General features: G+C 66.5%; 44 protein-coding genes, 1 pseudogene and 1 riboswitch (1 of these 46 running past the window's edge). Of the genes and pseudogenes, 26 read left to right on the top strand and 19 right to left on the bottom strand.

Annotated features, from left to right (window positions below; translation table 11 throughout):
* The 8 genes from prpC to pbpC form a co-directional block, all read left to right on the top strand.
* Positions 1-1,082: the 3' portion of a bifunctional 2-methylcitrate synthase/citrate synthase gene (prpC, locus tag HLA98_RS19030; protein ID WP_010482770.1), read on the top strand. It extends 76 nt beyond the left edge of the window; the window shows 1,082 of its 1,158 coding nt (coding positions 77-1,158); its start codon lies beyond the left edge, outside the window; the stop codon is at positions 1,080-1,082.
* A gap of 97 nt (positions 1,083-1,179) precedes the next feature.
* Positions 1,180-3,798, top strand: coding sequence for a Fe/S-dependent 2-methylisocitrate dehydratase AcnD (gene acnD, locus HLA98_RS19025; protein WP_057499880.1), 2,619 nt, complete (start codon positions 1,180-1,182; stop codon positions 3,796-3,798).
* A 100-nt stretch (positions 3,799-3,898) separates the two neighbouring features.
* Positions 3,899-4,141, top strand: a complete 243-nt coding sequence (locus tag HLA98_RS19020) for a type II toxin-antitoxin system ParD family antitoxin (RefSeq protein ID WP_005410653.1) — start codon at positions 3,899-3,901, stop codon at positions 4,139-4,141.
* Positions 4,138-4,500, top strand: coding sequence for a type II toxin-antitoxin system RelE/ParE family toxin (locus HLA98_RS19015; RefSeq protein ID WP_057499879.1), 363 nt, complete (start codon positions 4,138-4,140; stop codon positions 4,498-4,500). Before HLA98_RS19020 ends, HLA98_RS19015 begins: the two co-directional genes overlap by 4 nt.
* A gap of 3 nt (positions 4,501-4,503) precedes the next feature.
* Complete coding sequence (gene prpF / locus HLA98_RS19010) at positions 4,504-5,682, top strand: 2-methylaconitate cis-trans isomerase PrpF (protein ID WP_057499878.1); 1,179 nt, start codon at positions 4,504-4,506, stop codon at positions 5,680-5,682.
* 124 nt (positions 5,683-5,806) lie between these two features.
* Positions 5,807-7,267: a bifunctional 2-methylcitrate dehydratase/aconitate hydratase gene (locus HLA98_RS19005; RefSeq protein ID WP_057499877.1), complete on the top strand. Its 1,461-nt coding sequence runs from the start codon at positions 5,807-5,809 to the stop codon at positions 7,265-7,267.
* 163 nt (positions 7,268-7,430) lie between these two features.
* Complete coding sequence (locus HLA98_RS19000; RefSeq protein WP_057499876.1) at positions 7,431-12,335, top strand: alpha-2-macroglobulin family protein; 4,905 nt, start codon at positions 7,431-7,433, stop codon at positions 12,333-12,335.
* A gap of 49 nt (positions 12,336-12,384) precedes the next feature.
* Complete coding sequence (pbpC, locus tag HLA98_RS18995; protein ID WP_057499875.1) at positions 12,385-14,766, top strand: penicillin-binding protein 1C; 2,382 nt, start codon at positions 12,385-12,387, stop codon at positions 14,764-14,766.
* A gap of 57 nt (positions 14,767-14,823) precedes the next feature.
* On the opposite strand, the gene HLA98_RS18990 is transcribed toward pbpC, so the two are convergent.
* Both HLA98_RS18990 and HLA98_RS18985 read right to left on the bottom strand, forming a co-directional pair.
* Entirely contained in the window at positions 14,824-15,399 is a 576-nt protein-coding gene (locus tag HLA98_RS18990; RefSeq protein WP_057499874.1) for a ferritin-like domain-containing protein, read from the bottom strand.
* A gap of 29 nt (positions 15,400-15,428) precedes the next feature.
* Positions 15,429-15,911 (bottom strand): peroxiredoxin, encoded by a 483-nt coding sequence (locus tag HLA98_RS18985; protein WP_057499873.1) that lies wholly within the window; start codon positions 15,909-15,911, stop codon positions 15,429-15,431.
* Positions 15,912-16,172: 261 nt separating this feature from the next.
* Between HLA98_RS18985 and HLA98_RS18980 the strand changes: the two genes are divergently transcribed.
* Positions 16,173-17,066, top strand: coding sequence for a DnaJ C-terminal domain-containing protein (locus HLA98_RS18980; protein WP_049444715.1), 894 nt, complete (start codon positions 16,173-16,175; stop codon positions 17,064-17,066).
* A gap of 115 nt (positions 17,067-17,181) precedes the next feature.
* Here HLA98_RS18980 and pilH read toward each other — a convergent pair whose 3' ends face one another.
* Together pilH and HLA98_RS18970 are read right to left on the bottom strand one after the other, a co-directional pair.
* Positions 17,182-17,553, bottom strand: coding sequence for a twitching motility response regulator PilH (gene pilH, locus HLA98_RS18975; RefSeq protein ID WP_005410644.1), 372 nt, complete (start codon positions 17,551-17,553; stop codon positions 17,182-17,184).
* 88 nt (positions 17,554-17,641) lie between these two features.
* Positions 17,642-18,637, bottom strand: coding sequence for a YhdH/YhfP family quinone oxidoreductase (locus HLA98_RS18970; RefSeq protein WP_057499872.1), 996 nt, complete (start codon positions 18,635-18,637; stop codon positions 17,642-17,644).
* Between the two features lie 153 nt (positions 18,638-18,790).
* Between HLA98_RS18970 and hflK the strand changes: the two genes are divergently transcribed.
* The 5 genes from hflK to HLA98_RS18945 all read left to right on the top strand — a co-directional run bounded on the left by hflK (position 18,791) and on the right by HLA98_RS18945 (position 23,446).
* A complete protein-coding gene (gene hflK / locus HLA98_RS18965; RefSeq protein WP_005418335.1) occupies positions 18,791-19,924 on the top strand; it encodes an FtsH protease activity modulator HflK in 1,134 nt (377 codons plus the stop codon).
* Positions 19,921-20,784 carry a protease modulator HflC gene (gene hflC / locus HLA98_RS18960; protein WP_010482785.1) on the top strand — a complete coding sequence of 288 codons (864 nt, stop codon included), beginning with the start codon at positions 19,921-19,923 and terminating at the stop codon, positions 20,782-20,784. The genes hflK and hflC overlap by 4 nt, the downstream gene beginning before the upstream one ends.
* Positions 20,785-20,850: 66 nt before the next feature.
* The gene (locus HLA98_RS18955) at positions 20,851-21,036 is read left to right on the top strand and encodes a DUF2065 domain-containing protein (protein ID WP_005414170.1); all 186 of its coding nucleotides are present in this window, start codon (positions 20,851-20,853) and stop codon (positions 21,034-21,036) included.
* A 325-nt stretch (positions 21,037-21,361) separates the two neighbouring features.
* Positions 21,362-22,654: an adenylosuccinate synthase gene (locus HLA98_RS18950; RefSeq protein WP_049444708.1), complete on the top strand. Its 1,293-nt coding sequence runs from the start codon at positions 21,362-21,364 to the stop codon at positions 22,652-22,654.
* Between the two features lie 123 nt (positions 22,655-22,777).
* A complete protein-coding gene (locus tag HLA98_RS18945; protein ID WP_057499871.1) occupies positions 22,778-23,446 on the top strand; it encodes a hypothetical protein in 669 nt (222 codons plus the stop codon).
* On the opposite strand, the gene HLA98_RS18940 is transcribed toward HLA98_RS18945, so the two are convergent.
* Together HLA98_RS18940 and HLA98_RS18935 are read right to left on the bottom strand one after the other, a co-directional pair.
* Positions 23,382-24,038, bottom strand: a complete 657-nt coding sequence (locus HLA98_RS18940) for a M23 family metallopeptidase (RefSeq protein ID WP_057499870.1) — start codon at positions 24,036-24,038, stop codon at positions 23,382-23,384. The two genes, HLA98_RS18945 and HLA98_RS18940, sit on opposite strands and share 65 nt — an antisense overlap.
* 4 nt (positions 24,039-24,042) lie before the next feature.
* The gene (locus HLA98_RS18935) at positions 24,043-25,005 is read right to left on the bottom strand and encodes a L,D-transpeptidase family protein (protein ID WP_057499869.1); all 963 of its coding nucleotides are present in this window, start codon (positions 25,003-25,005) and stop codon (positions 24,043-24,045) included.
* A 235-nt stretch (positions 25,006-25,240) separates the two neighbouring features.
* Between HLA98_RS18935 and HLA98_RS18930 the strand changes: the two genes are divergently transcribed.
* Entirely contained in the window at positions 25,241-27,367 is a 2,127-nt protein-coding gene (locus HLA98_RS18930; RefSeq protein WP_057499868.1) for a methyl-accepting chemotaxis protein, read from the top strand.
* A 268-nt stretch (positions 27,368-27,635) separates the two neighbouring features.
* On the opposite strand, the gene HLA98_RS18925 is transcribed toward HLA98_RS18930, so the two are convergent.
* Positions 27,636-28,175, bottom strand: a complete 540-nt coding sequence (locus HLA98_RS18925; protein ID WP_057499867.1) for a hypothetical protein — start codon at positions 28,173-28,175, stop codon at positions 27,636-27,638.
* Positions 28,176-28,315: 140 nt separating this feature from the next.
* Here HLA98_RS18925 and HLA98_RS21415 point away from each other — a divergent pair.
* Positions 28,316-29,055, top strand: a pseudogene (locus HLA98_RS21415) (alpha/beta fold hydrolase).
* Positions 29,056-29,064: 9 nt separating this feature from the next.
* Here the strand turns inward: HLA98_RS21415 and HLA98_RS18915 are convergent.
* Entirely contained in the window at positions 29,065-29,511 is a 447-nt protein-coding gene (locus tag HLA98_RS18915) for a hypothetical protein (protein WP_057499866.1), read from the bottom strand.
* 22 nt (positions 29,512-29,533) lie between these two features.
* Entirely contained in the window at positions 29,534-31,624 is a 2,091-nt protein-coding gene (locus HLA98_RS18910) for a catalase (protein ID WP_057499865.1), read from the bottom strand.
* Between the two features lie 115 nt (positions 31,625-31,739).
* Here HLA98_RS18910 and HLA98_RS18905 point away from each other — a divergent pair, with 115 nt between their 5' ends.
* The 3 genes from HLA98_RS18905 to HLA98_RS18895 all read left to right on the top strand — a co-directional run bounded on the left by HLA98_RS18905 (position 31,740) and on the right by HLA98_RS18895 (position 34,461).
* Positions 31,740-32,462, top strand: coding sequence for an AraC family transcriptional regulator (locus tag HLA98_RS18905; protein ID WP_032127825.1), 723 nt, complete (start codon positions 31,740-31,742; stop codon positions 32,460-32,462).
* An 82-nt stretch (positions 32,463-32,544) separates the two neighbouring features.
* Positions 32,545-33,912, top strand: a complete 1,368-nt coding sequence (locus HLA98_RS18900; protein WP_057499864.1) for an amino acid permease — start codon at positions 32,545-32,547, stop codon at positions 33,910-33,912.
* A gap of 138 nt (positions 33,913-34,050) precedes the next feature.
* Positions 34,051-34,461: a VOC family protein gene (locus HLA98_RS18895; protein WP_005410627.1), complete on the top strand. Its 411-nt coding sequence runs from the start codon at positions 34,051-34,053 to the stop codon at positions 34,459-34,461.
* 91 nt (positions 34,462-34,552) lie between these two features.
* Here the strand turns inward: HLA98_RS18895 and gcvP are convergent, their stop codons facing one another.
* Positions 34,553-37,420 (bottom strand): aminomethyl-transferring glycine dehydrogenase, encoded by a 2,868-nt coding sequence (gene gcvP / locus HLA98_RS18890; RefSeq protein ID WP_057499863.1) that lies wholly within the window; start codon positions 37,418-37,420, stop codon positions 34,553-34,555.
* 62 nt (positions 37,421-37,482) lie between these two features.
* A riboswitch (glycine riboswitch) is annotated at positions 37,483-37,585 on the bottom strand.
* A gap of 299 nt (positions 37,586-37,884) precedes the next feature.
* On the opposite strand from gcvP, the gene HLA98_RS18885 reads away from it, so the two are divergent.
* From HLA98_RS18885 to HLA98_RS18875, 3 genes are all read left to right on the top strand, one after another.
* Positions 37,885-39,111: a multidrug effflux MFS transporter gene (locus HLA98_RS18885; RefSeq protein WP_057499887.1), complete on the top strand. Its 1,227-nt coding sequence runs from the start codon at positions 37,885-37,887 to the stop codon at positions 39,109-39,111.
* A 141-nt stretch (positions 39,112-39,252) separates the two neighbouring features.
* Complete coding sequence (locus HLA98_RS18880; protein WP_057499862.1) at positions 39,253-40,149, top strand: siderophore-interacting protein; 897 nt, start codon at positions 39,253-39,255, stop codon at positions 40,147-40,149.
* An 83-nt stretch (positions 40,150-40,232) separates the two neighbouring features.
* Complete coding sequence (locus HLA98_RS18875; RefSeq protein WP_014038106.1) at positions 40,233-40,625, top strand: hypothetical protein; 393 nt, start codon at positions 40,233-40,235, stop codon at positions 40,623-40,625.
* 127 nt (positions 40,626-40,752) lie between these two features.
* Here the strand turns inward: HLA98_RS18875 and HLA98_RS18870 are convergent, their stop codons facing one another.
* The 4 genes from HLA98_RS18870 to HLA98_RS18855 all read right to left on the bottom strand — a co-directional run bounded on the left by HLA98_RS18870 (position 40,753) and on the right by HLA98_RS18855 (position 47,561).
* Positions 40,753-42,717 carry a M2 family metallopeptidase gene (locus tag HLA98_RS18870; RefSeq protein WP_057499861.1) on the bottom strand — a complete coding sequence of 655 codons (1,965 nt, stop codon included), beginning with the start codon at positions 42,715-42,717 and terminating at the stop codon, positions 40,753-40,755.
* A gap of 603 nt (positions 42,718-43,320) precedes the next feature.
* Positions 43,321-44,970, bottom strand: coding sequence for a phosphoethanolamine transferase (locus tag HLA98_RS18865; RefSeq protein WP_057501071.1), 1,650 nt, complete (start codon positions 44,968-44,970; stop codon positions 43,321-43,323).
* A complete protein-coding gene (locus HLA98_RS18860; protein ID WP_057501070.1) occupies positions 44,967-45,719 on the bottom strand; it encodes a phosphatase PAP2 family protein in 753 nt (250 codons plus the stop codon). The genes HLA98_RS18865 and HLA98_RS18860 overlap by 4 nt, the downstream gene beginning before the upstream one ends.
* Before the next feature lie 111 nt (positions 45,720-45,830).
* On the bottom strand, positions 45,831-47,561 hold the full coding sequence (locus tag HLA98_RS18855; RefSeq protein ID WP_212757651.1) for an ArnT family glycosyltransferase: 1,731 nt from the start codon (positions 47,559-47,561) through the stop codon (positions 45,831-45,833).
* 103 nt (positions 47,562-47,664) lie between these two features.
* Between HLA98_RS18855 and HLA98_RS18850 the strand changes: the two genes are divergently transcribed.
* The 3 genes from HLA98_RS18850 to HLA98_RS18840 all read left to right on the top strand — a co-directional run bounded on the left by HLA98_RS18850 (position 47,665) and on the right by HLA98_RS18840 (position 51,024).
* Positions 47,665-48,378: a response regulator transcription factor gene (locus HLA98_RS18850; protein WP_049445487.1), complete on the top strand. Its 714-nt coding sequence runs from the start codon at positions 47,665-47,667 to the stop codon at positions 48,376-48,378.
* Positions 48,365-49,651 (top strand): sensor histidine kinase, encoded by a 1,287-nt coding sequence (locus tag HLA98_RS18845; protein ID WP_129550501.1) that lies wholly within the window; start codon positions 48,365-48,367, stop codon positions 49,649-49,651. The genes HLA98_RS18850 and HLA98_RS18845 overlap by 14 nt, the downstream gene beginning before the upstream one ends.
* Positions 49,652-49,755: 104 nt before the next feature.
* The gene (locus HLA98_RS18840; RefSeq protein ID WP_129550502.1) at positions 49,756-51,024 is read left to right on the top strand and encodes a DUF819 family protein; all 1,269 of its coding nucleotides are present in this window, start codon (positions 49,756-49,758) and stop codon (positions 51,022-51,024) included.
* 539 nt (positions 51,025-51,563) lie between these two features.
* Here HLA98_RS18840 and HLA98_RS18835 read toward each other — a convergent pair.
* Both HLA98_RS18835 and HLA98_RS18830 read right to left on the bottom strand, forming a co-directional pair.
* Positions 51,564-51,788: a YbdD/YjiX family protein gene (locus HLA98_RS18835; protein WP_005410613.1), complete on the bottom strand. Its 225-nt coding sequence runs from the start codon at positions 51,786-51,788 to the stop codon at positions 51,564-51,566.
* Complete coding sequence (locus HLA98_RS18830; RefSeq protein WP_049445130.1) at positions 51,788-53,869, bottom strand: carbon starvation CstA family protein; 2,082 nt, start codon at positions 53,867-53,869, stop codon at positions 51,788-51,790. The genes HLA98_RS18835 and HLA98_RS18830 overlap by 1 nt, the downstream gene beginning before the upstream one ends.
* Positions 53,870-54,084: 215 nt before the next feature.
* Here HLA98_RS18830 and HLA98_RS18825 point away from each other — a divergent pair, with 215 nt between their 5' ends.
* Complete coding sequence (locus HLA98_RS18825; RefSeq protein ID WP_057499708.1) at positions 54,085-54,936, top strand: pirin family protein; 852 nt, start codon at positions 54,085-54,087, stop codon at positions 54,934-54,936.
* Positions 54,937-55,064: 128 nt separating this feature from the next.
* Here HLA98_RS18825 and HLA98_RS18820 read toward each other — a convergent pair whose 3' ends face one another.
* The 3 genes from HLA98_RS18820 to HLA98_RS18810 form a co-directional block, all read right to left on the bottom strand.
* Positions 55,065-55,526, bottom strand: coding sequence for a hypothetical protein (locus tag HLA98_RS18820; RefSeq protein ID WP_049445134.1), 462 nt, complete (start codon positions 55,524-55,526; stop codon positions 55,065-55,067).
* A 197-nt stretch (positions 55,527-55,723) separates the two neighbouring features.
* Complete coding sequence (aqpZ, locus tag HLA98_RS18815) at positions 55,724-56,443, bottom strand: aquaporin Z (protein WP_032129854.1); 720 nt, start codon at positions 56,441-56,443, stop codon at positions 55,724-55,726.
* 121 nt (positions 56,444-56,564) lie between these two features.
* On the bottom strand, positions 56,565-57,428 hold the full coding sequence (locus tag HLA98_RS18810; RefSeq protein ID WP_006383170.1) for a pirin family protein: 864 nt from the start codon (positions 57,426-57,428) through the stop codon (positions 56,565-56,567).
* Positions 57,429-57,671 lie beyond the last annotated feature (243 nt).

The raw sequence follows: 57,671 nt of genomic DNA, 5'->3' as shown, positions 1-57,671 counted from the left end.
CCGCGCTGTGCAGCGTGGGCCGTAGTGGCAACGACCTGCACTACCGTGGCTACGACATCCTGGACCTGGCCAACACCAGCGAGTTCGAGGAAATCGCCTACCTGCTGGTGCACGGCAAGCTGCCGACCCGCGCCGAGCTGGTTTCCTACAAGGCCAAGCTGAAGTCGCTGCGTGGCATCCCGGCCGCGGTGAAGGCGGCGCTGGAAGAACTGCCGCCGTCGGCGCACCCGATGGACGTGATGCGCACCGGCGTGTCCGTGCTCGGCTGCGTGGCGCCGGAGAAGGACGACCACAACCATCCGGGCGCGCGTGACATCGCCGACAAGCTGATGGCCTGCCTCGGTTCGATGCTGCTGTACTGGTACCACTGGAGCCACAACGGCCGCGCCATCGACGTGGAAACCGACGATGACTCGATCGGTGGCCACTTCCTGCACCTGCTGCACGGCGAGAAGCCGCAGGAGTCGTGGGTGAAGGCAATGCACACCTCGCTGATCCTGTACGCCGAACACGAGTTCAATGCCTCGACCTTCACCTGCCGTGTCATCGCCGGCACCGGCAGCGACATGTACAGCGCGATCTGCGGTGGCATCGGCGCGCTGCGCGGTCCGAAGCACGGCGGCGCCAACGAGGTGGCGTTCGAAGTGCAGAAGCGCTACGACACCCCGGATGAGGCCGAGGAAGACATCAAGGCCCGCGTCGAGCGCAAGGAAGTGGTGATCGGTTTCGGCCACCCGGTCTACACCGTTTCCGATCCGCGCAACAAGGTGATCAAGGATGTGGCCCGCGAGCTGTCCGAAGAGCAGTCGAGCATGAAGATGTACGACATCGCCGAGCGCCTGGAATCGGTGATGTGGGACATCAAGAAAATGTTCCCGAACCTGGACTGGTTCAGCGCCGTCAGCTACCACATGATGGGCGTGCCGACCGCGATGTTCACTCCCCTGTTCGTGATCGCCCGCACCGCCGGCTGGAGCGCGCACATCGTCGAGCAGCGTATCGACGGCAAGATCATCCGCCCGAGCGCCAACTACATCGGTCCGGAAGACCGCGACTTCGTCGCCATCGACAAGCGCGTCTGATCCACCTGCTGTACCCATCCGGCCGGCCGCGTGCCGGCCGGATGCTTTCGCCGCCGCACCGCCGGCACCCGGCCCGCCTCAAGCACTCCGCCAGCCCATGAATACCGATTACCGCAAGAACCTCCCCGGCAGCGCGCTGGATTATTTCGACGCGCGTGCCGCTGTCGATGCGATCCAGCCCGGCGCCTACGCCACCCTGCCGTACACCTCGCGCGTGCTGGCCGAGAACCTGGTGCGCCGCTGCGATCCGGCCACGCTCGGCGATTCGCTGAAGCAGCTGATCGAGCGCCGTCGCGACCTCGATTTCCCGTGGTTCCCGGCACGCGTTGTGTGCCACGACATCCTCGGCCAGACCGCGCTGGTCGACCTGGCCGGCCTGCGTGATGCGATCGCCGACAAGGGCGGCGACCCGGCCAAGGTCAACCCGGTGGTGCCGGTACAGCTGATCGTCGACCACTCGCTGGCAGTGGAGTGTGGTGGTTTCGATCCGCAGGCGTTCGAGAAGAACCGCGCGATCGAAGATCGTCGCAATGAAGACCGTTTCCACTTCATCGACTGGACCAAGCTGGCCTTCGAGAACGTGGACGTGATTCCGCCAGGCAACGGCATCATGCACCAGATCAACCTGGAGAAGATGTCGCCGGTGGTCTACGTGCAGGACGGCGTGGCCTTCCCGGATACCTGTGTGGGCACCGACAGCCACACCCCGCACGTGGATGCGCTGGGCGTGATCGCCATCGGCGTGGGCGGCCTGGAAGCCGAGAACGTGATGCTGGGTCGCGCGTCGTGGATGCGCCTGCCCGACACCGTCGGTGTCGAACTGAGTGGTCGCCCGCAGCCGGGCATCACCGCCACCGACGTGGTACTGGCCCTGACCGAGTTCCTGCGCAAGGAGCGCGTGGTCGGCGCCTGGCTTGAATTCTTCGGCGAGGGTGCCGCGGCACTGACCATCGGTGACCGCGCCACTATCTCCAACATGTGCCCCGAATACGGTGCCACCGCCGCGATGTTCTACATCGACGGGCAGACCATCGACTACCTGCGCCTGACCGGCCGCGAGGAATCGCAGGTAGCGCTGGTGGAAAACTACGCGCGTACCACCGGCCTGTGGGCCGATGACCTGGCCACCGCGCAGTACGAGCGCGTGCTGCGCTTTGACCTGTCCAGCGTGGTGCGCAACATGGCTGGCCCGTCCAACCCGCACAAGCGCGTGGCCACTGCCGAACTGGCCGAGCGCGGCATCGCCGACGAAGCCAAGCTGGAAGCCGGCAAGGCCGAGCAGGCGCAGGGCCTGATGCCCGATGGCGCGGTGATCATCGCCGCCATCACCAGCTGCACCAATACCTCCAACCCGCGCAACGTGATTGCCGCTGCACTGCTGGCGCGCAACGCCAACGCGCGTGGCCTGCAGCGCAAGCCGTGGGTGAAGTCGTCGCTGGCGCCGGGTTCCAAGGCCGTGCAGCTGTACCTGGAAGAATCCGGTCTGCTGCCGGACCTGGAACAGCTCGGCTTCGGCATCGTCGCCTTCGCCTGCACTACGTGCAACGGCATGAGCGGTGCTCTGGACCCGAAGATCCAGCAGGAAATCATCGACCGTGACCTGTACGCAACGGCTGTGCTGTCGGGTAACCGCAACTTCGATGGCCGCATTCATCCGTACGCCAAGCAGGCCTTCCTGGCCTCGCCGCCGCTGGTGATCGCCTATGCCATCGCCGGCACCGTCCGCTTCGATATCGAGAAGGACGTGCTGGGCGTGGATGCCGAGGGCAACGAGGTGCGCCTGAAGGACATCTGGCCGAGCGACGCCGAGATCGACGCGGTGGTGAAGGCCTCGGTGAAGCCCGAGCAGTTCCGCAAGGTCTACAACCCGATGTTCAACGTGCGCGTGGAGCATGGCGCCGCGGTCAGCCCGCTGTACGACTGGCGCCCGCAGAGCACCTACATCCGTCGTCCTCCGTACTGGGAGGGCGCATTGGCCGGCGAGCGTACGTTGGCAGGCATGCGCGCGCTGGCGGTGCTGCCGGACAACATCACCACCGACCACCTGTCGCCGTCCAACGCGATCATGGCCTCCAGCGCCGCCGGTGAATACCTGGCGAAAATGGGCCTGCCGGAAGAGGACTTCAATTCCTACGCCACCCACCGCGGCGACCACCTGACCGCGCAGCGCGCCACCTTCGCCAACCCGAAGCTGTTCAACGAGATGGTGCGCAACGAGGACGGCAGCGTGAAGCAGGGCTCGCTGGCGCGGGTGGAGCCGGAAGGCAAGGTGATGCGCATGTGGGAAGCGATCGAGACCTACATGGACCGCAAGCAGCCGCTGATCATCATCGCTGGTGCCGACTACGGCCAGGGCAGCTCGCGTGACTGGGCCGCCAAGGGCGTGCGCCTGGCCGGTGTGGAAGCGATCGTGGCCGAAGGCTTCGAACGCATCCACCGCACCAACCTGATCGGCATGGGCGTGCTGCCGCTGGAGTTCAAGCCGGGCACCACCCGCCTGACCCTGGGCATCGACGGCACCGAGACCTTCGACGTGATCGGCGAGCGCACCCCGCGCGCCGAGCTGACCCTGGTCATCCATCGCCGCGACGGCCAGGACGTGATCGTGCCGGTCACCTGCCGCCTGGACAGCGACGAGGAAGTGGCGATCTACGAAGCCGGTGGCGTGCTGCAGCGCTTCGCCCAGGACTTCCTGGAAGGCGCCAGGGTGGCGTGATGCCGGGCTGAATGCCTGCCCCCGGAGACCGGGGGCGGGCTTGTCCGACACCAGGGCAGGGCGCACACTGACTTGGCAAAAACTGCCAAAGGAGAGTTTCATGGCCACCATGAACATTTCGCTGACCGACCCGCTCAAGCAGTTCGTGGACGAGGAAGTGCGCGAAGGCGGCTACTCCAGTACGTCGGACTATGTGCGTGACCTGATCCGCCAGCGCCAGCGCAGCAAGGCCGAAGAACTGCTCAAGCAGCTGATTGCCGAGGGGCTGGCTTCTGGTCCTTCGGCACCTCTGGCGCCGGATCACTTTGACAAGCTCCGTGAGCGTGCACGGAACCGCAAGTGAAACCTTCGCACTGGTCCCCTGCAGCGGTTCGAGATCTTGACCAGGCAGCAGGCCGGTATGCAGATCAAGGCGGAGAAGTGCTGGAAATCGGCTTCATCGATGCGGTGGAATCCGTTGTAAAGCTGATCGAGGCCCACCCGGGTGCTGGTTCCGCACTACATGCGGGTCTGTTGCCCTCGCTGCCAGCGCCGTTGCGTTTTCATCCGGTTCGTCGCTTCAACGGCTACCTGATCTACTACGTGGAGCTACCTGCGCACGTTTCCATCGTGCGCATCTGGAATGCTTCGCGGGGCATGGAAGCACTGTTCGAAGACGAGAAGCTCAACCCCGATATTGGTTCGTCGCATCCAGGATACTGATCCATGACCTTCCTCCCGCAACTCCGTATTCCCGCCACCTACATGCGCGGCGGCACCAGCAAGGGCGTGTTCTTCCGCCTGCAGGACCTGCCCGAAGCCGCGCAGGTGCCGGGCGCCGCGCGCGATGCGCTGCTGATGCGCGTGATCGGCTCGCCCGATCCGTATGGCAAGCAGACCGACGGCATGGGCGGCGCCACCTCCAGCACCAGCAAGTGCGTGATCATTTCCACCGCCTCGGTGCCTGACCACGATGTGGACTACCTGTACGGGCAGGTCTCGATCGACACCGCCTTCGTCGATTGGAGCGGCAACTGCGGCAACCTCAGTACTGCAGTAGGTCCGTTCGCGATCGCCAATGGGCTGATCGATCCGGCCCGGGTGCCGCGCGATGGCCTGTGCACCGTGCGCATCTGGCAGGCCAACATCGGCAAGACCATCATCGCCCACGTGCCGATGCGCGATGGCGAAGTGCAGGAGATCGGCGATTTCGAGCTGGATGGCGTGACCTTCCCGGCGGCCGAGATCCAGCTGGAATTCATCGATCCGTCCGATGACGGCGATGCAGGCGCGATGTTCCCGACCGGCAACCTGGTCGATACCCTGGAGGTGCCCGGCGTCGGCGCCTTCGAGGTAACCATGATCACCGCCGGCATTCCGACGATCTTCCTCAACGCCGCCGACCTCGGCTACACCGGTGTCGAGCTGCAACCGGCGATCAACGAGGACAAGGGAGCGCTGGAGCGCTTCGAGAAGATTCGCGCCTACGGCGCCTTGCGCATGGGTCTGATCAGGAACCTGGAAGACGCGGCGACACGCCAGCACACGCCCAAGGTGGCGTTCGTTGCACCGGCACAGGACTACGTCTCGTCCAGTGGCAAGGCGATTCCGGCGTCGGCAATCGATCTGCACGCGCGTGCGTTGTCGATGGGCAAGCTGCATCACGCGATGATGGGTACCGCGGCCGTGGCGATCGGTACCGCAGCGGCGATCCCGGGCACGCTGGTCAATCGCGCCGCCGGCGGCGGCGAACGCGAAGCGGTGACGTTCGGCCATCCGTCCGGCACGTTGCGCGTGGGTGCGCAGGCGGCACTCGTTGACGGCCAGTGGACAGTGACCAAGGCCATCATGAGCCGCAGCGCCCGCGTGCTGATGGAAGGCAGGGTGCGGGTACCGGCCGAGTGATGCGTTGGTAAACGCCAACCAAGGTTGGCGACTACCGGGCCGCAGAGACCGATTGCTTTGGTAGATGCCAACCTTGGTTGGCAGGGTGCACGGGCAACCGTGCACCGCAACGAGGAGATCGACGATGTCCGACAGCCACACCCCATCCATCGAGCGTGCAGCGTGGGATGCGCTGCTGGTGGACATCGTCGACTACGTACGCGACGCCCGCATCGACTCACCGCTGGCGTTCCAGACCGCACACCACTGCCTGCTCGATACCCTGGGCTGCGGCCTGGAGGCACTGTCCTTCCCGGCCTGCAGCAAGCTGCTTGGGCCATTGGTGCCGGGCATCAGCGTGGTCAACGGGGCGCGCGTGCCGGGTACGCACTACGTGCTGGATCCGGTGCAGGCCGCCTTCAACCTCGGCGCAATGGTGCGCTGGCTGGATTTCAACGACACCTGGTTGGCCGCCGAATGGGGCCACCCGTCGGACAACCTGGGCGGCATCCTGTCTGTCTGCGATTGGCTGGGCCGCAATGCGCAGGCACTGCGTCGTCCGCCGCCGACCATGCACGATGTGCTGCTGGCGATGATCAAGGCGCACGAGATCCAGGGCGTGCTGGCTCTTCAGAATTCCTTCAACCGGGTTGGGCTGGACCACGTGGTGCTGGTCAAGGTGGCGACCACCGCCGTGGTCGCCCAACTGCTCGGGCTGGACCGCGAGCGCGTGCTCAATGCGCTGTCGTTGGCCTGGGTCGATGGCCAGTCGCTGCGCACCTACCGGCACGCACCCAACACCGGCTCGCGCAAGAGCTGGGCGGCCGGCGACGCGACCAGCCGTGGCGTGCGCCTGGCGCTGATGGCGGCCAGTGGCGAGATGGGTTACCCGAGCGTGCTCAGCGCACCGACCTGGGGATTTGAAGCGGTGTCGATGCATGGCAAGGCACTGACGCTGGGGCGACCGCTCGGCAGCTATGTGATGGAGAACGTGCTGTTCAAGATCAGCTACCCGGCCGAGTTCCACGGCCAGACCGCGGTGGAGGCGGCGGTCACGCTGCACCAGCAGTTGCGTGCGATGGGGCGGCGGGTCGAGGACATCGCGCATATCGCGATCCGGACCCAGGAAGCCTGCATCCGCATCATCGACAAGCAGGGCCCGCTGCATAATCCCGCCGACCGCGATCACTGCGTGCAGTACATGGTCGCCATCGCGTTGCTGCACGGGCGGCTGGTGGCCGAGGACTATGAGGACGACGTTGCCGCCGATCCGCGTATCGATGCGCTGCGTGCGAAGATGGCTTGTCACGAGGATCCACGGCTCAGCGCCGATTATCTGGACCCGGACAAGCGCAGCATCGCCAACGGCCTGCGCGTGCGCTTCACCGATGGCAGCGAACTGCCGGAGGTGCTTGTGGAGTACCCGCTCGGCCACGCCCGGCGCCGCGAGGAAGGCATTCCGCTGCTGATGGACAAGTTCCGCCGGCACCTGGCCCATCGCTTCCCGACCGCCCAGCAGCAGCGCATCCTCGCGGCATCGCTGGACCCGGTGGCGCTGGCGGCAATGCCGGTGACCGACTACGTGGACCTGTACCTGCCGGGGTAGGGCGATCGGTAGTGCCGGCCGCTGGCCGCCAATTCCATCCAACCTGCCATGCCGGTTGCCGGCCAGCGGCCGGCACTACCCGCACCCGCGGGAATTGCCGAATTCGCGTCAACACCTTGACGCGGCCTGCCTATAATGGCCGCCTCGATCAGGGAGTGACGACATGAGCGGTCCGGCACGGCGGAAGCGGTGGGGATGGGCGGCGGTACTGGCAGGAGGCCTGCTGCTGGGCCTGGCCGGCTGCCGCAACGACAGCGGGCAGCTGCCCAAGGCCAGCGGTGAAGCGATCACCACCAAAGCCGAGCAGGTGAAGGAATTCACCCTGCTGCGCGCCTACCCGGACCAGAAGAATGACGGCCTGTCGCTGGCGCTGGAGTTCTCGCGCCCACTGGTCGGCACCCAGGACTTCGACAAGCTGGTGCGCTTCGAAGAGAAGGTCGGCACCGACGACAGCAGCTGGACCCTGTCCGATGACGGCCTGACCCTGCGCTACCCGTTCGTCGAGGCCGGCAAGGAGTTCAGCCTTGTGGTCTCGCCGGACCTGCTCGCCGCCGATGGCAGCCGCCTGGGCAAGGAGTTGAAGCAGAAGGTGTTCAGCGGCGAGCTGAAGCCGGTGGTTGGCTTCGCCTCGCAGGGCAGCGTGCTGCCGGCCAAGGACAGCCGCGGCCTGCCGGTGGTCTCGGTGAACGTGCCGGAGGTCGATGTCGAGTTCCTGCGCGTGCGCGAGAAGGACCTGCCGACCTTCTTCAGCCAGTACCAGCGCGGCGGCCGCCGTGGCAGCTGGGAGCTGAGCAGCGACTACGAGCGCAGCCCGATCAACAAGCTGGCCGAGCCGGTCTACGTCAACCGCTTCATCCTGGGCGGCAAGAAGAACGAGCGGGTGCTGACCTACCTGCCGACACAGGACATCAAGGAACTGCAGGAGCCGGGCCTGTACTTCGCCCTGCTCAAGCGCACCGGTGACTACGAGGGCGAGTTCGATACCGCGTTCTTCTCGGTCAGCGACATCGGCCTGCATACCCGTGCCTACAAGGACAAGCTGTTCGTGCATACCGCCGGCCTCAAGGACGGCGCGCCGTTGAAGGGCATCGACCTGCGCGTGCTCGACGCCAAGGGCGAGGTGGTGCTCAAGGGCAGCACCGATGGCAATGGCAATGCGCTGCTGAACTACACCCTGGATGCCACCCACGTGCTGGTCGCCAGCAGTGGCAAGGACACCAGCTTCCTGCCGTTCAACCAGCCGGCGCTGGACCTGAGCGAATTCGCCGTGGCCGGCCGCGACAACGCCTGGTTCGATGTCTATGCCTGGTCCGGGCGCGACCTGTACCGCCCGGGCGAGACCGTGCGCCTGTCCGCCCTGCTGCGCGACAACGACGGCAAGCCGGTGAAGGCACAGCCGGTGTTCCTGCGCCTGAAGCAGCCTGACGGCAAGACCTTCCGCGAGACCCGCCTGCAGCCGGGCGACCAGGGCTACATCAACTTCGAGCAGGTCATTCCCGCCGAGGCGCCGACCGGGCGCTGGCAGGTCGAGTTCCGCACCGACCCTGCCAGCAAGGAAGCGATCCAGGGCATGACCCTGCGCATCGAGGAGTTCCTGCCCGAGCGCATGAAGCTGGACCTGGACAGCGCGCAGAAGACGCTGAAGCCGGGCGAGGATCTGCGCCTGCAGGCCAATGGTGCCTACCTGTATGGTGCGCCGGCCGATGGCAACCGCTTCACCGCACGCATGGCGGTCGCCGCCGAACAGAAGCCGGTGGAGGGGCTGCCAGGCTATTTCTTTGGTGACCCGACCCTGCAGCTGCCGCGCGAGGCCAAGGACGTGATCGACACCACGCTGCCGGGCAATGGCCAGCTGCGTGAGGATGTGGCGTTGCCGGAAGAGGCAGCCAAGGCCAAGGCACCAATCGCCGTGGTGCTGTCCGGCAGCCTGTATGAAACCGGTGGCCGAACGGTCACCCGTACCCTGAAGCGGGTGATGTGGCCGGCCAACGCCCTGGTCGGTGTACGCCCGCTGTTCAACCCCGAGGACGGTGCCGATTCCAACGGCAATGCGCGCTTCGAGCTGATGCGCGTGGATGCCGCCGGCACGCCGCAGCCGGCCAAGGGCCTGAAGATCACCCTGGTGCGCGAACTGCGCGACTACCACTGGACCTTCAACGACAACCGCTGGGACTACGATTTCACCCGCCGCTTCGAGAACAAGGAAACGCGCACCGTCGATGCCGGCAGCAGCGCGGTCGCCTTCGATTTCCCGGTGGAGTGGGGCGAGTACCGGGTGGACGTGTTCGATCCGTCCACCGGCCTGACCAGCCGTTACCCGTTCCGCGCCGGCTGGAGCTGGGGTGATGACAACCGCGGCCTAGACGCGCGTCCTGACAAGGTCAAGCTGGGCCTGGACAAGACCGGCTACAAGGCCGGTGACACCCTGGAAGTGACGGTGACCCCGCCGCACGCCGGCAAGGGCATCCTGATGGTCGAGACCGACCGCATGCTGTACGTGCAGGACATCGAGGCCAAGCCGGGTTCGACCTTCAGGATCCCGGTCACCGCTGACTGGGAGCGCCACGACGTCTACATCACCGCGCTGGTGTTCCGTGGCGGCAGTGCGCCGAGCAAGATCACCCCGGCCCGTGCCGTGGGCGTGGTGCACGTGCCGATGGACCGCAAGGGCCGCACCGTGGCTGTCGGCCTGGCAGCGCCCAAGCAGATGCGACCGGAACAGGACCTGCCGGTGACGGTCAGCGCACCGCAGCTGGCCGGCAAGGTGGCGCACGTCACCGTCTCGGCGGTGGACGTGGGCATCCTCAACATCACCCGTTTCCCGGTGCCCGACGCCGGTGCGCACTTCTTCGCCCAGCGTCGCCTCGGCATCGATGCCTACGACATCTACAGCCGGGTGATCGAGAGCTTTGACGGCGGTGCCGGCAAGCTGAAGTTCGGTGGCGACATGGCGCTGCAGGCGTTGCCACAGGCCAAGCGCCCGACTGCGCGCGTGCAGACCGTGGACCTGTTCTCCGGCCCGGTGCAGCTCGATGCCAAGGGCATCGCCCGCATCCGCCTGAAGGTGCCGGACTTCAACGGCACCCTGCGCGTATCGGCGCTGGTCTACAGCGATGACCAGTACGGCAAGCGCGACGTGGAAACCGTGGTGCGCGCGCCGATCCTGGCCGAAGCCAGCATGCCGCGCGTGCTGGCCCCGGGCGACCGCAGCACCGTGACCCTGGACGTGCAGAACTTCACCGGCAAGCCGGGCCAGTTCAACGTGAAGGTGGAAAGCGAGGGGCCGTTGAACCTGGGTGAGGGCAGCCGCAGCGTGCAGTTGAATGCCGATGCCAAGACCACGCTGAGCTTCCCCTTGTCGGCACGCGAAGGCCACAGCGTGGCCAAGGTGCGGGTGCGGGTGGACGGCAACGGCTTCAAGGCCGATCGCCGCTACGACCTGCCGGTGCGTGCGGCATGGCCACAGGTGCTGCGTTCGCAGGTACGCACGCTGGATCCGTTGGCCGCGGTCAGCCTCGACAACAGCCTGACCGAGGGCCTGATGTCCGAGTCGGTGAACGCACGGCTGCTGGTCAGCCCGCTGCCGCCGATTCCGTTCGCCAGCGCGCTGCAGGGCGCGTTGAACTACCCGTACGGCTGTGCCGAGCAGACCACCAGCAAGGGCTACGCCGCGCTGATCCTGGACCAGGCGACGTCGTCGATGCTCGGTGCCGACGGTCTGGATGCCAAGACCCGTCGCGAGCGCATGGAAGGTGCGTTTGGCCGCCTGGCGTCGATGCAGGTGGCCAACGGCAACTTCTCGATGTGGGGTGACGACGGCTACGTGAATCCGTGGCTGACCCCGTACATCACCGAGTTCCTGCTTGATGCCAAGGACGCCGGCTTCGCCGTGCCCGACAACGTGCTGCAGAAGGCGCTCAACCGGCTCAGCGAGGATCTTCTGTCCGGCGGCAACCAGTTCTACGGCCAGGATGACCGCGAGAAGCTGAAGTTCGCCAACCAGGCGTATTCGGGCTACGTGCTGGCCCGGGTCAACCGTGCGCCGCTGGGTACCCTGCGCACGCTGTACGACAACGAGCGCAGCAAGGCGGTCGGTGGCCTGTCGCTGGTCCACCTGGGCGTGGCGCTGTCGCTGCAGGGAGACGCCAAGCGCGGCCAGGCGGCACTGGCGGCGGCGTTCGCCAAGTCCAGCAGCGAACGCCCGTCGTACTTCGGCGACTACGGCAGCGCCATCCGCGATGACGCGCTGATGATCGCGCTGACCCACGAAAACAAGCTGGCCAAGCCGGCCTGGGACGCGCGTGCGGTCGATCTGGGCCGTGGCCTGGATGCGCGACGCAACGCCGGCTGGATGTGGCTGAGCACGCAGGAACAGGTGGCGATTGCCCGCCTCGGCAAGGCGCTTGCTGCCAACCAGAAGGCGCTGGTGGCCGGTGAACTGGTGATTGGCGGCAACACCGAAGCCATCGGCGAGCGCAAACTGTTCGGCCGCAACTTCAGCGCCAGTGAGCTGGCCAGTGGCGTGCGCTTCACTCCGCAGGGCCAGCCGCCGATGTTCGCCAGCATCGACGTGGCTGGCATCCCGCGCAGCGCACCGGCACCGGACAACAGCGTGCTGGGCGTCGAGCGCAGCTACTACGGCACCGATGGCAAGCCGTGGTCGCCGCGCCCGCTGAAGGAAGGCGAAGCACTGATCGTGCGCGTCACCGTCACCGCTGACACCACGATGCCGGATGCACTGCTGACCGACCTGCTGCCGGCGGGCCTGGAGATCGAGAACTTCAACCTGGGCGATGCCAAGCAGTGGGCCGACGTGGTGGTCGATGGCATCACCATCAGCGATCGCGGTGAAGCGGCCGATACCAAGCACGAAGAGTTCCGCGACGACCGCTACGTGGCCGCGCTGAAGCTCTCGCGTGGCAGCAAGGCCAACGTGTTCTACCTGGTCCGCGCGGTGACCCCGGGAACCTACTCGGTGCCGCCGCCGCTGGTGGAGGACATGTACCGGCCGCAGCTGCGTGGCGTTGGCCGCAGCAACCCGACCACGATCACGGTGGTACAGCCGTGACCGCGCGGACGGGCCGCGACGGCGCGGCCCGTCCTGATGGCAATTCGCAATGAAAGACGCAATGAAGACCCGGCTGGCGGCCCTGCGCCGCCGGCTGCGGCCGCTGTGGCCGTGGTTGCGCTGGGGTACGGCCGCCACGCTGGCGCTGCTGCTGGTGCTGGATTTCGCCTTCCCGCCGCCGCTGCCGAAGCAGCGTGATACCAGCACCCTGGTAGTGGCCGCCGACGGCACGCCGCTGCGTGCATTCGCCGATGCCGAGGGCGTGTGGCGCTATCCGGCTTCGATCGACAGCGTCTCGCCGTTGTACCTGCAGGCGTTGCTGACCTACGAAGACCGCTGGTTCTGGCGCCACCCGGGCATCAACCCGCTGGCGATCCTGCGTGCCAGCGGCCAGCTGCTGCGCGGCGGTCGCATCGTTTCCGGTGGCTCGACCCTGACCATGCAGGTCGCACGCATCCTCGATCCGCATACGCGCACGCCCTGGGGAAAACTCAAGCAGATGCTGCGCGCGGTGCAGCTGGAAGTGCATCTGAGCAAGCAGCAGATTCTGGCCCTGTATCTGGAGCGTGCGCCTTACGGCGGCACCATCGAGGGCGTGGAAGCGGCCAGCTGGGCCTACCTGGGCAAGCCGGCGGCGCAGCTGTCCCATGCCGAGGCCGCGTTGCTGGCGGTGCTGCCGCAGGCGCCGAGCCGGCTGCGTCCGGACCGGCATCCGGAAGCGGCACAGAAGGCGCGTGACAAGGTGCTGTCACGCATGGCCGAACTGGGTGCGTGGACAGCGGAAGAAGTGGAAGATGCGCGCGTCGAAAACGTAGTGGCGCGCTCGCTGCGGCCGCCACTGCACGCCGCCTTGCTGGCGCAGCGCCTGCACTCGGCGCATCCGGGCCTGGCACGCATCCAGAGCAGCATCGACATCGGCCTGCAGCGCACGCTGGAAGAACGCGTGGCCAGCTATTTCTCGACGCTGCCCGAGCGCACCTCGGCCGCCCTGCTGGTGGTCGACAACCAGACCCTGCAGGCACGCGCCTATGTGGGCACGCTGGCGTTCGGTGATCGCCAGCGGCTTGGCCACGTGGACATGGTGCAGGCGTGGCGCTCGCCGGGCTCCACCCTCAAGCCGTTCCTGTATGCGATGGCACTGGACGATGGCCTGATCCATTCGGAAAGCCTGCTGGTCGACGCGCCGCAGAGTTTCGGCAGCTACCGCCCCGGCAACTTCGACATGGCCTTCAATGGGCCGATCGGTGCCTCCAGCGCGTTGCGCCTGTCGCTCAACGTGCCCTCGGTGGATCTGCTGCAGCGGGTCGGGGCCGCGCGCTTCGCTGCACGCTTGTCTCACTCCGGCATCCAGCTGCGCTTCCCGCCGGGCAGCACGCCCAACCTGTCGCTGATCCTGGGCGGCACTGGCGCGCGGCTGGAAGACCTGGTCGGCGCGTTCGCTGCGCTCAACCGCAACGGCATCGCCGGCCGCGTGCGTTACACCGACGACGAGCCGATGATCGAGCGGCGCTTGGCCTCGCCAGGCGCCAGCTGGATCGTGCGCGAGATGCTGGAGTCGAACCCGCGCCCGGGGTACAGCGTTGGTACGTTCGATGTCGGTGGCCGCCCGCGCGTGGCGTGGAAGACCGGCACCAGTTACGGGTACCGCGATGCGTGGGCGATCGGCAGTACCCGCCACTACACCGTGGGCGTGTGGGTGGGGCGGCCAGATGGCACGCCGTTGCCGGGCCAGTACGGCGCGGTCACTGCGCTGCCGCTGATGTTTGAAGTGGTGGACAGCCTGCCGCGACAGCGCGGTGACTCGGCCGCTGCGCCGATGCCGGCCAGCGTCAGCCAGGAAGATGTCTGCTGGCCCACCGGTGAACGTGCCGAGGGTCTGCCTGCGGCACTGTGCCAGCGGCTGATGCCCGCCTATCTACTGGAAGGGGCGGCACCACCGACCTTCCCCGAACGCGAAGCACGGCGTTGGCAGCCGGGTCGGCAGCGCTACCTTGCCGATGCGCGTACCGGTCTGCGCGTGTCAGCCGATTGCCGCTTGCCGCACGAAGAAGTCGCGCGAGAGATCGCGCGCTGGCCGGCGTTGTTGTCGCCGTGGCTGTCCAAGGCCACGCGCGAAGCCTCGCAGCTGCCGGCGCTGTCGCCGGACTGCCGTGATGATGGCCGCGAGGCCAGCGTCGCGCTGCACATCGACGGGCTCAACGATGGCGCCACGCTGGCGCGCGCGCCGAATTCGGAACATGGCGTACGCCTGCAGCTGCGCGCGCTGGGCAGCGAGCAGACGGTGGACTGGTTGCTGGATGGACGCTGGATCGCACAGACCCGCGGCGCGCAGTTGGTGCAGCGGGAGTTCGCCGAGCCGGGCGCGCACACCCTGACCGCGCTGGCGGCCGATGGCGCGTGGACGCAGGTAAGGTTCAGCGTCCTCCGGTAGGTGCCAACCTTGGTTGGCACGCAATGAATGCGCCCACCAGGGTGGGCATCGACCGGATCATTCCCCGATCCACCCATCCAGCAGGTCGGCGAACTCGTCGGCGTGTTCCTCTTCCTGCGCGAGGATCTCTTCAAGAATGCGCTTGGTGGTGGTATCGCGGTCGCCGATGAAGTTGATCATCTCGCGGTAGCTGTCGATGGCGATGCGTTCGGCCACCAGGTTCTCGCGGACCATGTCGCGCAGGTCGCTGCCTTCCTTGTATTCGGCATGCGAGCGCGCTGTCAGCGTATCCGGGTTGAAGTCCGGCTCGCCGCCGAGCTGGACGATGCGCTCGGCCAGCTTGCCGGCGTGCGCCTGTTCCTGCTGTGCATGCTCGAGGAATTCGGCCTTGACCGCGTCGGCCAGCATGCCCTTGGCCATGAAGTAGTGCCGGTAGTAGCGCAGCACGCACACATACTCGGTAGCCAGGGCGTCGTTGAGCAGTTTGATCACCACCTTGCGGTCGGCGCTGTAGCTGTCGGTGATCGCGCCGTCTTCGATGTTGCGCCGGGCGCGCTCGCGCAGCGTCTCGCGGTCGCTGATGCCGGGAACGTTTGCGGCGGGCTTGCTGGCTTTGGCTGGCTTGCTGGACATGGCTGGCCGTTTCCTTCTGCGGTGGGGAATCAGGTGGGGAGATGCTCCAGCACGTACTCGGCCGAAGACACTTCGAACTGGCCGGGCTGTTCAACCCAGGCCTCTCGGACTACGCCGTCGTCGACATACAGGGCGAAGCGGCGCGAACGGATGCCCATGCCCGAGGCGCTGGCATCAAGCTCCAAACCCAGGGCGCGCGTCAGCTCGGCGTTGCCGTCGGACAGCATCAGCAGGCCGTCGGGCACGCTCTGGTCGGCGGCCCAGGCCTTCATCACGAACGGGTCGTTGACGGCCATGCAGTAGACGTCAATGCCGCGCTGGCGGAATGCCTGGAATTTCTCGACATAGCCGGGTAGGTGGCGCGCCGAGCAGGTTGGGGTGAACGCGCCGGGCACGGCGAACAGCACCACCTTGCGCGCATCGAACAGCGAATGCGTATCGAGTGTTTCGATGCCCTCGCGGATGCGCTTGAGGGTCACTTCCGGAATGCGGTCGCCGACATGGATGGTCATGGGGAACTCCTTGCTGGGGCAGGCTAGTGGGCCGGATGGGACAGGGACGTCAAGACATTGGAAACCCGGTGTGCAGGCCCCATCTTCAGGCGTTGTGGCAGGGGCTTCCAGCCACAGCGTGGGGCATGAGGATGGCAGCCGCATTGCGCAGGATCAGTCGGCCTCACCGGGGCCGCACGAGGGGCGGCGTAGCATCGCCGGCGCGTAGAATGAACCCGGGGCGGCGCCACCGGCGCGGCCGAAGCAGATCGAGGTAGCTGGATGGAATTCAAGGATTACTATGCCACCCTGGGGGTGGAACCGAGCGCGGGCGAGGCGGAGATCAAGACCGCCTATCGTCGGCTGGCACGCAAGTACCACCCGGACGTCAGCAAGGAGGCCGGGGCCGAAGACAAGTTCAAGGCGGTCAACGAGGCCTACGAGGCGCTGCGCGACCCGGAGAAGCGCGCTGCCTACGACCAGCTGCGCGCACAGGGCTACCGCCCTGGCGAGGAATTCAACGTGCCGCCGAACTACGGCGGTGCCGGTGGCTTCAACTTCGAGGAAGTGTTTGGCGGCGGTGGCCCCAATGGCGGCTTCAGCGACTTCTTCGAGAGCCTGTTCGCGCGCCAGCGTGGCGGTGGCGGCGCTGGTCCGGGTCCGGGCTTCAGCAGCCAGGGCCACGCCCCCAACCGCGACACCCGCGCCAAGCTGTCGGTACCGCTGGAAGCGGCCTACAGCGGCGACAGCCTGCGCATCACCGTCAACGGCAAGCAGCTGGACGTGCGCGTGCCCAAGGGCATCCGTCCGGGCCAGGTGATCCGCCTGGCAGGGCAGGGCAACCATGGCGGCAACCTGCTGCTGGAAGTGGAATACGCCGCCCACCCGCAGTTCGAGGTCGACGGCCGCAACATCCTCTATACGCTGCCGCTCACGCCGTGGCAGGCCGCGCTGGGCACCAGCATCAGCGTGCCGACCCTGGGCGGTGCGGTGGAGCTGAAGATTCCGGCCGATTCCGATGCCGGCCGCAAGCTGCGCCTGCGCGGGCGTGGCCTGCCGGGCAACCCGGATGGCGACCAGATCGTCGAGATCGAGATCGTGGCCCCTGCCGCGACCGACGAGGCGCAGAAGAAGGCCTACCGCAATCTGGCCAAGGCGTTCGGCGAGACGATCTGAGGCTTTGGTTATGTGGAGTCGAGCATGGCTCGACTCTACAAAAGCGTGCCAACCAAGGTTGGCACCTACCAGACAAGAGCGTGCCGACCAGGGGTGGCACCCATCCGCGCGCGGCTCAGCCCTGCCCGGCGAACACCCGCTCCAGCACCTCGGACAGTTCGTCTTCCGAGAACGGCTTGGTGATGTAGGCCTTCGCGCCCTGGCGCATGCCCCACATGCGGTCGGTGTCCTGGTCCTTGGTGGTCACCAGGATCACCGGAATGTGCCGGGTGGCCTCGTCGCGGGCGAGGGTGCGGGTGGCCTGGAAGCCATTGAGGTTGGGCATCACTACGTCCATCAGGACCAGGTCGGGCAGCTCGGCCTTGGCGGTTTCGACCCCGGCGGCGCCATCGGTGGCGGTCAGGATCTGGTGCCCGAGCTTCTCGACGATGCGCTGTATCCCCAACAGCTGCGACGGTGAGTCGTCGACGATCAGAATGCGTGCCATGTTGTTCCCCATGTAATGCCCGCAGTGTAGTGCGGGCACATTACTGGCGGGAGGGCCGCGTCTGCCGTCCGTCGCCTGCCTGCGACGTTCAGTCGATCCGCACCACGGTGCGGCCCAGCGAACCACCGGCCAGCATCCGCTCGAACACGGCGGGAAGACCATCGAGACCGACTTCGGCGGTGCAGATGCGGTCCAGGTGCTGCGGCTTCCAGTCACTGCCCAGCCGCGCCCAGACTTCCTCACGCAGTCCGCGTGGCGCATTGGCCGAAGACACGCCGAGCAGCGAGACGCCGCGCAGGATGAACGGCATCACCGTCATGTCCAGCGTTGGGCTGGCTGCCAGGCCAGCACTGACCACGCTGCCGTAGGGCACGGTCTGCGCCAGCAGGCTGGCCAGCATGTCGCCTCCGGCATTGTCGAGGCCCCCGCCGAAGCGGGCCGACTGCAGCGGGGCGGTATCGGAGAGCGCCTCGCGCGGCAGCACCTCGGCGGCGCCGATGGCGTGCAGGAAGTCGGTCTGGTCAGGCTTGCCGCTGACCGCGTGCACGGCGTAGCCGGCACGGCTGAAGATCGACAGCGCCAGCGCACCGACACCGCCGCTGGCACCGGTGACCGCCAGCGGGCCGAGCTCCGGGGTCTGCCGGTTGTCCTGCATGCGCAGCAGGGCCAGCGCTGCCGTGAAGCCGGCGGTGCCCAGCACCATCGCCTCGCGCGGGGTCAGCCCGGCCGGCTGGGCGATCACCGCGCGGGATTCCAGCCGCACGTACTGGCTGTAGCCGCCGTCACGGGTCTCGCTCAGGCCGCAGCCGGTGGCCAGCACGGCGTCGCCTTCACGCCAGTCCGGATCGGTGCTGGCCACGACGGTGCCGGCCACGTCGATGCCACCCACCAGCGGGAAGCGGCGCAGGATCTTCCCCTTGCCGGTGCCGGCCAGCGCGTCCTTGTAGTTGACCGAGGACCAGTGGGCGCGGATCAGCACCTGGCCGGGGTTGAGGTCGTCGACATTGAGCTGGGCCAGGCCACTGCGGTAGCCAGCGTCGTCGTTTTCGATGCGGAAGGCGGTGAACGGGGTGGTGGGGGCCATCGGCGTTGCCTGACTTCGAGGAAAACGCCACCTTACCCCGTCACCCCCCTTTCGATCCTGCCGATCCGCCCCATCTTGTATGATCGGTAATGGTTTCACGGCTGGCGGTGCGGGAAGGGCCCGCGCCGCAGCCCAAATCTTGATGGAGCGTGCATGGCCTGGAATACACCCGGCGGCAACAAGGGCGGACAAGGCCCCGAGGACAATCGACGCGGGCCCTTCGGGTCGCGCGGCGGTGGCAATGGTGGTGGCTGGGGCGGACTGCCCGGGCCGCTGAAGGACCTGTTCGACGGTGGCATCGTGCGTTGGGTGGTGGCAGCGGTGGTATTGCTGGTGCTGTTCTCCAGCTTCCAGCTGATCGGCGAACAGCAGCGTGGCGTGGTGCTGCGCTTCGGCCAGTTCTCGCGCATCCTGCAGCCCGGCCCGAACTTCAAGCTGCCGTGGCCGATCGAATCGGTCACCAAGGTCAACGCTACTGAGATCAAGACCTTCTCGATCCAGGTGCCGGTGCTGACCCGTGACGAGAACATCGTCAACGTCTCGCTGAACGTCCAGTACCGCATCGACGACCCGCAGCAGTACCTGTTCGGCACCGTTGATGCCAACCAGGTGCTGGAGCAGTCGGCGCAGAGCGCGGTGCGCGAGGAAGTCGGCCGTGCCGACCTCAACGCCGTACTGAACAACCGTGGCCCGCTGGCCGTGGCTGCCGAGGAGCGCCTGCAGGCGCTGCTGAAGGCGTTCAAGACCGGTCTGACCGTGACCGGCCTGACCCTGCAGGACGCCCGTCCGCCGGAGGAAGTGAAGCCGGCCTTCGACGAGGTCAACGGTGCCCAGCAGGTCAAGGAACGCCTGATCAACGAAGCCCAGGCCTACGCCGCCAAGGTCGTGCCGGAAGCCCGAGGCCAGGCCTCGCGTGCCCGTACCACCGCCGAAGGCTACAAGCAGGCCGTGGTGTCCAAGGCCGAGGGTGACGCGCAGCGCTTCAGCCTGTTGCAGGCCCAGTACAAGGACGCCCCGGAAGTGACCCGCAAGCGCCTGTGGCTGGAGACCGTGCAGCAGGTGCTGAGCGAGAACCGCAAGGTGATTGGTGGCGACGGCCGCCAGCTGATCTACGTGCCGATGACCGGCGACACCCGTCCCACCACGTCGGCCCCGGCCGCAGTGGCCAACCCGGACGTGGTGATGCCGTCGCTGCCGGGTGCAGCGGTGGAAGCTTCCCGTGATCCGGGCCGGCCGGTGGGCCGCCCGACCGGGCGACCGAGCGGCCGTGAGGAGGGCAGCCGATGAAGAGTCCTATCTGGATCGCCGTGATCGTGGCGGTGGTGCTGGGCCTGCTCGGCTCGGTGTACGTGGTCCGTGAGGACCAGACCGCCATGGTCCTGAACCTGGGCAAGGTGGTGCGTTCGGACATCAAGCCGGGCCTGCACTTCAAGGTGCCGGTGGTGGAAACGGTGAAGGTCTTCGACCGCCGCTTCCAGGTGCTCGACACCGCGCCGGCGCGCTACTTCACCGCCGAGCAGAAGGACGTCAGCGTCGACTTCTTCGCCATCGGCTACATCTCCAACGTAGGTGACTACTTCCGTGCCACCGGCGGCGATCCGCGCATTGCCAACGCCCGCCTGGCACCGATCATCACCGACTCGCTGCGCAACCAGATCAACTCGCGCACGCTGCAGCAGCTGGTGTCCGGCGACCGCAGCGAGCTGATCGCCGAGCAGCTGAAGGGGATAAACGAAGCGGTGGCCGGCCTCGGCATGCAGATGATCGACCTGCGCATCAAGCAGGTGGACCTGCCGACCGACAGCCAGGTGATCAACGACGTGTACGAGCGCATGCGCGCCCAGCGCAAGCAGGAAGCCGCCAAGCTGCGCGCCGAAGGCGAGGAGCAGTCGCTGACCATCCGCGCCCAGGCCGACCGTGACAGCACCGTGCTGATCGCCGAGGCCGAGCGCGATGCCCAGCGCCTGCGCGGTGAAGGCGATGCCGATGCGGCCCGCATCTACGGCAAGGCCGGCTCGGCCGATCCGTCGTTCTATGCGTTCTACCGCAGCCTGGAGGCCTACCGTGGCTCCATGACCGATGGCAACGGCGTGATCGTGCTCGACAAGAATGACCCGTTCCTGCAGTACCTGAAGAACGACCGCTGAGGTCGCAGGGCAGTACCCCACGGGGCCCGGCCAAATGCCGGGCCCCGTGCTTTTTCCGGAGTCCCCATGAAAGATCTGTTTGCCGCCGTCTGCCTGGTGGCGGTGCTGGAAGGCCTGTTCCTGTTCGTCGCGCCGTTCGCCTGGAAGCGCATGGCCGAGCGCCTGCTGGACCTGCCCAGCCCGGCCCTGCGCAGCTTCGGCGGGCTGGTGCTGCTGGCCGGCCTGAGCCTGCTGTGGTGGGTGCGGCACTGAAGGCACGGCGCGGCCGCCTGCGTTCACATGCGTGACCCGGCTCTGGTGGATGCCAACCTGGGTTGGCATTGCCGGCCAGCGGCCGGCACGACCGGGCGGGGCGGCTGACCGGCCGGTGAAGCCGTCCGTCGGAAAGGTGGCACCCGACCCTGGAAACCCGGATAATGCACAAAAGCCGGACGGGCCTCCCCGTTCGGCTTTTTCTGTGTCTGGGCCTTCCATCGCCGGCCGCTCCCCGTTTGGAGCCGCCCTCCAGGTGCTGGCCAGCCCCGCCACGGTTTACCCGTCCGCGGCCCCGATGGCCGCAACATATGAGGAGCCCGTCATGGGTCAGTCTGTCGTAGTGCTTGGTGCCCAGTGGGGCGATGAAGGCAAGGGCAAGATCGTCGATCTGCTCACTGAGGAAATCGGCGCCGTCGTGCGCTTCCAGGGCGGCCACAATGCCGGCCACACCCTGGTCATCAACGGTAAGAAGACCGTCCTGCACCTGATCCCGTCGGGCATCCTGCGTGACGATGCGCTGTGCCTGATCGGCAACGGCGTGGTGATCTCGCCGGCCGCGCTGCAGAAGGAAATCGCCGAGCTGGAAGCCTCCGGCGTGGAAGTGCGTTCGCGCCTGAAGATCTCCCCGGCCGCGCCGCTGATCATGCCGTACCACATCGCCCTGGACCAGGCGCGCGAGCGCGCTGCCGGTGGCAAGGCAATCGGCACCACCGGCCGTGGCATCGGCCCGGCCTACGAAGACAAGGTGGCGCGCCGCGGCATCCGCATCGCCGACCTGCATTACCCGAAGCAGCTGGAAGAGCTGCTGCGCACCGCGCTGGATTACCACAACTTCGTGCTGACCAAGTATCTGAACACCGATGCGGTCGACTTCCAGAAGACCTTCGACGAAGCGCTGGCCTTCGGCGAATACGTGCAGCCGATGAAGTCCGACGTGGCCGGCATCCTGCACGACCTGCGCAAGCAGGGTAAGCGCGTGCTGTTCGAAGGTGCACAGGGCGCGCTGCTGGACATCGACCACGGCACCTACCCGTATGTCACCAGCTCCAACACCACCGTCGGTGGTGCGCTGGCGGGTGCCGGCGTCGGCGCCGATGCGATCGACTACGTGCTGGGCATCGCCAAGGCCTACGCGACCCGCGTCGGCGGCGGCCCGTTCCCGACCGAACTGGACGATGAAATCGGCCAGGGCATCCGTGACCGCGGCGCCGAGTACGGCGCTTCGACCGGTCGTCCGCGTCGCTGCGGCTGGATGGACATCGTCGCGCTCAAGCGTGCCGTGGCCATCAACGGCATCAGCGGCCTGTGCATCACCAAGCTGGACGTGCTGGACGGCATGGAAAAGCTGAAGGTCTGCATCGCGTACGAATACAACGGCAAGCGCACCGAGTACGCACCGCTGGACGCGCAGGGCTGGGAAGAGTGCACCCCGGTGTACCTGGAGTTCCCGGGCTGGACCGAGAACACTCACGGCATCACCAACTGGGATGACCTGCCGCCGGCCGCACGTGCCTACCTGCGTTCGCTGGAAGAACTGGCCGGTTGCCCGATCAGCATCGTCTCCACCGGCCCGGACCGCGACCACACCATGGTCCTGCAGGATCCGTTCGCCTGAGGTAGCGCCGGGCGCTGCCCGGCGTAGGTGACAGGAAGAGCCCCGCGAAAGCGGGGCTTTTTCGTTTTCGATACTGTGGCGGCACAGCCGGCGGGGAAGCGCAGCGATGACGGAGACTTCGGCATGAAGGGCGAGACGGTCGTACGGGTGACCCTGTGGCTGCTGTGGAGCCTGTGGACGCTGGCCTGCATCGTGCTGGTGCTGGGCGCGCTCGCCAATTACCTGGCTTCGCGCACGCAGACCCTGCCGTTGGTGCTGCAGCCGGGCGCGACCGCCGAGATCACGGTGTACCGCTTCATCGACGACCCGCTGCGGCTGCGCCTGCGCTATGCGGATGACAGCGCCGATCCGGCGGTCGATCCCGAGCTGCGCCTGCGCGCGGACACCCCGACCGATCGCACCGAGTTCCGCGCGGACCGCCGCTCGGCGACGACCGGTCCAGAGATCCACCGCGCACTGGAATCGGTCGAGCGAGACAGGTTCGCCGCCTCGTACTTCGGCTACGGCCGCGGTGATGCACTGCCGCGTGGCCGTTCCTCGCTGCGGCTGACCGTGCTGGAGGTCGACCCGGCGCTGGCCGGCCGTGCGGCCTCGGTGGACCTGCTGCCGCCGATGGACGTGCTGAAGCTGACCGACCTGGACTACCTGTGGCTGTGGCCGTTCTTTTTCTGGAAGGTGGCGGCCTTGTTCCTGCTGATTCCCGGGGCTGCCCTGGCGGCATTCACCATCACTTTGCGACGCTGGCAGCGTCGGGCGTCGAAGCAGCCGATTCCAGCAACGGATACGGATTGATCGATTTCCCCTTCCACCACTGCTTCTCCGGCCCCAGCACGTGCACTTCAAAGTGCAGATGCGGAGCCTCGGCACTGGCGTTGCCGGTGCTGCCGACATAGCCGATGACGTCTCCGCGCTTGATCACCTGCTTCTCCGCCAGGCCATCGGCGTAGCGCTGCAGATGCGCGTAGTAGTAGCACCAGCGGCCACTGGGCTCGAACTGGTAGATCGTCAAGCCACCGCGTTCGCTGTCGAACAGTTTTTCCACGGTGCCATCGGCCACCGCCAGCACCGGCGTGCCGGCGGTGGCCATGATGTCGATGGCATCGTGCACGCGGCCCTCGCTGCGTGCATCGGTGAACGTGTCGCGCAGCTGGGACGCCTGGATGCCCTGCACCGGCAGCAGCAGACCGGCTGGCGCATCGGTGGCGTTGGACGGCGGCGCGGCCGTGGGAGCCGGGCCGTCCACGCGCGGCGTTGCAGCCGCAGCCACCGCAGGTTGCACTGCGGGCTGGGCAACCGCCACCGGCTTGCCTTCATCGCGGTGCAGCCACCAGCCTGCACTCAGCCCCAGCAGAACGCCCAGTACGATCAGCTGCGAAAGACGCATCGGCTCACTCCTGCATCACCACGGGTACCGAGGTATCCACCGCATCGGCCACACGCAGCGCATCCCAGTTGGTCATGCGCACGCAGCCATGCGACTCGGTCTTGCCGACATGGCCGGGCTCGGGCGTGCCATGCAGGCCGTAGTGTGGCTTGGACAGGTCGATCCAGACCCGGCCGACCGGATTGTTCGGGCCCGGCGGCAGTGTCGCCTTCTTTTCACCTTTTCGGGCATCCCAGAACAGCTTCGGGTTGTAGTGGAACGGCGGGTCGCGGTACACACCCAGGATCTTCCATTCGCCGATCGGCAACGGGTCGTGCTGGCTGCCGGACGACACCGGCACCTGCGCGATCACCTTGCCCTGCGCATCCAGCAGCTGCAGGGTGGAGTCGGATTTGTCGACCACGATCTTCGTCGCCTTCGGCAATGCCGCCGGTGCGATGTTGGGCACCTGGATGCGGTTGCCGGCCTTGCTCAGATCCACGCCCGGATTGAGCAGCTTCAACAGCTCAGGGGATGCGTGGAAGCGTTCACCCAGCGACTCTTCGACGTTGTTGAAGCCCAGCGATTTCAGTTTGGACTGTGCGGCGGGGCCCTTCGGCACCGCCTGGAACGGCCCGGCGACATCCTCGCTGGTCAGCGTGTAGCTGGCCAGGGGGGTGACCGTATCAGCCTGCAGGGCCTTCCAGGTCGCGTCATCCAGTTCACCCGTTACCGTCAGCCCACGCGCCGCCTGGAAACCCGACACTGCGCGCCGCTGGTTGCTGCCCACTTCGCCGTCGATCTGGCCGGGAGAGAAATTCGCGCGATCCAGCAGCACCTGGGCGTGCAGGGCAGATCGTGGTGCGGTGTCCGGTCCTGCCTTCTCGGCAATGGGGGCAGGCAGTCCAGGCGGCGGCGCCTGCGCGAACGCAGGCGATGCCAGGAGCGACAAAGCGAGCAGGGCGGATCGGGACACAAGTAAAGGCATTGGGATCTCCAGCAGATGGCGCCACAACCTTGCCTGCAGCCCGCGCAGAGCCACCGTGAAAGCGATCTGACGCCTGCATGAGCAGCCATGCCCGTAGCAGCCCGGTCCCGGGCGTAGATGCCGCCGGGCCGGAGTCTCACCAAGGTGAACGGTACCCGACGCCATCGATGAGTGGCGATCAAGATTGCCTGCCGGGCCGCCGATAAGGGCGCATCCCCCCGTTTTGGATACCCCCATGAACTACTTGAGGAACGTCAGGGTTGCCTGGCGTCTTGGGCTGGGCTTTGGCCTGTTGCTGCTGCTGGTTGCCGCTGTGGTGGCCACCGGCGCCACCGCCAGTGTCGTGCAGAAGCGCGCGATGCAGCAGGTGGTCGACGTCAGCGTGGCCAAGGTGCGCCTGTTGTCGCAGATGCTCGATGCCAACAACCAGATGATGGTGGTGCGCCGCGAGATGCTGATCCGCCAAGGTGACGACCGCAGCAGCGACGAGAAGCGCATTGCCGATCTGGTCAAGCGCTACGAGGCCAGCTGGTCCGCCTACCAGGCGCTTCCGGGTGATGCCGAAGGCAAAGCCATTGCAGAAACCATCGCCACCAAGCGAGCCATCGCGCGCCCGCTCAACAAGCAGACCAGCGAGCTGATGGAGCAGGGCGACTACCCGGGCGCCGTGGCGCTGACCCTGGGCCCGGTGCAGGACGCGGCCAACGGCTGGAACAAGGCGTTGTCGGACGGCGTGGACTTCGAGGAAAAGGAAAGCCGCAAGGCTGCTGCCGAAGCGATCCGCCTGGGCGAGCGCAGCCTGTTGCAGCTGCTGGTGTTGGGCGGCGTCGCGCTGCTGGCGGGCATCGCCGCCTCGGTGATGATCGGCCGCAGCCTGACCGGCCCGCTGGCGCGCGCGGTGAATCTGGCCGAGCGGCTGTCCAAGGGCCAGCTGGACCAGGAGTTCCGCCTCGGTGGCCGCGACGAGCTGACCCAGCTGGGCGAGGCCATGGCCAGCGTCCGCCAGAGCGTGCAGGCGGCGATCGGCGCGCAGCTGCAGATGGCCGAACAGCACGAAGCCGGCGCAATCCGTTATCGCATGGATGCCAGTGCCTTCCCCGGCGATTTCGGCCGCATGGTGCAGGCCACCAACAGCCTGGTCGAATCGCACGTGCAGGTGGAACTGCTGATGGCTGAAGTGATGCAGCGTTATGCCATCGGTGACCTCAGCCGCGACCTGCCGGACTACCCGGGCGAAAAGGGCACGTTGACCCGCACCCTGGCGGCGGTGAAGCAGAGCCTGATGGCGATCAACGCGCAGATCGATGAACTGGCCCGTGCCGCCCGTGCCGGTAACTTCAGCATGCGCGGCGACGCCGCCGTGTTCCAGTACCAGTTCAAGGCGATGGTCGAGCACCTCAACGGCATGATGGCCAGCTCGCAGTCCAGCATCGCCGATGTTTCCGACGTGCTGCGCGCGATCTCGCATGGCGACCTGACCGCACGCATGGATGGCGAGTACGACGGCGTGTTCGCCCGCATGCGCGACGACGCCAACACCACCACCGCCCAGCTGACCGGCATCGTGCGTGGCATCCAGGTAGCCGCCGACAGCATCAACAACGCGGCGCAGGAACTGGCGGCCGGCAACAACGACCTGTCGCGCCGTACCGAGCAGCAGGCGGCCAATCTGGAAGAAGCCGCCGCATCGATGGAGGAACTGACCTCCACCGTGCGTCAGAACGCCGAGCTGGCGCGCCAGGCTGACAGTGAAGCGCATGCCGCCGGTGCCGCCGTGCGCGAGACCGAACAGGCGATGGCACAGATGGCGTCGGTCATGGGTGAGATCGATCAGTCCTCGGCACGCATCTCGGAAATCTCCACGGTGATCGACGGCATCGCGTTCCAGACCAACATCCTGGCGCTGAATGCTGCGGTGGAAGCCGCACGTGCAGGCGAGCAGGGGCGCGGTTTCGCCGTGGTCGCCAGCGAGGTACGCACGCTCGCACAGCGTGCCGGTGTCGCCGCCAAGGAGATCAAGGAGCTGATCGAAGACGCTGCTGCCAAGGTGAAGAGTGGCCTGGCGGTGACCGTTGAATCGGAAGCGGCGATCGCGCGCGTGGCCCAGGCCAGTTCGCGCACTACCCAGCTGATGAGCGACATCGCAGCGGCCAGCAAGGAACAGGCCGCCGGCATCGAGCAGGTCAACCAGGTGGTGGTGCAGATGGACCAGGTGACCCAGCAGAACGCCGCCCTGGTGGAAGAAGCCACCGCGGCCAGCCGCGCGCTGGAGGAGCAGGCGCATGCGCTGACCACGTCGGTGTCGGTGTTCCAGCTGGAGCAGGGTGCGCGCAAGTCCATCGTGCCTGCGCGCGCGGCGTAAGCCAACGGCGGCGCGATGTTGGATGGCGCCCTGCATGCGATGACCCGCATGCAGGGCGTCGATGCACGCAACGGTTGAGTGCCGCTAGCGCCCGCGCGCAGAACGCTCGATCAACCGACCTGCCGCGTACAGCAACAGCAATGTTGGCGGTACCAGCACCGCATACGCAGTCGACCAGGGTTTGCCGTGCAACAGGCTGCCTGCGCCTATGGCATCAAGCGCCCAGTGCAGCTCAGCAAGTGCCGCACTTTCATCCGCACGCCTCCGTTCAACGGACGTCGAAGCGAGCCTGCAGAGGCAGGCTCACATTCCGCAGCAGATCCTTGACCACCACCTGCGCAGTCCACGTGCCTTTCGGATCACTGGCCTCGGCCACGAACTTCAGGTGCAGGTTGGTCATGTACAACAGGGTTGGCGGGCCGGGCAGGGCAGCGGTGAAACAGGGAACATCGCGTTCGTCGATGCTGGTACTGCCGTCCGGGCGCAGCATGCGCAGATCGCAGTGCACCTTGGGTACGCGGTTCTCATCCAGTTGCGGGTTGGACAGGAATGTCAGCAGGAACAATTCACCGCCCGGGTGGACTTCGTCAGCCTGGGTAAAACCTGGAGTGGTCTCTGGTGGGGTTTCCCACTTGGCCCGCCAGTCGGCATCGGAGGTGACCAGCAGCGATGCCGCAAAGCCACCGCTGGATTTCATGGCATCGGTCTCCGGCATTGCCTTGCCGTCCCCGCTTGTCCAGCCATCGCTGGCGGAGCTGTTCAGTGGCAGCATCATGGCCATCATGGCCAGCGCGTAGGTCCATCGCATCAGAGGCTCTCCTTGGCAGCCGCGTCCCGCGGCAGAGCGGGGAGTATCGCTCAACCTTGACCGGCAAAGCAGCAGGATAGCGGGAGCAGAGGTACCGTTGTCTGCCGATGTGGGCGATGCTTGCCAACAAAGGAGGTGGCATGGGAATCAGGGGCGAGGAAAAGCCGGACTGTGATTCAGGATCGGCCGCGCCGCAGGACGTGCTGATGCTGCCCGGCCTGGATGGTTCCGGCTGTCTGTCGACCCCGTTTCTGTCAGCACTTCAGGCCCATGGGCTGACGACGCAGGCGATCACGCTGCCTGCGCAGGGAGGGCAGGATCACGCCACGCTTGCTCAACGGCTGTGGTCGCAGCTGCCGGGCCATCCCTTCATCCTGCTTGCCGAGTCCTTCTCGGGCCCGTTGGCGATTGAACTGGCCGCGCGACAGCCCAGCGGGCTGCGCGGACTGGTGCTTGCCGCGACCTTCGCGCGTCGGCCGGTGCCATTGCCGGCAGCCAGCGCAGCCCTGATGTCGCCGGCTTGGCCTCTGCCTCCCGTGGCGCTGCTGGCCCGCCTGCTGCTGGGGCGGTGGCGCACCCGCGAGCACCTGTCGATGCTGCGCGATGCGTTGGCCCGGGTTCCGGCGATCACGTTGCGGCAACGGCCGCAGCGACCCTGCGGGTCGACGTACGCGCATTGCTGCCGGCAATCGAAGTGCCGACGCTGTGCCTGCACGCGTGCCATGACCGCCTGCTGTGGCCACCCAGCGTGGCCGAGCTGCAGGCCCTGTTGCCCGAGGCGCGCCATGTGTCGTTGGAGGCGCCACACCTGCTGCTGCAGGCGCGCGCCGACGCAGCTGCAGCCGAAGTCGCCGCGTGGATGAGGATGCTGTCACCCTGATCGCAGGACTCAGCCGCGCGAGCGGGTACGCGCAGCCTTCTTCGCCGCCGCCTTGCGCACGGTCTTCTTTGCCGCACGTGTCTTGGCCGCCTTCTTCGCGGCAGCACTGCGCGAGGCGGCTGTACCGGCTTTCTTGACCGCTGTCTTCTTTGCGGCCTTCTTTGTGGCTGTCTTGCGAGCCGGTGCCTTCTTTGCCGCCGTCGTCCTGGTCGTGGCCTTCTTTGTAGCCGACTTCCTGGCAGGCGCCTTCTTGGCAGCCTTTTTGCTGGTCGCCTTCTTGGTGCCCTTGCGTGCGCTGCCGGCGCGCTTGCCGCCGCCGTCCTGCTTGTTCACGGTGGCCCAGGCAATGCGTTCGGCCGTTCCTTCGCTGGCGCCGCGATCACGCTCGCTTTCCTCGATGTGCTCGGCCTGGCGCTTCTGTTTCTCGGTATATGCGGATTTGTCACCACGGGGCATGACAGTTCTCCTGTTGTTGTAGTCAGGCCAGCAGGCGCAGCTTGGGTTCACGCGCCCATTGGCGGGTGGCGGCGACTGCCAGGAAGGCCTTGGCGTCTTCCGCTTCGACGATGCCGGCATCGTTGCCGACCCGTGCCGCCTTCAGCAGCGCCTGGCCACCGGCATCGCTGGCGATGGCCTTCAGGTGCGCCCACGCCTGGCTGACGAATTCGACGGCTGCACTTTCTTTCGACAAGGCCTTCGCGGCTTCAAGGCTGAGCACCACGGCGACCGCATCGAACACGGCCGACGGGGTGCCCGCCAGCTGCCCATCCGCCGCCTGCAGCGCGCCATCGCTGAGCGTGGCACCCCCCACTTTGGGGGCGACCAGCTTCACGTCTGCACCTGCTTTCCTGGCTGCCTTGCTCAGGTTGGCAATGATGCGGGCGTCGGAGCCTTCATCGAACAGGATGCCGATGCAGCGACCCTGCAGGGTAGGCTTGTTACGCCCGATCACGCGCACCTCGGGAGCGGGCGGCATGTCCCGCACCGGGGTGGCGGTTGGCGCGGGGTCGGGCAGTGCGGGCAGGGCCAGGCCATCGGCCACGCGCTGCGCCAGTGAGTCATCGATGTTGCGCAGGTGGCTGACGGTGCGTACCCGCACCTTCAGCGTTTCCACCTTGGACAACTCGAACACCAGCGCCGAGGCCAGGTGCGCCTGCTCCGGCTTTTCAAGGCTGCGGAAGAACATGCGGGCCTGGCTGTAGTGGTCGGCAAAACTCTCCGCACGGGTGCGGCCCTTGCGGCCGTCGTCGGCACTGGCGTGACTGCGGAAGCCGCTGGGCGTCTCGCGCGGGGTGTCGTCCTGCAGCGAACTGGGGTCGTAGGCCACCCGGCCCTTGGGCACCTGCATCTGCATATGCCCGTCGCGCTGGTGATTGGCAAACGGGCACTTGGGTGCATTCACCGGGATCTGGTGGAAGTTCGGGCCACCGAGGCGCAGCAGCTGTGTGTCCAGGTAAGAGAACAGGCGCCCCTGCAGCAGCGGATCGTTGCTGAAGTCGATACCCGGTGGCACGTTGGCCGGGCAGAAGGCCACCTGCTCCGTTTCGGCGAAGAAGTTATCCGTCCAGCGGTCCAGCACCATGCGCCCGATGACCTGCAACGGTACCAGCGATTCGGGAATGATCTTGGTCGGGTCCAGGTGATCGAACGGGAACGCGTCAGCCTCATCTTCGGTGAACAGCTGCACCGCCAGTTCCCATTCGGGGAAATCGCCGCGCTGGATCGCCTCGAACAGGTCACGGCGATGGAAGTCGTTGTCGGCCGACTGCAGCTTCAGCGCTTCGTCCCAGACCGTTGACTGGATACCCAGCTTCGGCCGCCAGTGGAACTTGACGAAGGTCGATTCGCCCGCCTCGTTCAGCAGGCGGAAACTGTGCACGCCGAAGCCTTCGATCATGCGCAGCGAGCGCGGGATGGCGCGGTCGCTCATTGCCCACATGATCATGTGCATTGATTCGGGCATGAGCGAAATGAAGTCCCAGAACGTGTCGTGGGCCGACGCGGCCTGCGGAAAGGCGCGGTCCGGTTCCATCTTCACCGCGTGCACCAGGTCCGGGAACTTCATCGCGTCCTGGATGAAGAATACCGGGATGTTGTTGCCGACCAGATCCCAGTTGCCCTCCTTGGTATAGAACTTGACCGCAAAGCCGCGCACGTCGCGCGGGGTGTCCACCGAGCCTGCGCCACCGGCCACGGTCGAAAAGCGGGTGAATACCGGCGTCTTCACGCCGACCTCGGTCAGGATGCGTGCGCGGGTATGGGCTGCCAGTGATCGGGTCAGCTCGAAGTACCCGTGTGCTGCGCTGCCACGTGCGTGCACGATGCGCTCGGGAATGCGTTCGTGATCGAAGTGGGTGATCTTCTCGCGGAGGATGAAGTCCTCCAGCAGCGTGGGCCCCCGAGGTCCCTGCCGCAGGGAGTTCTGGTTGTCCGCCACCGGGATGCCCTGGTCGGTGGTCATCGCCGGATGGCTGCCCCCAGCCTGCTGGTGGAGTTCATCGCCATCGCCCCGGCGGTGGTTTTCGGCAGGGGTGGTTGCGCGCTTGCCGGTCGGCTTGCTGGCGGCCATTGACGTTGGCTCCGGATCATCAAAAAGGAACCACGACACTGGAACCAGCCCCGTTAAACCCAGGTCCGGCAAAGGTGAACGTACAGGCAAAAGCAGGCTCGGGTATGCTTGCGGCATGCGAGTCGAGCCTGCCGACATCGAAGCCCTGTTCGACGCCATCCCGGATGTGCTGTTCTTCATCAAGGACCTTCAGGGGCGTTACACCCACGTCAACCAGACCATGCTGCGGCGGCTGGGCCTGCGCGCCCGCAAGGACGTGATCGGGCGTACCGCGGCGGAGATCTACCCGACCGGGCTGAGCGCCGACTACGTCGATCAGGACGCCCGCGTGCTGTCCGGTGAGGTGATCGAGAACCTGATGGAGCTGCACCTGTTCGCCAACCGCGAACCGGGCTGGTGCCTGACCTGCAAGCGCCCACTGGTGGTCGATGGGGCCATCGAGGGGCTGATCGGCATCTCCCGCGACCTTGGCCAGAAGGACAGCCTGGGCACCCAGTACGAGCAGTTGCGGCTGGCCCTGGCCCACCTCAATGCGCACTACGCCGAGAACGTGCGCATGCAGACCCTGCTGGACATCACCGGCTTCTCGCTGTCCAAGCTGGAGCGCAGTTTCCGCAAGGTGTTCCAGATGACCCCGCAGCAGGTGCTGACCCGGCTGCGGATCCAGATGGCCATGCACCTGCTGCATGGCGACGACAGCATCGCCTGCATCGGCCAGGCCTGCGGTTTCAGCGACCAGAGCGCCTTCACCCGCAAGTTCAAGGCTGAAACCGGTTTCTCGCCGCGTGCCTATCGTGCCCGTATCGGTGGCAACGTCGGCGAGCCGGCGCTGGCCTGAGCCGCCTGCTGCGCTGTGCCTATCCCCGCGGGCATGGGACAGGGTAAGGTGTCGCCCCTGTAGCCCGCCGCCAGCCCTGCCGATGCCCAACTCGATTCCGACTGCTTCGCCGTCCCGCCTCGGACATTCGCTCAAGCCCCGCCAGCTGATCATGATGGGCCTGGGCAGCGCCATCGGCGCCGGCCTGTTCCTCGGCTCGGGCGTGGGTGTGCAGGCGGCCGGCCCGGCGGTGCTGGTGTCGTATCTGGTGGCCGGTGCGCTGGTGATCATCGTGATGAACGCACTGGGCGAGATGGCGGCGGCCAAACCGACCAGCGGCGCGTTCTCGGTGTATGCGGCCGACGCCATGGGCGCCACCGCCGGTGCCACCGTAGGCTGGCTGTGGTGGGTGCAGCTGGTGATCGTGATCGCCGCCGAAGCGGTAGGCGCGGCCGGGCTGTTGGCCACGGTCTGGCCTGCGGTGCCGGTGCCGATGGCAGCGTTGGCCTTCATGCTGTTCTTCACCGCGATCAACCTGCTTGGTGTGAAGAACTTCGGCGAGTTCGAATTCTGGTTCGCCATCCTCAAGGTGGCGGCGATCCTGGCGTTCATCGCCATCGGTGTGGCGCTGCTGATGGGTTGGCTCCCGCAGGTGACCTCGCCGGGGCTGAGCAACTTCACCGAGCATGGTGGCTTCGCCCCGAAGGGCCTGGCGGGTATTGGCGCTGCGCTGCTGGTTGTCGTTTTTGCCTTCGGTGGCACCGAGATCGTGGCCGTTGCGGCGGCGGAGACCGAAGACCCGGAACGCAGCATCGCCCGTGCCATCCGCACCGTGGCGTGGCGTATCCTGGTGTTCTACATCGGCTCGCTGAGCGTGATCATCGCCGTGGTGCCGTGGACCAGCGAAGCGCTGAAGTCGCCATTCGCCGCCGTGCTGGACATCGCGCGCATTCCGGGCGCCGGCACCGCCATCACCCTGATCGCGGTAATCGCGCTGCTGTCGGCGCTCAATGCCAACCTCTACGGCGCATCGCGCATGATGTATTCGCTGGCGCAGCGACGTGAAGCCCCGGCCGTGCTGGGCTGGACCGATCCGCGCCAGGTGCCGGTGATCGCCGTGCTGGCCAGCGTCCTGTTCGGTTTCGCTGCCACCGTGATGGAACTGCTGTTCCCGGACCGGGTGCTGCCGGTGCTGCTGAACATCGTCGGTTCCACCTGCCTGCTGGTGTGGACGCTGTCGCTGGTCTCGCAACTGGTGCTGCGCCGTCGTGCGGATCGCCTGGGCACCCGGCTGCCGTTCCGCATGGCCGGTTTCCCATGGCTGACCGTGTGTGCGCTGGGCATCCTGGCGCTGATCTTCGGCCTGCTGCTGAGCGAGTCGCACACCCGCCTGCAGTTCCTGTCGATGGTGGCGCTGACGGCCACCATCGCCGCCAGCAGCGCCATCGCAAGGCGCATGCGCGAGGCGTAATTCTGTAGAGCCGACCCTACGGTCGGCTGCTGTTTGCGCGGTCGCCAGCCGAGCATGGGCTCGGCTCTACAACAGGCACACACTCCGCGTGGCACTGTGCAGGCAGGCCGTCATCGGCCCGTCGACCAGGAGTACCGCATGCTGCGCAGCCGTCCCTTCCTGATGTTCACCGGCCAGGCCGAGGCCGCGCTGGCCCTGTACGCCGAGGCCTTCGCCGATTTCCGCCTGCTGGCAATGCAGCGCCATCCGGATGGCGCCGGTGCCGGCGTGCCCGGGCAGGTCCGCCAGGCCATTTTCCTGCTCGGTGGCACCCACTACCTGTGCTTCGACAGCCTGGACGTGCACGACTTCACCTTCAGCCCGTCGATCTCGCTGTTCGTCGAGTGTTCCGGCGCCGAACAGTTCGAGCGTGCCGCGCGTGTGCTGGGCGAGGGCGGCCACTGGCTGATGCCGGTGGGCGACTACGACTTCAGCAACCGCTACGGCTGGGTGCAGGATCGCTTCGGGGTGTCGTGGCAGTTGAGCCTGGGGCAGATGCCGGACCCGTGACCGGATTGTTGTGGGTGTGGCCTTGGTCCGCACACCCTCATGAAAACGGCCCGCTTGCGCGGGCCGTTCTCTTTACCGATGCAGCGAGGAATCAAGCCTCGACTTCATCATCCTTGTAGGCATCGACCGGGATGCAGGCGCACATCACGTTCTTGTCGCCGTACACGTTGTCGACACGCGCCACCGGCGGCCAGTACTTGCTCTGCTTCAGGCTGGCCAGCGGGAAGGCGGCCAGTTCACGCGGGTAGGCGTGGGTCCACTCGCTGGCGGTCACTGCGGTGGCAGTGTGCGGCGCGTTCTTCAGCGGGTTGTCCTCGCGGTCCAGGCGGCCGTCTTCGATCGCGGTGATCTCCTCGCGGATCTGGATCATCGCGTCGATGAAGCGATCTAGCTCGTGCAGCGATTCGCTCTCGGTCGGTTCGACCATCAGCGTGCCGGCCACCGGGAAACTCAGGGTCGGGGCATGGAAGCCGAAGTCGATCAGGCGCTTGGCCACGTCCTCGGCGCCGATGCCGCTGGTCTTCTCCAGCGGGCGCACGTCGAGGATGCATTCGTGCGCCACCAGACCGTTGCGGCCGGTGTACAGGGTCTTGAAGTGCGGGGCCAGGCGCTTGGCGATGTAGTTGGCGTTGAGCTGCGCGACCTGGGTGGCCTTGCGCAGGCCGTCGCGGCCCATCATCGCGATGTACATCCAGCTGATCGGCAGGATCGAGGCGCTGCCGAAGCTGGCCGCGCTGACCATGCCGACCGGGCCGTTGTCCCCCAGCTTGCCCGGCAGGAACGGCGCCAGGTGCTCCTTGACCGCGCACGGACCGACGCCCGGGCCGCCACCACCGTGCGGGATGCAGAAGGTCTTGTGCAGGTTCAGGTGCGAAACGTCCGAACCCCACTTGCCCGGCTTGGCCACGCCAACCAGGGCGTTCATGTTGGCACCGTCGGTGTACACCTGGCCGCCGTGCTTGTGGATGATTTCGCAGATCTCCACCACCTCTTCCTCGAACACGCCGTGCGTGGACGGGTAGGTCATCATGATCGCGGCCAGGCGGTCGCTGTACTTCTCGGCGTTGAGGCGAATGTCCTCGACGTCGACGTTGCCATTGGCATCGGTCTTGGTCACCACCACCTTCATGCCGCACATCTGTGCCGAGGCCGGGTTGGTGCCGTGCGCCGAGTCCGGAATCAGGCAGATATCGCGATGTTCCTCACCGCGCGAGCGGTGGTAGGCACGGATCGCCAGCAGGCCGGCGTACTCGCCCTGCGCGCCGGAGTTCGGCTGCAGGCTCACCGCGTCGTAGCCGGTGCATTCCACCAGCATCGCTTCCAGCGTGTCGATCAGTTCCTTGTAGCCCAGCGCCTGGTCGGCCGGCACCAGCGGGTGGATCTGCGAGAACTCCGGCCAGGTCACCGGGATCATCTCGGCGGTGGCGTTGAGCTTCATGGTGCACGAGCCCAGCGGGATCATCGTGCGGTCCATCGCCAGGTCCTTGTCGGCCAGCGAGCGCAGGTAGCGCAGCAGCTCGTGCTCGCTGTGGTGGGTGTTGAACACGGGGTGGGTGAGGAACGCGGACTGGCGCAGCAGGCCGGCCGGCAGCGCGTCGGCGGTGCTTGCATCCAGCGCGTCGACGTCGGCCTGCGCGCCGAACACGGCAGCCAGCGCGACCACGTCGGCGCGGGTGGCGGTCTCGTCCAGGCTGATGCCGACCGAGTCGCTGTCGATCGCGCGCAGGTTGTAACCGGCGGCGCGCGCCTTGGCATGGATTTCATCGGCATGCACGCCGGTGACGTGCAGGGTGTCGAAGAAGTCGCCACCGACCTGCACACCGGCGTTGCGCAGCGCGGCGGCCAGGATCGAGGCCAGGCGGTGGGTGCGGCGGGCGATGCGGGTCAGGCCTTCCGGGCCGTGGTACACGGCGTACATCGAGGCCATCACGGCCAGCAGGACCTGCGCGGTACAGATGTTGGAGGTGGCCTTCTCGCGGCGGATGTGCTGCTCGCGGGTCTGCAGGGTGAGGCGGTAGGCCGGGTTGCCCTGGGCGTCGATCGAGACGCCGATCAGGCGGCCCGGCATCGAGCGCTTGTAGGCGTCACGGCAGGCCATGAAGGCCGCGTGCGGACCGCCGAAGCCGAACGGCACGCCGAAACGCTGGCTGTTGCCGACCACGATGTCCGCGCCCCATTCGCCTGGGGCGGCCAGCAGGGTCAGTGCCAGCAGGTCGGTGGCCACGGCCACCAGGCCGCCACGTGCGTGCACGGCATCGACCAGTGCCTTGTAGTCGCCCACCTGGCCAAAGGTATCCGGGTACTGCAGCAGCAGGCCGAAGGCTTCCGCTTCCAGTGCTTCAGCCGGGGTGCCGACGCGCAGCACGATGCCCATGGGCTCGGCGCGCGTGCGCAGCAGCTCCAGGGTCTGCGGGTGCACGGCGTCGTGCACGAAGAAGGTGTCCGATTTCGACTTGGCCGAACGCTTGGCCAGGGTCATCGCTTCAGCGGCGGCAGTGGCTTCATCCAGCAGCGAGGCGTTGGCGATTTCCATGCCGGTCAGGTCGGCGCACAGGGTCTGGAAGTTGATCAGCGCTTCCATGCGGCCCTGCGAGATTTCCGCCTGGTACGGCGTGTAGGCGGTGTACCAGGCCGGGTTTTCCAGGATGTTGCGCAGGATCACGTTCGGCGTGTGGGTGCCGTAGTAGCCCTGGCCGATGAAGCTGCGCAGCACAGTGTTCTTGTCGGCGATCGCACGGATCTTCGCCAGCGCCTGTACTTCGGTCATCGACTCCGGCAGCGCCAGCGGCGCCGGCGACTTGATCTTGGCCGGTACGATGGCATCGGTCATGCCATCCAGCGACGCGTGGCCGACGACATCGAGCATCTGCGCGATCTCGGCGTCGTTGGGGCCGATGTGGCGCTCGACGAACGCGTTGTGGTGCTCGAGCTCACGCAGGGAAGGGGTGTTCTGGGACATGGCGAAGGATCCGTCAGGAAAGGGCACACGCACGGGCACAAGCCGCCGGTCGGCGGTCTGCGGGGCGCCCCTCTGTCCTTTTGCCTGAGAGTTTAAAAGTGCGGCGGACCGCAGCTTCGTGCCCCTTCGGCGCCGGATCGAACCGGTCTCTCCAGAGTTCTGTTACGGGTGGTATCGGGCCTGAGCGATTACGGGCGTTGCGCCTTCGGCAGCGGTGTTCCGCTTCTCCCACCGTGTTGCCTGCTGATTATAGCCCGTTGCGGGCCCGCCGGCCGCCTCCAGCCATGGCCGCCGCGCCTGAATGGACGGTGGCCCGGCCGTGCGTTTTGTGCAGTGCTGCATGGCATCGCGCGCAATCCCCACCTATCATGGGCGGATACCCGAATTCATCTGGCGCCGTCCCTGCAGAAGGGGACCGGCGCCCGCCGTGCGTGCCGCGCATGGCCCTGCCGGACGCCTTCCCCATGACCGCCGCTGTTGCTCCTTCCACCCGTCGCATGGCCCTGCTGCTCGCTGGCCTGGCCATGTTCGGTCCGTTCTCGATCGACACCATCTTCCCGGCGTTCCCGCAGCTGGCCCAGCGCCTGGCGGTGGACGAGGTGGCGGTGCAGCAGACCATCAGCGTGTACCTGCTGTTCTACGGCCTGATGAGCCTGGCGCACGGTCCGCTGTCCGACGCCTGGGGCCGCAAGCGGGTGATCCTCGGTGGCCTGGTGGTGTTCGTCGGCGCTTCGGTCGGCTGCGCGCTGTCCACCGATCTGACCACGCTGCTGGCGTTCCGTGCGCTGCAGGGCCTGTCGGCAGGTGTCGGCATGATCGTCGGCCGCGCGGTGATCCGCGACCTGTACCACGGCCACGACGCACAGCGCCTGATGAGCCAGGTGTCGATGCTGTTTGGCATCGCCCCGGCGATCGCACCGATCATTGGCGGCTGGATCCTGCTCAGTGGCGCCGGCTGGCCGCTGATTTTCTGGTTCCTGGTGGTGTTCGCGCTGGTCCTGCTCGCAGCCACCGCGCGCTATCTGCCGGAGACCCATCCGGTCGAAGCACGCGTGCCGTTGTCGCCGCGCACGCTGATGCGTGATTACGTGCGCATCGGCTTCAACCCGCGCTTCCTGCGTCTGGCGCTGGCCGGCAGCATCGGCTTCGGTGGCATCTTCCTGTACATCTCCTCGGCGCCGGTATTCGTGATGCAGCACCTGCATCTGGGCGAGGGCGGCTTCGCCTGGCTGTTCATTCCCACCATCGGCGGCATGACCACCGGCTCGTTCCTGTCCGGGCGCATGGCCGGCCACACCACGCCGACGCGCCAGGTCGCCATCGGTTTCGGCCTGTGTGCGCTGTCGGTGCTGCTGAATGTCGGCTATGTGGCGCTGTCGCCGCAGTTCGTGCTGCCGTGGGCGGTGCTGCCGATCTTCCTGGGCGGCATGGGCATGGCACTGATCTTCCCGATCCTGGCGCTGGCGGTGCTGGACATGTACCCGCACCAGCGCGGCCTGGCCTCGTCGCTGCAGGCCTTCGTCCAGCTGATGATCAGCACGGTGGTGGCCGGCGTGGTGTCGCCGCTGCTGAGCGCCAGCCCGCTGCACCTGGCGCTGGGCCAGGCCGCGTTCTTCGGCGCAGGCTTCGTGTTCTGGTACTGGGAACACCAGCGTGAACGCGCGGCGCAGGCGGCCTGCACGGGCCATTGAGCAGCGCGCAGGGGTAGGGCCGGCCGCAATGCCCGCAACGCTTGCGACGAGGAACGACCGGACTAGGCTGGACACTCCAGCCAGCCGGTGCGTGGATGCACGACAGCCAGCCAATCCGATGCCGTTGCATGAGGTTCCCCCATGGCTGCGCAGCAGACCTACCGCCTGTTCGAGGTGGCGCTGAAGGAGCGCCGCGTTCTTTCCCCTTCCCTGGACCGCATGGTGTTCACCGGTGCCGACGTGGCGCGGATGAAGACTGAAGGCCCGGACCAGCGCATCAAGGTGTTCTTCCCCTTGCCCGGCCAGGAGGTGCCGCAGGTCCCCAGCGGTGATGACTGGTACCCGCGCTACCGGGACCTGCCGGATGATCAGCGCCCGCCGATGCGTACCTACACCATCCGCCAGTTGCGGGCCGAGCAGGGCGAGGTCGACGTCGATTTCGTGCTGCATGGCGAGACCGGGCCGGCCTCGCGCTGGGCCATCCACGCGCGGCCGGGCGACCGCGTCGTGCTGCTGGCCCCTGACGCCGATTGTGCCGGGAGCAGCGAGGGCTGGGAGTGGAAGCCACCGGCCGGTGTCGGCCAGGTGCTGCTGGTGGCCGATGAAACCGCGTTGCCTGCGGTGGCCGGCATCCTTGAGGAACTGTCAGCCATGGTCGACCCACCGCGCACGCTGGCGCTGCTGGAGGTGGCGCAGGCCGGTGATGCGGTGCACCTGAAGGCGCCCTCCAGCGCCGAGCTGGTCTGGCTGCCGCGCGGGCAGGCCGCCTACGGGCAGCGGTTGCTGCAGGCGGCCCAGGCGCGGTTGGCAGCGGCCTCGGGCGTGGCTGCCGGCGATGCGCTGGAGGAGATCGACGTCGATACGCAGATCCTCTGGGAACAGGCCGATACCCGCGTGGCCGGGCCGCTGTATGCCTGGGTGGCGGGCGAAGCGGGGGCGGTGATGGCGATCCGCCGCCACCTGGTGCGCGATTGCGGGCTGGACCGCCGCGCGATCACCTTCATGGGCTACTGGCGGCAGGGCAAGGTGCTGGACTGACCGGACTGGATCGAGCACGCGTGAAGCAGCGCTGCGGGCGGGGTGCGCTATCCTTGCGCCCCCCTTCGCAGCGGTACCGCACCATGTCCACCAGCTCCAAGACCCGCCGCGACCAGCGCCGTCGCCAGGAAAAGCAGGCCGCCAACAAGGCCGCTGCGCAGGCTTCGCCGGTGGAACCGCATGCCGAACTGCGCGACGCGCAGCGCACCCTGCTGGCTGGTGTCGTGCGCCGCGACGGCGAATGGGTGCTGGGCATGGACGGCCGCATCGCGGGCCACAGCGAGAGCGCTGCGCAGGTGCTGGCGCTGATCATGCAGGCCGGTGAGCTGCACGAACGCAAGGGCACGCCGGTGCGCCTGATGTACTCCGATGCACTGCGTGATGCCGCACAGGCCGAAGCAAAGGAGAAGGGCCAGACCTTCGAGGAGTTCAAGGCCGAGCTGGCCGCGGCGATGGCGGCGAAGAAGAACAGCTGATCGTGCCCAATATGTAGAGCCGAGCCATGCTCGGCTTGCCGTACGCAGCACGGTGGAAATGCAGCCGAGCATGGCTCGGCTCTACAACAAGGAGAAGGGGCGGATCCTCGCGGACCCGCCCCTTTTCTCATTTCGCCGCCGGGGCCGCGTTGGCCTGCCAGCCGCACATCTGGCCTTCGTTCTGCTGCTTCAGCCACTCGTTGACCGGCGTGAAGTACTCGATCATCGGGCCGGCATCGAGCTTGTCGGTGCCGGTCAGCTCCTTCAGCGTGGCCTGCCACGGCTGGCTGGCACCCTTGCTCAGCATCGCCCAGTACTTCTGGCCGGCTTCCTTGTTGCCGTAGAAGGTGCACTCATGCAGCGGGCCCTTGTAGCCGGACGCGTCGCACAGGCCCTTGTAGAACTGGAACTGCAGGATGCGCGCCAGGAAGTAGCGGGTGTACGGGGTGTTGCCCGGCACGTGGTACTTCGCGCCCGGATCGAAGAACTCTTCACCACGGGTGCTGGCCGGCGCTACGCCCTGGTACTTGGCCTTCAGGTCCCACCACGCCTTGTTGTAGTTGTCGGCGGTGATCGAGCCATCGAACACGCCCCAGCGCCAACGGTCGATCATCAGCCCGAACGGCAGGAACGACACACCGGACAGCGCCATGCGCATCTGGTTGTTGATGACCGCCTCGCGGCTTTCGGTCGGCGCATCGACCAGGCCGATCGAGCTGAGGTACTTGGGCGTCATCGCCAGCACGATGGTGTCGCCGATCGCTTCATGGAAGCCATCGTTGGCACCCCCCTGGAACAGCGGCGGCAGCGGGTTGTAGGCCAGGTCGTAATAGATGTGGCCCAGCTCGTGGTAGATGGTGGTGAAGTTCTCTTCGTTCGGCTTGATGCACATCTTGGTGCGCACGTCGCCTTCCATGTTCATGTCCCAGGCGCTGGCGTGGCAGACCACGTCGCGGTCGTCAGGCTTGATGAACTGGGTTTTTTCCCAATACGACTGCGGAAGCGACGGCATGCCCAGCGACACGTAGAAGTCCTGCGCGCGTTCGGTCATCTGCCTGGCGGTACGCAGTTCGGCCTCGCGCTGCGCCTTGTACTGGGCGGCGACGTTGGCGTCCTTGCCGGCCTTGGCCAGCGCCGCGCTCAGGTTGGTCTGGTACTGCTTTTCCAGTGCCGCGGTGATGTCCAGGCTGCCGGCGCCCGGATACGGTTCCAGCTGGTCCCACAGATTCGACCAGTCCTGCTGCCACATGTTGCCCAGCAGGTGCGCGGCGATCAGGCCGTTGCCCACTTCGGCCTTGTCCTTGCCGTAGGTCTTGTCCAGCTTGCCGCGTGCGTAGCAGTGCAGCTGCTCGTACATCGGCTTGACCTGTTCCCACAGGCGGTCGGTTTCCGGGCCGATCTGCTCCGGCGGCATGTCGTAGCCGCTGCGCCACATCTGGCCGGCATCGGTGAAGCCCATGCCCTTGGCGCCTTCGTTCACCAAGCCGACGAACTTCTGGTAGTCGCCGCGCATGCTCTTGGTGGTGCTGTGCCAGCCCTGCCAGGCATCGAGCTGCTTGTCGTAATCGCGGCTGCGCGCCAGTACCTGTTCCAGCTCGCCCAGCTGGCGGCAGGAGTTGGGATCATTGGCGTCGGTACAGTACTTGCCGGCGCCGTAGCTGCCTTCCATGCGGGTGGCGATCTGGGTCAGTTCGGCCAGCTTGGCCGGGTCGCGCGGTGCCGGCATCGAGGACATCAGCTTCAGCAGGTGGATCGCGCGCTTGCTGTCCTCGCTCATCGGCTTGCCGTCGAACTTGGCGGCCTGTTCGATCCAGCTGTTGAGCTGGGTCAACGAGCGTTCGTTGGCTTTGGCTGCGATACGTTCGGAATCACTGTTGATGTAGGTGGAGGACAGCCATTGCGCCGAGGTCATCTCCGGGTAGGCGGCCTTGAATTCGGCATTGATGCGGGCCACGAACTGGTCGGCGGTTTCGCCGGCCGGGGCGCTGTTGCTGGCGGTATCGGTGCCTGGCGCAGCTTCCTTCTTGCAGGCGGCCAGGGCCAGCGTGGCGACGGCGATTGCCGAGGCCAGCAGGAGATGACGGTGTTTCACGGGCGGTCCTTGGGTGGTGAACGACGGCCGAAGGCTAGTGGGCCGTCGCCGCCACCGCAAGTGGCGGAAGTCGGCCGGGCGGCGCCCGGCACCCGCAGAGGCCTTCAAGCAACGGCAACGTCAACTTCAAAAGCGGGGATTCCGCGGTTTGGCGGGGCGGTGTCGGAGTGCGGGGACGCCGCAAGTACGTCCTTGTAGGCTTGGCAGCCGCATCCATGCGGCTGACACCCCGCACTCCGACACCGTCCCACCTCTGACAGGTCTCTACGGCTGTTGGTGGGTGTCGACCTTGGTCGACACATCTGTCAGGTATCGAATGAGTCATCCACGCATGGCGTGGATCTACTGTGTCGACCAAGGTCGACACCCACCAGGGCAATACGTCGTTCCAACAGATCGCGGAAAACTGTCGAAGGCGGGGTGGGTCCGGTGGCGGGAGTGTCCGCGGCATGGATGCCGCGGCCAAGCCCCCAAGGATGGGTTTACGGCGTCTCCCGCCACCGGACCCACCCCGCCAACCCCCGGAATGCACGCTGTTGCTGTTGCTTCGGCCGTTGCCGTTGCCTCTGCAGGTGCAGGGCTGCAAGCCCTGCCGAACAACCCTCAACCTTCGCAGTTGGCGAACAGGTCGCGATCACGCTCGTACAGCGAGGTCTTCACCTGCATCAGGCCCAGCACCGACGGGAACAGGTTGTCATGGTCGGTATAGGCTGCCGAACGCTTGCGCACGCACTGCAGGTCCAGCCCGCGGCTGCTGGCGAAGCCCTGCGAGAACCACATCGTCATCGGCACCCGGGTCTGCTCGGCCGGGGCGATGGCATAGGGCACGCCGTGCAGGAACAGGCCCTTCTCGCCCAGCGACTCGCCGTGGTCGGACAGGTAGATCATCGCTGTATCGTAGTCCTGCATCCCCTGCAGCGTGCCGATGGTCTTGCTCAGGAAGTGATCGGTGTACAGCACGGCGTTGTCGTAACTGTTGGTGATCTCTTCGCGCGAGCAGCGGCCGATGTCACGGGTGTCGCAGGTTGGCTTGAAGCGGGCAAAGGCGGCCGGATAACGCTCGAAATACGCAGGGCCATGGTTGCCCAGCTGGTGCAGCACCACGACGCGGTCGCCGGGCCTGGCTCGCACCTGGGTGGCCAGGTCCTGCAGCAGGATCTCGTCCATGCAGCGGCCGTCGGCGCACAGGCCCGGGGTGGTCGCATCGGACAGCGACTGGAAGTCCAGACCTTCGCACACACCCTTGCAGCCGGACTGGTTGTCACGCCACAACGGTGCGATGCCGGCACGGTTCAATACGTGCAGCAGCGACTGGTGCGCGCGGATCTTCTTCTCGTCGTAGTCGTGGCGGCCCCATGGCGAGAACAGGCACGGCAGCGAAACCTCGGTGCTGGTGCCGCACGAATGCATGTCGGGGAAGTTGATCACCGGTGCCTGGGCCAGTTCAGGGGTAGTGTTGCGACCACCGTTGAGCCCCCAGTTCTGCGCGCGCACGGTCTCGCCCATGACGATCACCAGCAGGCGCGGTTTGCTGGCAGGTGCACGCGGAGTGGCCTTGGCGTCGGTACCGATCGGCAGCTTCGGCGCGCGCTGCACCGGATTGTCGCCACGCAGCGCACGCGGCATGCCCAGCAGCACGTTGGCCGGGGTCGCGAGGTAGCGTACTTCGCGCTGGTTGCGCATCAGCGCCGAGACATCCTGGAACGAGATCAGCGCACCGCCGAGCGCGGTCACCGCAGCCACCGCCAGGAAGCCGAGACGCCACAGCAGGCTGCGTCCCCAGCTGCGACGACGCACCTGCACGCGCCACAGCACCACCATCGGCAGCACCGCCAGCAACAGCACCGGCCACAGCAGCGACACGGTCATCAGCTCGCGGCTTTCCTTGGGGTCGGTCGCCAGCACGTTGCGCAGCATGTCCGCATCCAGGTAGATGTGGTAGCGGCTCATGTAGTGCGCAGCGAATGCAGTCACCAGCAGCAGCAGGCTGATCACCACCTTGGCGTTCCAGCGCCAGACCAGGATGCCGAGCAGCACGCCGTGCGCACCCAGCAGCAACAGCAGCAGCGAGAGCGCGTAGCGCAGGCTGCCCGGATGGCTGGCCATCGCGCTGTGCCAGAACAGGCCGTTGCCGGCCACCGCGAAGAACAGGCTGGTCAGTGCGATCAGTGCTTCGGTGGAGAGCTGCGGCCGCCAGCGGCGAAGGTTCGCCAACGCGGGAAGACGGGCGGGGCGTTGGACCGATGCACTCATGCGTTTGCCTCCTGGCGGTGGGGACGGTCCAGCTGATGGCGGATCAGAACATACAGGCCCAGCGAAAGCAGCCAGCAGATCAAAGCGGTCGCAACGTCATGTGAAAGGAAATGCGCGCCCCGCAGCTGCTGGCTGATGCCGAATACCAGGCCGGCACCAAGGCCGACCCACAACCCCACCCAGCGCCAAGACGGGCGCCACAGCAGAGCGAAATAGTACAGACAGAGCCACGCGTAGCCGGCGCTCGCATGCCCGGCCGGGAAGCAGGCCTGTGGCGCCATGCCGGCTGGGCGCAGGGTGAAGAGCCCGATGAAAGGCTGGTGGCCGCCGTAGCGCAGAAGATCCCAGGGGCATTCCATCGGCACCAGCGACTTCAGCAGGGAAATCACACCCGTGCCCAGGGCCATGGCAATTACGACATAAAGCAGCGCCCACCGCAGGGTGCGATCGCGACCCTTTCGCCAGTGGTGGAAGCACAGCAGGATCGCCACGAGCGCAGCAGCCGTGCTCAGCCACTTGCCGACCTTGTGCACCACCGTGCGGGTGATCCAAGCGTCCTGCAGCGCCCAGTGACCACCCTCCAGGCGGAACAGATGATCGGCCACCCATTGGTCGCCGCCGAAACCCATCAGCAGCGTAAACAACGGCAGACCGATTGCGACAGGCAGCCAGAGGTGAGTTACGGCAAATCGTGACGCCAGTGGCGATGTCGCAAGCGGCGCTACCGAATCAAGGGGACGGACGGGCATGCTGGGAAAGGGCGGTTCGGGAATCCGCAGTCATGCTCGTCACCTGGATGTCGGAGAAGGGTCGGACGCTCGTTCGTGCCGGGTTAATGTGTGCCTGGCACGTGTCAACGTTCAGTCTTCTTCGGCGGTCGACCCTGTCCGCTCGGCGTGGCACTCCGGGTTCCATGCGGTACCGGGAAGCAGTTGCCAACGATTCCTGTTGGCAACACCGATATCGATCACTTTGCTCGGGTCCACGCACGGGCTCATCGCATCATCCAGCACCAGCAGCCAGCGCTTGTCCGGTGCTTCGGCCAGCCACGGGCCGGCATCGTGCCATTGCTCGGCCCAGGGGCGCTTGAAGCCGAATTCGCGCACTGGCCGGTCGGCCTGCAGCAGGTTCTGCTCGCGCCAGGCCACCAGGGCCAGTTCGGCGTCGGGACCGATCCGCGCGCCTACCCGGCGCATCAGTGCCGACGCCGATGCGTAGGGATCCAGCGCCGGGATCAGCACCAGACCGTAGAGCATCCACAGCATGCCGTGGGTCAGCAGCACCAGCGTTGCGGCGCGGCGTACCCGCAGCCACACGATCAATGTGGCCAGGGCGATGGCGAAGGTCAGCAGGCCGTCGCCCAGCACCGGCAGCAACGTATCGGGCATGGCGCGGCGTTCCAGTTGTGCCAACGCCCACGGGTGCTCGGTCATCAGCATCACGCCGAGCACGCCGGTGGCCAGCATCAGCACCACGCTGTAGCCGAACAGGTAGCGGCGCACGCACAGGCGGCGCAGGAGGCCGGGCAGCAGCGGGGCCACGGCCAGCGCCATCGCCGGCAGCATCGGCAACAGATACACCTCGCGCTTGCCCGGGCTGGCACTGAAGAACACCAGTACCAGCACCGCCCAGCCCAGCAGCAGCCACTGGCGGCCATCGCCGCGACGGATGCGGCGCCACCAGGGCTTGAACAGCATCGGCAGCAGCAGGCTGCCCGGCAGCCACAGGGTCAGGATCACCTGCAGGTAGTACCAGGCCGGTTGCCGGTGGTGCCAGGCATTGGCGTAGCGGGTGCCGGTCTGCTTGAACAGCAGCTCATGCGCGTAGGCCTGCAGTTCGGCGCTGGGTGTATGCAGCAGGGCCCAGCCCAGCGGTGCCAGCCACACGCCCACGCCCAGCAGGAACGCCGGAATCAGCCACAGCAGCGTTGCCGGGTGCGGACCCTCCACACGGTGCCCGCGACGGCGCTGGTACAGCCACCAGCCGAACCAGGGCAGCACCATCAGCAGCGGCAGGAAACCCACGCCCTTGGTCACCGTGCCAACGCCTGCGGCGAAGCCGGCCAGCCACAGCGCGGGCAGGTTGCGGCGTTCACACAGGTGGCGCATCAGCCCCCACAGGGCCACGGTGGTCATTCCCACCAGCACCATGTCGATCTGCGCGCGCTTGGCCATCAGCCCGAACTGCAGGGTGCAGAACAGCGCTGCGAGGGCATAGACGGAGTGCCTGGGCGACCACAGCCGGCGAGCCAGATCCGAGATCAGCCACAGACTGAGCAGGGCGCCCAGCAACGACGGCAGCAGGAACGACCACTGCCAGCTGCCGACGATTTCGTAGGCAGCGGCCTGCAGCCACATGAAGACCGGCGGCTTTTCCGCGTACAACTCCACGCCGCGGTGAGGCAGCAGCCATTGCCCGCTCTCGACCATGGTCCGCGCGGCCAGCACGAAGCGCGGCTCGTCCGGCGGCTGCGGCTGCCGAAGGCCGATGCCCGCTGCCAATGCAGCAATGATCAGCAGCCACAACAGGGGCAGGCGCCAACGGCGGGGCAGGGCTACGGGCACGGCAGGCTCCGGGAGCAAAACGGCCATTCTGAGGTGGCGGGGGTGGGAAAAGCGTCAGAAGGGGGTGGGACGACCGCATTCCGACATGGGCAGCGCTACCATGGTACGAACTTCCGTGGATGTTTCGTGCATGCGTCTGTTGGTGATCGAGGACAACCGCCAGCTGGTGGCCAACCTGTTCGACTATTTCGAGTCGCGCGGGCATGTGCTGGACGTGGCTCCGGATGGCATCACCGGCCTGCACCTGGCCGGCAGCCACCCCTACGATGCGGTGATCCTGGACTGGATGCTGCCGCGCATGGAGGGGCCGGAGGTGCTGCGCCGGCTGCGCGCCGAACATGCGTCGGAAGTGCCTGTGATCATGCTGACCGCACGTGACGAGCTGCCGGACAAGATCGCCGGCTTCCGCGCCGGTGCCGACGACTACCTGACCAAGCCGTTCGCGCTGCCCGAGCTGGAGGTGCGGCTGGAAGCGCTGCTGCTGCGTGCGCAGGGCCGCAACCCGCGCAAGCGCCTGCAGGTGGGCGACCTGGTGCTGGATCTGGCGACGCTGGAGGCCCAGCGTGAGGGCCAGGTGCTGCACCTGTACCCAGCCTGCCGCAAGCTGCTGGAAGTATTGATGCGTGCCAGCCCGGGCGCGGTGACCCGCCAGCAGCTGGAATTCGCTCTGTGGGGCGACGAGCCGCCGGATGGCGACCTGCTGCGTTCGCATGTCTACGAGCTGCGCCGCAGTGTGGACGGACCGTTCGCCGAGAAACTGATCCATACCCTGCCGCGGGTGGGTTACCGCTTGGCCGTGACCACGCCCAGCGATGCCGGCAAGGATGATGATGAAGGCGAGTAAGCCGGGGCCGTTGTACCGGCGCGTGGTGTGGTGGTTGCTGGGCTATCTGGCGCTGCTGTCGGTCGCGGTGTTCAGCGTCGGCAACTACGTGCATGAACATGCGGAGCATGCTGCCTGGCGCGCGCTGCTCAATTCCGAACTGGACAGCATCGTCGAGCACACCGAGCACGAGCCCCACTATCGCTGGCAGGACTCGGACACGCTCAGCCTGTTCCGCTTCGATGAAGGCAACATGCCGGAAAGCGTGCGCATGCTGCACCCGGGGCTGCATGACGGGGTGCCGATCAAGGGGCGACAGACTGCGGTGATGGTGCGTGACACCGGTTCGATGGGGCGGGTGGCGCTGGCGCTGGACATTTCCGACTTCCATGACCTGGAACAGTTCGCCACGCGCTGGGTGATGCTGGCCGGGGTGATCATGATCTTCGTCACCGTGCTGATGGCGTCGTTCGGCATGGAACGCATGGTGCGCCCGTTGAGCCTGCTGGCACAGCACATTGCCGGGTTGCGACCAGGGGTGCAGGGCCAGCGCATCGAGGTCGACCCGCGCGGCAGCTCCGAGCTGCATACCATCGCCGATGCGCTGAACGACTACCTGGACCGCAACGAACAGTTCGTCGAGCGCGAGCGGGTCTTCATCAGTACCGCCAGCCACGAACTGCGCACGCCGATCGCAGTGATGACCGGTGCCGCCGAGCTGGCACTGGAACAACCGGGCCTGCCCGATCGTGCACGCCAGCAGATGCAGCGGGTGCTGCGCACGGCGCAGAGCGTGGAGCAGCTGATTGAACTGCTGCTGGTGCTGGCGCGTGATCCGGCGCGCCTGGCCGCACGTGCCGAGCGCATCGCGCTGGACCAGCTGCTGCCGGAGATCGTCGACGACCATCGCCACCTGCTGGGCGACAAGGACCTGAGCATCGGCATCCAGGCTGCCCCGGTGGATATTGTCGCGCCGCTGGCCGTTGTGCAGGCCGCGATCGGCAACCTGCTGCGCAATGCCATCGAGAACAGTGGGCGTGGCCACATTGAGTTGCGCCTGAGCTCGTCGGCGGTGCTGACCCTGCAGGACCCGGGGCATGGCATGAGCCCGGAGGAGATCGCGGCGATCCACGCACGCATGGCCCGCGGTGAACGTGCTGATCGGGGTGGCGGTATCGGTCTGGACCTGATCGCGCGGCTGTGCGAGCACCTGGGCTGGACCCTGCAGCTGCAGCCCTGCGACCCGCGCGGGACACGCGTCACCCTGGACTTTGGCGCCTCGCGCCCGGCCTGACCGGCATCCCGACCTGCTCCGCGCTGCGGCATGACCCGGCGTGAAGACAGTGTTAATCTCGACCTGCGCCGCTTTATGCGGCGCTTTTTTTTCCCGCTCTTTCGATCGACAGAGGATCCCATGCCGACCGAACCCGCTACTACTGCCCTGATAGCAACGACATCGTTGGACTGGGCCTGATTGCCGCCACCCTGGCCCTGATCTTCTGGGCTGCCAGTGGCCCGACCCCGTTGTTGAAGAAGATCTTCGCCTGGGTGCCGGCGCTGCTGCTGTGCTATTTCATTCCCGCCATCTACAACACCGCCGGTGTCATCGACGGCCACAACACTTCGCTGTACAACCCGGTCGCACGCGACGTGCTGCTGCCGGCCGCGCTGGTCCTGCTGACCCTGTCGATCGACCTCAAGGGCATTGCCAAGCTCGGCCCCAAACTGCTGATCGTGTTCTGTGCAGGTACCGCCGGCATCATGCTCGGTGCCATCGTCTCGTTCCAGCTGATGAAGCTGATCCACCCCGAAACCGTGGCCGGTGATACCTGGGCTGGGATGGCGGCGCTGGCCGGCAGCTGGATCGGTGGCGGTGCCAACATGGTTGCCATGCGCGAGGTGTTCGGCACCGATGCGACCACCTTCGGCCAGTTCGCGGTGGTCGATGTAGCCTGCGCCAGCCTGTGGATGGCGATCCTGTTGTTCCTGGCCAACCGCGCGCAGCAGATCGATACCCGCAACGGTGCCGATACCCGTGCCATCGACGAGATGAAGGCACGCATCAGCGCCTACGAGGCACAGAACGCACGCATTCCCAGCATGACCGACCTGATGGTGATCGTCGGCGTGGCACTGGGCGGCGTCGGCCTGGCCCACGCCATCGCCGCACCGCTGTCGGGCTGGTTCAAGGCCAATGTCAGCTGGGCCAGCCAGTTCAGTCTCGATAGCCAGTTCGTGTGGGTGATCCTGCTGTCCACCGCGATGGGCCTGGGCCTGAGCTTCACCCGTGCGCGCCGGCTGGAAGCGGCCGGTGCGTCGCGGCTGGGCACGGTGTTCCTGTACTTCCTGATCGCCTGCATCGGCATGCAGATGAACCTGCTGTCGCTGCTGGATCGGCCGTGGCTGTTCCTGCTTGGCGCGATCTGGATGGCCACGCATGTGCTGGTGCTGTGGGTGGTGGCCAAGCTGCTGCGCGCGCCGCTGTTCTTCTTCGCGATCGGTTCGCAGGGCAACATCGGCGCAGCCGCTTCGGCTCCTGTGGTGGCAGCGGCGTTCCATCCGACGCTGGCCCCGGTGGGCGTGCTGCTGGGCACGGTGGGCTATGCGACCGGCACGGGGCTGGCCTATGTCACTGGCCTGATCCTGAAATGGATGGCCAACGGCTGAGTGGTGCAGCCGGGCTGCGCCCGGCACCCGCCGAAGCGCTAGTGCCGGCCGCTGGCCGGCAATCTCAACGGCAACAGCCGAAGCAACAGCAATAGCGGGCTATCCGTGGGACGGCGAGGTGGGTCCGGTTGCGGGGGACGCCGTAAATACGTCCCTGTAGGCTTGGCCGCGGCATCCATGCCGCGGACACCCCCGCAACCGGACCCACCCCGCCTTCGACAGAGTTCCGCGATCTGCCGGAATGGCATGGCCTGCTCTTGGTGGGTGTCGACCTTCGACACGTAGATCCACGCCATGCGTGGATGCTGTTCATTCAATTGTCGAAATATTCGATTTCGACGGAGATTCATCCACGCATGGCGTGGATCTACCAGACACCGGAAATCTGTCAAAGGTGGGGCGGTGTCGGATTGCGGCGTCCCCACAATCCGACGCCGCCCCGCCAACCAAACAGAAAACCAGAGCCGACGCTCCGGCCGTTGTCGTTGCAGTTGCTTCTGCGGGCGCCGGGCTGAAAGCCCGGCACCCACACCCAACCCTCAACAGCAGCGACCACCATTGCGTCCGCCGTAGCGCGCTTCCTGGCGCTCGCGGAAGAACGTCTTGTAGTCCATCGGCTCCTGGTCCGGATGCTTTTCCAGCATGTGCCGAACGTAGTTGTCGTAATCAGGAATGCCACAGCACAGTCGTGCGGTCTGCACCAGGCGCCGCCAGATGCGGCGGTGCGCCTGGTACTGGCCAGCGGGAACCAGTTGCGTGCTCATCACAGATCCACCATTTCATGCGGCTTCAGTGCCACGTACGGGGTTTCACGGTCAGTGCGCTGCGGATTGCGGCGGGCCGCCAGGATGGTCTTGATCGAATAAACCAGCACTGCGCCCACCACCAGCAGGAACAGCGCGGTCAAACCGGTGTTGACGTAGGCGTTGACCACGATCTGCTTCATCTGCGCCACCGACTTGGCCGGTGCGGTGATCGTGTCGCTGGCGAGCGCGGCCTGGAACTTGTGTGCCTGGGCCAGGAAGCCCTGCGCCGGGTTGCTGTCGAAGATCTTGATGAAGCCGGCGTAGGTGGTGCAGATCAGCAGCCACACGGCCGGCACTGCGGTCACCCACGCATAGCGGTCACGCTTCATCTTGAACAGCACCACCGTGCCCAGCATCAGCGCGATACCCGCCAGCATCTGGTTGGAGATGCCGAACAGCGGCCACAGCGTCTGGATGCCACCGAACGGATCGACCACGCCGGTGTAGAGCAGGTAGCCCCACAGCGCCACGCAGCCGGCGGTACCGATGATGTTGGCGGTCCACGATTCGGTCTTCTTCAGGGCCGGCACGAAGTTGCCCAGCAGGTCCTGCAGCATGAAGCGACCGGCACGGGTGCCAGCGTCCACTGCCGTGAGGATGAACAATGCTTCGAACAGGATCGCGAAGTGGTACCAGAACGCCATCATCGCGTCGCTGCCACTGGGAATCGCTTCGTGCAGGATCTGCGCGATGCCCACCGCCAGTGTTGGCGCGCCACCTGCACGATGCAGGATGGTCGGCTCGCCAATCGCCGCCGCGGTCGCGGTCAGCTGTTCAGGCGTGATGGTGAAGCCCCAGGTGTTGGTGATGTAGTGCGCGGCCGACGCGGCGTCGGCGCCGATCACCGCCGCCGGGCTGTTCATCGCGAAGTAGATGCCCGGATCGATGATCGAGGCCGCCACCAGTGCCATCACCGCCACGAACGATTCCATCAGCATGCCGCCGTAGCCGATGTAACGCATGTGCGCTTCATTGGCCAGCAGCTTCGGAGTGGTGCCGGAGGAAATCAGTGCATGGAAACCGGAGACCGCGCCGCAGGCGATGGTGATGAACAGGAACGGGAACATGCCGCCCTTCCACACCGGGCCGTCACCGCTGGCGGCGAACTGGGTCAACGCCGGCATCTTCAGTTCCGGCATCACCACCAGGATGCCGATGGCCAGCGCGATGATGGTGCCGATCTTGAGAAAGGTCGACAGGTAGTCACGCGGGGCCAGCAGCAGCCACACCGGCAGCACCGACGCGACGAAGCCGTAGCCGATCAGCATCCAGGTGATCTGGGTGCCGGTGAAGGTGAAGGCCGGGCCCCAGACCGGATCGGCGGCGACCTTGCCGCCGTACCAGATCGCGGCCAGCAGCAGGATCAGGCCAACCACCGAGATTTCGCCGATCTTGCCGGGGCGGATGTAGCGCATGTACACGCCCATCAGGATTGCGATGGGCATCGTCGCGATCACCGTGAACATGCCCCACGGGCTTTCGGCCAGCGCCTTGACCACCACCATCGCCAGCACCGCCAGGATGATGATCATGATCAGGAACGCACCGAACAGCGCGATGGTGCCGGGCACCTGGCCCATTTCCTCGCGGACGAGGTCACCCAGTGAGCGGCCGTTGCGACGGCTGGACAGGAACAGGACCATGAAGTCCTGCACCGCACCGGCCAGCACCACGCCCACCACCAGCCACAACAGGCCGGGCAGGTAGCCCATCTGCGCGGCCAGTACCGGACCGACCAGCGGGCCGGCGCCGGCGATGGCGGCGAAGTGATGGCCGAACAGCACGTGCTTGTTGGTGGGCACGTAGTCCAGGCCATCGTTGTTGATCACCGCCGGGGTGGCCCGGGTTGGATCCAGCTGCATCACCTTGTTGGCGATGAACAGGCTGTAGAAGCGATAGGCCACCAGGTACAGCGAAACTGCGGCGACGACGATCCACAGGGCATTGATGTGTTCGCCGCGGCGCAGGGCCACGGTGCCCAGACAGAAGGCGCCGAGCAGGGCGAGTACCGCCCAGCCTATTTTGGAAAACCCTTTCATGAGGTGCTCTCTCCCGGAAAGACAGTCAAAGAGTCCCGCGTGCCCTCGGCAGGGTCAATTGGCACAGGACGAATCGGCGGTAGTACTTTGGTCGTACGCAGGGCGTGCTGACGTGCAGCGAACATCAGGGATGGAACAATCGGTTGCGGCGCCGTCCATTGGCGTGCGGCCATGTGGCGTCCATCTTCAGTGGCATCCATCCAACAGGAGTCGCCATGAGCTTTCCCGAACCGGTCCGCGTACTGCGCACCATCCGTGGCATGCCCACCTCCGACGGTGCCGGCGTGCGCCTGACCCGCGTCATCGGCGGCCCGACGCTGCCGGACCTGGATCCGTTCCTGCTGCTTGATGAGTTCGGTACCGACCGTGCCGAAGACTACATCGCAGGCTTTCCCGAGCATCCGCACCGTGGTTTCGAGACCGTCACCTACATGCTCGACGGGCGCATGCGGCATCGCGACAACCATGGCAACGAAGGCCTGCTGACCCCGGGCAGCGTTCAGTGGATGACCGCTGGCCGTGGCCTGGTGCATTCGGAGATGCCCGAACAGGAAAGCGGGCAGATGCGCGGTTTCCAGCTGTGGGTGAACCTGCCGGCGAAGGAGAAGATGACCGATCCGAAGTACCAGGAGTTCGCGCCGGAGCGCATCCCCGTGGTGCACCCGGAGCCGGGCGTGGAGGTGAAGGTGATCGCCGGCAGCGTGGACGGTACCGACGGCCCGATCGTGCAGCCGGCCACCGAGCCGCTCTACCTGGACATCACGTTGGCGCCGGATCGCGCCTGGACCTATGCGCTGCCGGAAGGGCACAACGCGTTTGCCTATGTGTTCGAAGGTGCGGTGACGGTAGGTGAGCAGGACGCTGCGCGTGACGTGGCACGCCAGGAACTGGCGGTGCTGGGCGGCGGAGAACAGCTGCACCTCTCGGCCGGCAGCGAAGGCGCGCGGTTGATCCTGGTGGCCGGCCGTCCGCTGCGCGAGCCGGTGATGCGGCATGGTCCGTTCGTGATGAACACGCGGCAGGAACTGATGCAGGCCTTCGTCGATTTCCAGGAAGGCAAGTTCTGAGCGAATGCCGGCCGCTGGCTGGTAATTGCTTGAGGTCACGGCGGATCGAGGTGCCGGCCAGCGGTCGGCACCCCCTTGTAAGCGGGCCGTATTGTGGGGATGCTGCCAGGCAGTCATCCCCGTCATGCTCAGCGCCCGGCTGCCACGGCCGACGGGGTCAGGCTCATGCCCTGCGCCAGCTGCTGCAGCGAGCCCAGTTCCTGCGGGCTGTCCGGATACAGCGAAATCTGCGCGTAACGCCCTTTGTCGAGCTTGACCACGCTGATCCGGCGTTCGGCATAGCCCGGCGGCTGCTGGCCACCAAGGTCGGGCTGGTACCAGTAGAGTGATTCACCGCCGAAGCTGCCCTTTTCCTGGCGCAGCGAGCGGTTCAACGGAATGGACGGGTCACGTGCGCTGAGCATCAGGCTCAGTACCTCACGGCCATCTCCGGTACTGGCGCGACAGATCAGAAAGTCCGTCTGCACCACTTGCTGCCATTGCAGGCCACTGCTGGCCGGCAGCGAAGGACATTCGGTGGGAGCCTGTGCAGCCGCGGCCTGGGCCACGACGAACAGCAGGCTCGACAACACTACAGGCGCGAACTTCATGCATCCCCCAAGGTGGTGTGTCGTTTGGCGCCGCCGGATGGGCGGGCGGCGTTGGCATCCCATCCCCGGATGCCACCCCGGCCGGCATGTGCACGGACGGTCAACTCAACCTTAACGGAACGTGAGCGATCGCACAAATTGCGGTTACAAGCGTAACCATTGCGGCCGATGGTCGGCCGCAAGGGTCCACACAGGCCTCAGCGGTCGTTGCCGATCCACTTGTAGATGATGCCGCCGATCGCGCCGCCCAGAAGGGGAGCGACCCAGAACAGCCACAGCTGGCTGACCGCGCCGCTGCCGGCGAAGAACGCGACGGCGGTGGAGCGGGCGGGGTTCACCGAGGTGTTGGTGACCGGGATGCTGATCAGGTGGATCAGGGTCAGCGACAGGCCGATCGCCAGTGGCGCGAAGCCGGCCGGTGCCTTGCCGTGGGTGGCGCCCATGATCACGATCAGGAACACCGCCGTCAGCACCACTTCGCACAGGAAGGCGGCCGCCACGCTGTAGCCGCCAGGAGACAGCGCGCCATAGCCGTTGCTGGCGAACGCACCGGCCTGACTGCCATCGATGGCGAAGCCACTGGCGCCGGAGGCGATCTGCAGCAGAATGAAGCCGGCCAGCAGGCCGCCGGCGACCTGGGCGATGATGTACGGGATCAGGTCCTTGGTCGGAAAACGGCCGCCGGCCCACAGGCCGACACTGACCGCGGGGTTGAAGTGCGCGCCGGAGATATGGCCGAACGCATAGGCGCCGGTCACCACGGTGAGGCCGAAGGCCAGCGCCACGCCGAGGAAACCGATACCCAGCGGATTGCCGTCACCTCCGAACTTGGCGGCCAGCACCGCGCTGCCACAGCCACCCAGAACCAGCCAGAACGTGCCGAGGAACTCGGCCGACAAGCGTTTACCCATGCTCATGTGTTGCACTCCTTTGACGGTCTAAAGTGTGATTTATGTCACATTTCAGTGATCAGCGGGTGACTGTAGTGTCAACGCCGGGTGCAGGGATACACCTTCGGATGTGTGCAACACGCGATGTTCAGTACTGCGGCAGCGGGATGAACTCCTTGTCGTCGCCGGGGATGGTGCCGAAGCGGCCGGCTTCCCAATCGTGCTTGGCCTGCTCGATGCGCTCCTTCGAGCTGGAGACGAAGTTCCACCACAGATGACGCGGGCCATCCAGCGGCTCGCCGCCGAACAGCATCGCCTTCACCGGCGTCTTCGCACGCAGGCGACCTGTCGCACCGGCTTCGGGGATCACCAGATGCTGGGCGGGAATATCCACGCCATCCAGCTGCGCCTCGCCTTCGAGGATGTACAGCGCGCGCTCGCGGTGGCCATTGTCGATATCGATCTCCGCATCCGGGTCGAGGTCGATCGCTACGTTGAGGGTGTCGGCGAACACCTTCACCGGCGATTCCTCGCCATAGGCGCGGCCGGCGATCACCCGCAGCCAGACACCATTGCGGCGCTGCTCGGGCAGGGTGGCCGCGGCATGGTGGTAGAACGCCGGCTCGATTTCTTCATGCGACTTCGGCAGTGCCACCCAGGTCTGCATGCCATGGATCGGGTTGTCGTGATCGCGGTCCGGTTGCGGCGTGCGCTCGGAATGGGCGATGCCACGGCCGGCGGTCATCCAGTTGACGTCACCGGGGCGGATCACCTGGTCCGAGCCGAGCGTGTCGCGGTGGCCGATGGCGCCCGACCACAGGTAGGTGACCGTCGCCAGGCCGATATGCGGATGCGGGCGCACGTCGATGGCGGTGCCGGGGTGCATGAGTGCCGGGCCCATCTGGTCGACGAACACGAACGAACCGATGCTGCGCGCCTGCAGGGTGGGGACGGCGCGACGGACTTCGAGGCCGCCGATGTCGTGTACGCGCGGGGCGATGATGGTGGTCATGCGGGCGTTCTCGCTGGCAGGGATCAGGTGGTCAGCATCGCACGCAGCTGTGACGGGGACATGCCCCGTATGGGTAACAGGTTGTTCCGTAGAGTCGAGCTTGCTCGACTGGGGTTCCAGCCAACGGCGCAGCCCCTCGTGGCTGGCTGCTCGGCCGCGTAAAGCAAAAGCCGCGCTTGGCCGGGCGGGGTGGGTTCGCGGGGGACGCCGTGAACCCGTCCTTGGGGGCTTGGCCGCGGCATC

Source organism: Stenotrophomonas africana, assembly GCF_013004645.1.
In the GTDB taxonomy this organism is placed as follows: domain Bacteria; phylum Pseudomonadota; class Gammaproteobacteria; order Xanthomonadales; family Xanthomonadaceae; genus Stenotrophomonas; species Stenotrophomonas africana.
This window is presented reverse-complemented; position numbering and strand designations above follow the sequence as displayed.

Bases quoted from the DNA above. Each gene is read 5' to 3' on its own strand.
- acnD (WP_057499880.1), top strand. From the start codon at position 1,180: ATGAATACCGATTACCGCAAGAACCTCCCCGGCAGCGCGCTGGATTAT.
- HLA98_RS19020 (WP_005410653.1), top strand. From the start codon at position 3,899: ATGGCCACCATGAACATTTCGCTGACCGACCCGCTCAAGCAGTTCGTG.
- prpF (WP_057499878.1), top strand. From the start codon at position 4,504: ATGACCTTCCTCCCGCAACTCCGTATTCCCGCCACCTACATGCGCGGC.
- HLA98_RS19005 (WP_057499877.1), top strand. From the start codon at position 5,807: ATGTCCGACAGCCACACCCCATCCATCGAGCGTGCAGCGTGGGATGCG.
- HLA98_RS19000 (WP_057499876.1), top strand. From the start codon at position 7,431: ATGAGCGGTCCGGCACGGCGGAAGCGGTGGGGATGGGCGGCGGTACTG.
- pbpC (WP_057499875.1), top strand. From the start codon at position 12,385: ATGAAAGACGCAATGAAGACCCGGCTGGCGGCCCTGCGCCGCCGGCTG.
- HLA98_RS18990 (WP_057499874.1), bottom strand. From the start codon at position 15,399: ATGTCCAGCAAGCCAGCCAAAGCCAGCAAGCCCGCCGCAAACGTTCCC.
- HLA98_RS18985 (WP_057499873.1), bottom strand. From the start codon at position 15,911: ATGACCATCCATGTCGGCGACCGCATTCCGGAAGTGACCCTCAAGCGC.
- HLA98_RS18980 (WP_049444715.1), top strand. From the start codon at position 16,173: ATGGAATTCAAGGATTACTATGCCACCCTGGGGGTGGAACCGAGCGCG.
- pilH (WP_005410644.1), bottom strand. From the start codon at position 17,553: ATGGCACGCATTCTGATCGTCGACGACTCACCGTCGCAGCTGTTGGGG.
- HLA98_RS18970 (WP_057499872.1), bottom strand. From the start codon at position 18,637: ATGGCCCCCACCACCCCGTTCACCGCCTTCCGCATCGAAAACGACGAC.
- hflK (WP_005418335.1), top strand. From the start codon at position 18,791: ATGGCCTGGAATACACCCGGCGGCAACAAGGGCGGACAAGGCCCCGAG.
- hflC (WP_010482785.1), top strand. From the start codon at position 19,921: ATGAAGAGTCCTATCTGGATCGCCGTGATCGTGGCGGTGGTGCTGGGC.
- HLA98_RS18955 (WP_005414170.1), top strand. From the start codon at position 20,851: ATGAAAGATCTGTTTGCCGCCGTCTGCCTGGTGGCGGTGCTGGAAGGC.
- HLA98_RS18950 (WP_049444708.1), top strand. From the start codon at position 21,362: ATGGGTCAGTCTGTCGTAGTGCTTGGTGCCCAGTGGGGCGATGAAGGC.
- HLA98_RS18945 (WP_057499871.1), top strand. From the start codon at position 22,778: ATGAAGGGCGAGACGGTCGTACGGGTGACCCTGTGGCTGCTGTGGAGC.
- HLA98_RS18940 (WP_057499870.1), bottom strand. From the start codon at position 24,038: ATGCGTCTTTCGCAGCTGATCGTACTGGGCGTTCTGCTGGGGCTGAGT.
- HLA98_RS18935 (WP_057499869.1), bottom strand. From the start codon at position 25,005: ATGCCTTTACTTGTGTCCCGATCCGCCCTGCTCGCTTTGTCGCTCCTG.
- HLA98_RS18930 (WP_057499868.1), top strand. From the start codon at position 25,241: ATGAACTACTTGAGGAACGTCAGGGTTGCCTGGCGTCTTGGGCTGGGC.
- HLA98_RS18925 (WP_057499867.1), bottom strand. From the start codon at position 28,175: ATGCGATGGACCTACGCGCTGGCCATGATGGCCATGATGCTGCCACTG.
- HLA98_RS18915 (WP_057499866.1), bottom strand. From the start codon at position 29,511: ATGCCCCGTGGTGACAAATCCGCATATACCGAGAAACAGAAGCGCCAG.
- HLA98_RS18910 (WP_057499865.1), bottom strand. From the start codon at position 31,624: ATGGCCGCCAGCAAGCCGACCGGCAAGCGCGCAACCACCCCTGCCGAA.
- HLA98_RS18905 (WP_032127825.1), top strand. From the start codon at position 31,740: ATGCGAGTCGAGCCTGCCGACATCGAAGCCCTGTTCGACGCCATCCCG.
- HLA98_RS18900 (WP_057499864.1), top strand. From the start codon at position 32,545: ATGCCCAACTCGATTCCGACTGCTTCGCCGTCCCGCCTCGGACATTCG.
- HLA98_RS18895 (WP_005410627.1), top strand. From the start codon at position 34,051: ATGCTGCGCAGCCGTCCCTTCCTGATGTTCACCGGCCAGGCCGAGGCC.
- gcvP (WP_057499863.1), bottom strand. From the start codon at position 37,420: ATGTCCCAGAACACCCCTTCCCTGCGTGAGCTCGAGCACCACAACGCG.
- HLA98_RS18885 (WP_057499887.1), top strand. From the start codon at position 37,885: ATGACCGCCGCTGTTGCTCCTTCCACCCGTCGCATGGCCCTGCTGCTC.
- HLA98_RS18880 (WP_057499862.1), top strand. From the start codon at position 39,253: ATGGCTGCGCAGCAGACCTACCGCCTGTTCGAGGTGGCGCTGAAGGAG.
- HLA98_RS18875 (WP_014038106.1), top strand. From the start codon at position 40,233: ATGTCCACCAGCTCCAAGACCCGCCGCGACCAGCGCCGTCGCCAGGAA.
- HLA98_RS18865 (WP_057501071.1), bottom strand. From the start codon at position 44,970: ATGAGTGCATCGGTCCAACGCCCCGCCCGTCTTCCCGCGTTGGCGAAC.
- HLA98_RS18860 (WP_057501070.1), bottom strand. From the start codon at position 45,719: ATGCCCGTCCGTCCCCTTGATTCGGTAGCGCCGCTTGCGACATCGCCA.
- HLA98_RS18855 (WP_212757651.1), bottom strand. From the start codon at position 47,561: ATGGCCGTTTTGCTCCCGGAGCCTGCCGTGCCCGTAGCCCTGCCCCGC.
- HLA98_RS18850 (WP_049445487.1), top strand. From the start codon at position 47,665: ATGCGTCTGTTGGTGATCGAGGACAACCGCCAGCTGGTGGCCAACCTG.
- HLA98_RS18845 (WP_129550501.1), top strand. From the start codon at position 48,365: ATGAAGGCGAGTAAGCCGGGGCCGTTGTACCGGCGCGTGGTGTGGTGG.
- HLA98_RS18835 (WP_005410613.1), bottom strand. From the start codon at position 51,788: ATGAGCACGCAACTGGTTCCCGCTGGCCAGTACCAGGCGCACCGCCGC.
- HLA98_RS18830 (WP_049445130.1), bottom strand. From the start codon at position 53,869: ATGAAAGGGTTTTCCAAAATAGGCTGGGCGGTACTCGCCCTGCTCGGC.
- HLA98_RS18825 (WP_057499708.1), top strand. From the start codon at position 54,085: ATGAGCTTTCCCGAACCGGTCCGCGTACTGCGCACCATCCGTGGCATG.
- HLA98_RS18820 (WP_049445134.1), bottom strand. From the start codon at position 55,526: ATGAAGTTCGCGCCTGTAGTGTTGTCGAGCCTGCTGTTCGTCGTGGCC.
- aqpZ (WP_032129854.1), bottom strand. From the start codon at position 56,443: ATGAGCATGGGTAAACGCTTGTCGGCCGAGTTCCTCGGCACGTTCTGG.
- HLA98_RS18810 (WP_006383170.1), bottom strand. From the start codon at position 57,428: ATGACCACCATCATCGCCCCGCGCGTACACGACATCGGCGGCCTCGAA.